Origin of the sequence: Paenibacillus gorillae, assembly GCF_000513275.1 — a bacterium.
GTDB classification, from domain to species: Bacteria; Bacillota; Bacilli; order Paenibacillales; family Paenibacillaceae; genus Pristimantibacillus; species Pristimantibacillus gorillae.
Map to the genome: position 1 here is coordinate 1 of NZ_CBVJ010000128.1, position 57,671 is coordinate 57,671.

Annotated in this window: 55 protein-coding genes (1 of these 55 running past the window's edge); 14 read left to right on the forward strand and 41 right to left on the reverse strand. The window is 48.2% G+C overall.

All coding sequences use genetic code 11. The annotated features are described in order from the left end of the window. The 9 genes from TY10_RS29200 to TY10_RS24105 all read right to left on the reverse strand — a co-directional run. Positions 1-1,352, reverse strand: a 1,352-nt coding sequence (locus TY10_RS29200) for a leucine-rich repeat domain-containing protein (protein ID WP_052350745.1), incomplete at its 3' end; no start/stop codon positions are given. 383 nt (positions 1,353-1,735) lie between these two features. Beyond that, positions 1,736-2,299, reverse strand: a complete 564-nt coding sequence (locus TY10_RS24070) for a GNAT family N-acetyltransferase (protein ID WP_238327969.1) — start codon at positions 2,297-2,299, stop codon at positions 1,736-1,738. Between the two features lie 86 nt (positions 2,300-2,385). Continuing rightward, on the reverse strand, positions 2,386-3,858 hold the full coding sequence (locus TY10_RS24075) for a protein adenylyltransferase SelO (protein ID WP_042169406.1): 1,473 nt from the start codon (positions 3,856-3,858) through the stop codon (positions 2,386-2,388). 127 nt (positions 3,859-3,985) lie between these two features. Then, positions 3,986-5,710, reverse strand: coding sequence for a S41 family peptidase (locus TY10_RS24080; protein ID WP_042169408.1), 1,725 nt, complete (start codon positions 5,708-5,710; stop codon positions 3,986-3,988). A 261-nt stretch (positions 5,711-5,971) separates the two neighbouring features. Continuing rightward, a complete protein-coding gene (locus tag TY10_RS24085; protein ID WP_042169411.1) occupies positions 5,972-6,982 on the reverse strand; it encodes an oxidoreductase in 1,011 nt (336 codons plus the stop codon). A 178-nt stretch (positions 6,983-7,160) separates the two neighbouring features. Next, entirely contained in the window at positions 7,161-8,543 is a 1,383-nt protein-coding gene (locus tag TY10_RS24090) for a HAMP domain-containing sensor histidine kinase (RefSeq protein WP_042169414.1), read from the reverse strand. Further along, positions 8,540-9,208 (reverse strand): response regulator transcription factor, encoded by a 669-nt coding sequence (locus TY10_RS24095; RefSeq protein ID WP_042169415.1) that lies wholly within the window; start codon positions 9,206-9,208, stop codon positions 8,540-8,542. Before TY10_RS24095 ends, TY10_RS24090 begins: the two co-directional genes overlap by 4 nt. 56 nt (positions 9,209-9,264) lie before the next feature. Continuing rightward, a complete protein-coding gene (locus tag TY10_RS24100) occupies positions 9,265-9,801 on the reverse strand; it encodes a GNAT family N-acetyltransferase (protein ID WP_042169417.1) in 537 nt (178 codons plus the stop codon). A 390-nt stretch (positions 9,802-10,191) separates the two neighbouring features. Continuing rightward, the gene (locus tag TY10_RS24105; protein WP_042169420.1) at positions 10,192-11,622 is read right to left on the reverse strand and encodes an MDR family MFS transporter; all 1,431 of its coding nucleotides are present in this window, start codon (positions 11,620-11,622) and stop codon (positions 10,192-10,194) included. Positions 11,623-11,857: 235 nt separating this feature from the next. Here TY10_RS24105 and TY10_RS24110 point away from each other — a divergent pair, with 235 nt between their 5' ends. Then, positions 11,858-12,547, forward strand: a complete 690-nt coding sequence (locus TY10_RS24110; protein ID WP_042169423.1) for a hypothetical protein — start codon at positions 11,858-11,860, stop codon at positions 12,545-12,547. Positions 12,548-12,601: 54 nt separating this feature from the next. Here TY10_RS24110 and TY10_RS24115 read toward each other — a convergent pair whose 3' ends face one another. After that, positions 12,602-14,152 (reverse strand): hypothetical protein, encoded by a 1,551-nt coding sequence (locus TY10_RS24115; RefSeq protein ID WP_042169426.1) that lies wholly within the window; start codon positions 14,150-14,152, stop codon positions 12,602-12,604. 201 nt (positions 14,153-14,353) lie between these two features. Then, positions 14,354-14,563 carry a hypothetical protein gene (locus TY10_RS24120; RefSeq protein WP_042169428.1) on the reverse strand — a complete coding sequence of 70 codons (210 nt, stop codon included), beginning with the start codon at positions 14,561-14,563 and terminating at the stop codon, positions 14,354-14,356. 129 nt (positions 14,564-14,692) lie between these two features. On the opposite strand from TY10_RS24120, the gene TY10_RS24125 reads away from it, so the two are divergent. Beyond that, positions 14,693-15,400 carry a DUF421 domain-containing protein gene (locus TY10_RS24125; RefSeq protein WP_042169431.1) on the forward strand — a complete coding sequence of 236 codons (708 nt, stop codon included), beginning with the start codon at positions 14,693-14,695 and terminating at the stop codon, positions 15,398-15,400. Positions 15,401-15,467: 67 nt separating this feature from the next. On the opposite strand, the gene TY10_RS24130 is transcribed toward TY10_RS24125, so the two are convergent. The 10 genes from TY10_RS24130 to TY10_RS24180 form a co-directional block, all read right to left on the reverse strand. Continuing rightward, complete coding sequence (locus tag TY10_RS24130) at positions 15,468-15,797, reverse strand: low molecular weight protein tyrosine phosphatase family protein (RefSeq protein WP_042169434.1); 330 nt, start codon at positions 15,795-15,797, stop codon at positions 15,468-15,470. Positions 15,798-15,846: 49 nt separating this feature from the next. Further along, positions 15,847-16,584: a UMP kinase gene (pyrH, locus tag TY10_RS24135; RefSeq protein ID WP_042169435.1), complete on the reverse strand. Its 738-nt coding sequence runs from the start codon at positions 16,582-16,584 to the stop codon at positions 15,847-15,849. A 183-nt stretch (positions 16,585-16,767) separates the two neighbouring features. Beyond that, a complete protein-coding gene (locus TY10_RS24140; RefSeq protein WP_042169436.1) occupies positions 16,768-17,274 on the reverse strand; it encodes a DUF4188 domain-containing protein in 507 nt (168 codons plus the stop codon). 15 nt (positions 17,275-17,289) lie between these two features. Further along, complete coding sequence (locus tag TY10_RS24145) at positions 17,290-17,925, reverse strand: TetR/AcrR family transcriptional regulator (RefSeq protein WP_042169438.1); 636 nt, start codon at positions 17,923-17,925, stop codon at positions 17,290-17,292. Between the two features lie 295 nt (positions 17,926-18,220). Further along, positions 18,221-19,159, reverse strand: coding sequence for a nucleotidyltransferase domain-containing protein (locus tag TY10_RS24150; protein WP_238327972.1), 939 nt, complete (start codon positions 19,157-19,159; stop codon positions 18,221-18,223). Positions 19,160-19,264: 105 nt separating this feature from the next. Continuing rightward, positions 19,265-19,999, reverse strand: coding sequence for a hypothetical protein (locus tag TY10_RS24155; protein ID WP_042169440.1), 735 nt, complete (start codon positions 19,997-19,999; stop codon positions 19,265-19,267). A 135-nt stretch (positions 20,000-20,134) separates the two neighbouring features. Continuing rightward, complete coding sequence (locus tag TY10_RS24160) at positions 20,135-20,941, reverse strand: inositol monophosphatase family protein (RefSeq protein ID WP_042169442.1); 807 nt, start codon at positions 20,939-20,941, stop codon at positions 20,135-20,137. Between the two features lie 137 nt (positions 20,942-21,078). Then, positions 21,079-22,764 (reverse strand): methyl-accepting chemotaxis protein, encoded by a 1,686-nt coding sequence (locus TY10_RS24165; RefSeq protein ID WP_042169445.1) that lies wholly within the window; start codon positions 22,762-22,764, stop codon positions 21,079-21,081. Between the two features lie 231 nt (positions 22,765-22,995). Continuing rightward, the gene (locus TY10_RS29205) at positions 22,996-23,841 is read right to left on the reverse strand and encodes a DUF5666 domain-containing protein (RefSeq protein ID WP_052350746.1); all 846 of its coding nucleotides are present in this window, start codon (positions 23,839-23,841) and stop codon (positions 22,996-22,998) included. Next, positions 23,822-24,319, reverse strand: coding sequence for an RNA polymerase sigma factor (locus TY10_RS24180; RefSeq protein WP_042169448.1), 498 nt, complete (start codon positions 24,317-24,319; stop codon positions 23,822-23,824). Before TY10_RS24180 ends, TY10_RS29205 begins: the two co-directional genes overlap by 20 nt. Positions 24,320-24,856: 537 nt before the next feature. Between TY10_RS24180 and TY10_RS24185 the strand changes: the two genes are divergently transcribed. Then, positions 24,857-25,201 carry a winged helix-turn-helix transcriptional regulator gene (locus TY10_RS24185; protein ID WP_042169451.1) on the forward strand — a complete coding sequence of 115 codons (345 nt, stop codon included), beginning with the start codon at positions 24,857-24,859 and terminating at the stop codon, positions 25,199-25,201. Between the two features lie 75 nt (positions 25,202-25,276). On the opposite strand, the gene TY10_RS24190 is transcribed toward TY10_RS24185, so the two are convergent. Further along, complete coding sequence (locus TY10_RS24190) at positions 25,277-25,813, reverse strand: NAD(P)H-dependent oxidoreductase (protein ID WP_042169454.1); 537 nt, start codon at positions 25,811-25,813, stop codon at positions 25,277-25,279. Between the two features lie 163 nt (positions 25,814-25,976). Between TY10_RS24190 and TY10_RS24195 the strand changes: the two genes are divergently transcribed. Then, complete coding sequence (locus tag TY10_RS24195) at positions 25,977-26,408, forward strand: DUF4259 domain-containing protein (protein WP_042169457.1); 432 nt, start codon at positions 25,977-25,979, stop codon at positions 26,406-26,408. Positions 26,409-26,455: 47 nt separating this feature from the next. On the opposite strand, the gene TY10_RS31875 is transcribed toward TY10_RS24195, so the two are convergent. The 8 genes from TY10_RS31875 to TY10_RS24220 all read right to left on the reverse strand — a co-directional run bounded on the left by TY10_RS31875 (position 26,456) and on the right by TY10_RS24220 (position 32,717). Continuing rightward, positions 26,456-26,707 carry a GNAT family N-acetyltransferase gene (locus TY10_RS31875; RefSeq protein WP_238327973.1) on the reverse strand — a complete coding sequence of 84 codons (252 nt, stop codon included), beginning with the start codon at positions 26,705-26,707 and terminating at the stop codon, positions 26,456-26,458. Beyond that, positions 26,700-26,939: a GNAT family N-acetyltransferase gene (locus tag TY10_RS32335; RefSeq protein ID WP_337588385.1), complete on the reverse strand. Its 240-nt coding sequence runs from the start codon at positions 26,937-26,939 to the stop codon at positions 26,700-26,702. Before TY10_RS32335 ends, TY10_RS31875 begins: the two co-directional genes overlap by 8 nt. Before the next feature lie 3 nt (positions 26,940-26,942). Continuing rightward, positions 26,943-27,119, reverse strand: a complete 177-nt coding sequence (locus TY10_RS32340) for a phosphotransferase-like protein (protein ID WP_337588388.1) — start codon at positions 27,117-27,119, stop codon at positions 26,943-26,945. Next, positions 27,035-27,244, reverse strand: coding sequence for a phosphotransferase-like protein (locus tag TY10_RS30060; RefSeq protein ID WP_337588386.1), 210 nt, complete (start codon positions 27,242-27,244; stop codon positions 27,035-27,037). Before TY10_RS30060 ends, TY10_RS32340 begins: the two co-directional genes overlap by 85 nt. 149 nt (positions 27,245-27,393) lie before the next feature. Next, positions 27,394-29,814 (reverse strand): RNA polymerase recycling motor HelD, encoded by a 2,421-nt coding sequence (gene helD, locus TY10_RS24205; RefSeq protein ID WP_042169459.1) that lies wholly within the window; start codon positions 29,812-29,814, stop codon positions 27,394-27,396. A 511-nt stretch (positions 29,815-30,325) separates the two neighbouring features. Next, the gene (locus TY10_RS24210) at positions 30,326-31,120 is read right to left on the reverse strand and encodes a class I SAM-dependent methyltransferase (RefSeq protein WP_042169462.1); all 795 of its coding nucleotides are present in this window, start codon (positions 31,118-31,120) and stop codon (positions 30,326-30,328) included. A 101-nt stretch (positions 31,121-31,221) separates the two neighbouring features. Further along, on the reverse strand, positions 31,222-32,049 hold the full coding sequence (locus TY10_RS24215) for an SDR family NAD(P)-dependent oxidoreductase (protein WP_042169464.1): 828 nt from the start codon (positions 32,047-32,049) through the stop codon (positions 31,222-31,224). An 80-nt stretch (positions 32,050-32,129) separates the two neighbouring features. After that, the gene (locus TY10_RS24220) at positions 32,130-32,717 is read right to left on the reverse strand and encodes a TetR/AcrR family transcriptional regulator (RefSeq protein ID WP_238327982.1); all 588 of its coding nucleotides are present in this window, start codon (positions 32,715-32,717) and stop codon (positions 32,130-32,132) included. Positions 32,718-32,916: 199 nt separating this feature from the next. Between TY10_RS24220 and TY10_RS24225 the strand changes: the two genes are divergently transcribed. From TY10_RS24225 to TY10_RS24245, 5 genes are all read left to right on the forward strand, one after another. Further along, entirely contained in the window at positions 32,917-34,998 is a 2,082-nt protein-coding gene (locus TY10_RS24225; protein WP_042169466.1) for a serine hydrolase domain-containing protein, read from the forward strand. Positions 34,999-35,113: 115 nt separating this feature from the next. Continuing rightward, entirely contained in the window at positions 35,114-35,797 is a 684-nt protein-coding gene (locus TY10_RS24230; protein WP_272945324.1) for a response regulator transcription factor, read from the forward strand. Positions 35,798-35,810: 13 nt separating this feature from the next. Then, positions 35,811-36,833, forward strand: a complete 1,023-nt coding sequence (locus TY10_RS24235) for a sensor histidine kinase (RefSeq protein ID WP_042169468.1) — start codon at positions 35,811-35,813, stop codon at positions 36,831-36,833. Between the two features lie 116 nt (positions 36,834-36,949). Continuing rightward, positions 36,950-37,735, forward strand: coding sequence for an ABC transporter ATP-binding protein (locus TY10_RS24240; protein WP_042169470.1), 786 nt, complete (start codon positions 36,950-36,952; stop codon positions 37,733-37,735). Further along, the gene (locus TY10_RS24245; protein ID WP_042169472.1) at positions 37,722-39,632 is read left to right on the forward strand and encodes an FtsX-like permease family protein; all 1,911 of its coding nucleotides are present in this window, start codon (positions 37,722-37,724) and stop codon (positions 39,630-39,632) included. Before TY10_RS24240 ends, TY10_RS24245 begins: the two co-directional genes overlap by 14 nt. Before the next feature lie 80 nt (positions 39,633-39,712). On the opposite strand, the gene TY10_RS24250 is transcribed toward TY10_RS24245, so the two are convergent. Together TY10_RS24250 and TY10_RS24255 are read right to left on the reverse strand one after the other, a co-directional pair. Continuing rightward, positions 39,713-40,699, reverse strand: coding sequence for a hypothetical protein (locus tag TY10_RS24250; protein WP_042169474.1), 987 nt, complete (start codon positions 40,697-40,699; stop codon positions 39,713-39,715). Beyond that, positions 40,689-41,267: a sigma-70 family RNA polymerase sigma factor gene (locus TY10_RS24255; RefSeq protein ID WP_042169476.1), complete on the reverse strand. Its 579-nt coding sequence runs from the start codon at positions 41,265-41,267 to the stop codon at positions 40,689-40,691. The genes TY10_RS24250 and TY10_RS24255 overlap by 11 nt, the downstream gene beginning before the upstream one ends. Positions 41,268-41,413: 146 nt before the next feature. Here TY10_RS24255 and TY10_RS24260 point away from each other — a divergent pair, with 146 nt between their 5' ends. After that, positions 41,414-42,532: an ABC transporter permease gene (locus TY10_RS24260; protein WP_042169478.1), complete on the forward strand. Its 1,119-nt coding sequence runs from the start codon at positions 41,414-41,416 to the stop codon at positions 42,530-42,532. Beyond that, positions 42,529-43,206: an ABC transporter ATP-binding protein gene (locus tag TY10_RS24265; RefSeq protein ID WP_042169480.1), complete on the forward strand. Its 678-nt coding sequence runs from the start codon at positions 42,529-42,531 to the stop codon at positions 43,204-43,206. The genes TY10_RS24260 and TY10_RS24265 overlap by 4 nt, the downstream gene beginning before the upstream one ends. 142 nt (positions 43,207-43,348) lie before the next feature. Here the strand turns inward: TY10_RS24265 and TY10_RS24270 are convergent, their stop codons facing one another. From TY10_RS24270 to TY10_RS24290, 5 genes are all read right to left on the reverse strand, one after another. After that, complete coding sequence (locus TY10_RS24270) at positions 43,349-44,914, reverse strand: response regulator (RefSeq protein ID WP_042169483.1); 1,566 nt, start codon at positions 44,912-44,914, stop codon at positions 43,349-43,351. Between the two features lie 3 nt (positions 44,915-44,917). Further along, positions 44,918-46,756 carry a sensor histidine kinase gene (locus tag TY10_RS24275; RefSeq protein WP_042169486.1) on the reverse strand — a complete coding sequence of 613 codons (1,839 nt, stop codon included), beginning with the start codon at positions 46,754-46,756 and terminating at the stop codon, positions 44,918-44,920. 134 nt (positions 46,757-46,890) lie between these two features. Next, positions 46,891-48,555: an extracellular solute-binding protein gene (locus tag TY10_RS24280; RefSeq protein WP_042169488.1), complete on the reverse strand. Its 1,665-nt coding sequence runs from the start codon at positions 48,553-48,555 to the stop codon at positions 46,891-46,893. Positions 48,556-48,648: 93 nt separating this feature from the next. Next, complete coding sequence (locus TY10_RS24285; RefSeq protein ID WP_042169491.1) at positions 48,649-49,533, reverse strand: carbohydrate ABC transporter permease; 885 nt, start codon at positions 49,531-49,533, stop codon at positions 48,649-48,651. Positions 49,534-49,550: 17 nt separating this feature from the next. Then, positions 49,551-50,471: an ABC transporter permease gene (locus TY10_RS24290; protein ID WP_042169493.1), complete on the reverse strand. Its 921-nt coding sequence runs from the start codon at positions 50,469-50,471 to the stop codon at positions 49,551-49,553. Positions 50,472-50,619: 148 nt separating this feature from the next. On the opposite strand from TY10_RS24290, the gene TY10_RS24295 reads away from it, so the two are divergent. Next, a complete protein-coding gene (locus TY10_RS24295) occupies positions 50,620-51,366 on the forward strand; it encodes a glycoside hydrolase family 16 protein (protein ID WP_052350747.1) in 747 nt (248 codons plus the stop codon). A gap of 95 nt (positions 51,367-51,461) precedes the next feature. Here TY10_RS24295 and TY10_RS24300 read toward each other — a convergent pair whose 3' ends face one another. Continuing rightward, positions 51,462-52,862, reverse strand: a complete 1,401-nt coding sequence (locus TY10_RS24300; protein ID WP_042169497.1) for a hypothetical protein — start codon at positions 52,860-52,862, stop codon at positions 51,462-51,464. A 169-nt stretch (positions 52,863-53,031) separates the two neighbouring features. Next, a complete protein-coding gene (gene trpB / locus TY10_RS24305) occupies positions 53,032-54,198 on the reverse strand; it encodes a tryptophan synthase subunit beta (protein WP_042169499.1) in 1,167 nt (388 codons plus the stop codon). A gap of 193 nt (positions 54,199-54,391) precedes the next feature. Between trpB and TY10_RS24310 the strand changes: the two genes are divergently transcribed. Further along, on the forward strand, positions 54,392-54,781 hold the full coding sequence (locus TY10_RS24310; RefSeq protein WP_042169502.1) for a VOC family protein: 390 nt from the start codon (positions 54,392-54,394) through the stop codon (positions 54,779-54,781). A 25-nt stretch (positions 54,782-54,806) separates the two neighbouring features. Here TY10_RS24310 and TY10_RS24315 read toward each other — a convergent pair whose 3' ends face one another. After that, positions 54,807-55,358, reverse strand: a complete 552-nt coding sequence (locus tag TY10_RS24315) for a hypothetical protein (RefSeq protein WP_042169505.1) — start codon at positions 55,356-55,358, stop codon at positions 54,807-54,809. Then, the gene (locus TY10_RS24320; protein WP_042169507.1) at positions 55,348-56,400 is read right to left on the reverse strand and encodes a phosphotransferase enzyme family protein; all 1,053 of its coding nucleotides are present in this window, start codon (positions 56,398-56,400) and stop codon (positions 55,348-55,350) included. The genes TY10_RS24315 and TY10_RS24320 overlap by 11 nt, the downstream gene beginning before the upstream one ends. Positions 56,401-56,637: 237 nt before the next feature. Here TY10_RS24320 and TY10_RS24325 point away from each other — a divergent pair, with 237 nt between their 5' ends. Continuing rightward, a protein-coding gene (locus TY10_RS24325; RefSeq protein ID WP_042169510.1) for a DUF7507 domain-containing protein crosses the window boundary here: on the forward strand, positions 56,638-57,671 show its 5' end (the start). Its footprint extends 1,486 nt past the window's final position; the window shows 1,034 of its 2,520 coding nt (coding positions 1-1,034); the start codon lies at positions 56,638-56,640; the stop codon falls past the right edge of the window.

Sequence of the window (57,671 nt, forward strand, 5' to 3'; positions counted from 1 at the left end):
TTGCTCGTGTTATCGAGCATCTGCTGTGCAGTACGGATGGCCGTTTCCAACGCGGTGCGAGTTACCGCCGATGCCTGCCCCACGTTGACGCCTTCCGGATGATCTGTCAATGCCTGCTGCGCCACCGTGATCGCCGCACCCAGCGAAGTCGAATCGCCGGATTGGATAATCATGTCTTCGAATGCATCTATCGCCGTTTCCAAATTGGCGACAGCCACTTCCAATTCGTCCTGCAGATATTTGGTAGCCTGATTGAAAATTTGCTGGGCTGCAGCAATCGCGTTCTGCAAAGCGCTGCGGTCTCCCGCCGACGTTTGTCCCACGTTTACGCCTTGCGGATGATCCGTTAAAGCTTGCTGTGCTGCCGCGATCGCCGCCCCCAACGCCGCGGGATTGCCCGCCTGAACAATTCGCGCGTTGAATGCCGCGATTGAAGAGGTCAGTGGGGTTGCGGCGTTAGTCAGGTCGGAGGCGACGGTGGCATTCCCGATTCCGTCGATAAAAAGCTTGGCTGCATCATAGGCTGCAGACAAGTCATTGTAGGCATTCGCCGGCACTTGTCCTACACCTGTGCCCGGCAGGTGACTTTTCAACAACGACTTTGCGTTAGCGACCGCTTGAAACAGTCCCGTTCCGTCCACAAACGAATGTCCGTTGCTCGCCGCATAAGCGGCTGCGGGAGAATTCGCAATTCCAAATATTTTCAGATTGCCCGGATTAGCCGTAAATACGCCTGTCCCAAAAGTTGTTGTATCGCCTAACACCGTTACGCTTGTCAAGCTGTTATTATAGAATGAGCTGCTGGCGACATTCGTTACACTAGCCGGGATGACCAGTTTCGCAATGTGATTGGTGTCGAAAGCTCCGCCATTAATCGTCTTTAGATTTTCAGATAATTTAATCGATGTCAAACTATTCATATAAAATGAATAATTGCCGATAGTCGTCACACTGTCCGGAAAAATGACGGTTGTAAGCGGATTGTTTTCGAATGCGCTGGAGCCGATCGTTACTAAGCTGTCAGGAAGGTCTATGGAAGTGAGGCTAGTATAACGAAATCCATACGTTTGAATGACCTTCACACTGTTTGGAATCACGACGCTCGTAATTTTAGGTTTGCCCGTACCGTACGTATCAAATGCTGATCTCCCAATCTCGGTTACAGTCGTCCCTTCGTACATACCGGGAATAACCACGTTTAGATCCGTACCCCCGTAGTTCGTAACCGTTGCGCCGTTGGCGCCGACTGTAAAAGTAAAGTCGCTCTCGGCGGCATATACAGGTCGAATCTGCGAGAATGAATTCCCAAACGCGAATAATGCAATTAATAGGCATATGACTGATTTTTTCATGATTTTTCTCCTCTACTCAACGATTGAAGCGGATGGGTTTCTGCGGTTTCTGCAACTGGACGACTATTTCATTTCATTATAGAGACGGCCAATAAAAGAATAATGAAAGAATCCGTCGAATTCGCGCAGTATCAAGCCTTGCAGCATTTTGAAGTTTTTGTGAAATGGATAATGCCGTTTGATTTGCAAGTGATATTGGAGGGTGAGGCAAATTGATGTCTTAGCGAGCCGACATGAAGCATTTAGCAATTCGCCGCCTGCTTGGCACGTCATTCATAATCAATTAAGTAAACAAAAAAACGCTACTGACACCATTATGTCAGTAGCGTTTTAACGTTTATTTCAATTTGTTTCTAACCCAATGTCGGAAGGATTCCGGCCGTTTACGGGCGGGCATATCGAACGTACAGATGTTCACCGTTGCATTCTTCGTCATCACCACTTAAACCAGTCAGCACGCGATCAAACGTAAAGCCCAGCTTCTCGAATACCCGCAGGGACGCCACGTTGCGCGAATCCGCTTTGGCGATCAGTCGTCCCAGGCCCATCTCCTCAAATGCATAAGCAGTCAAGGCGGCAGCCGCTTCTGTCGCATAACCATTGCCCCAATACTGGCGTCCGATCAAATAATAAAGCTCGTTATCCGGCACGCTGAAGTCCATCACGCCTACCCCGCACCAGCCGATGAAGTCGCCGGTCACCTTGTCTATTATTGCAAATGAATATTTAAATGGCTGATCAAAGGGAGTTTCATAGCTGCTCAGCAGCCAATGGAATAATCCCTTGTAATCCTCAAAGGATAAAACCCCCATATGCATATAAGTGAACAACTCAGGGTCCTGCATCAACTGGAATGACGCCATCAAATCCCTCTCGACGTAAGGACGGATAATCAGGCGCTCTGTTTCTAACCGCATCGTTAATAAAGAGGTATTTATTATAACCACGCTCCTAGTCTGTTTAATTACGAATGGATCTCAGACTGGAAGAAGTAAACGGGCATACACAATCCTCGCTTTCTAGAGGGGTTTCATTACGTTCCGCAAAACGTTTGATAAGGAAGATTCGACGGCTCTGGCAATGTCGTATAATCAGCTTGCTCATCGGAATACGCATAAGGATTCGATAGTACAGCCAGCAGCCGATGCATCACACTATAATCATTGTTCTCCACAGCAGCCTTCAACGCCTCTTCCACCCGATGATTGCGCGGGACGATAGACGGATTGCTGCTGCGCATCAGCTCAAGCGACTTTGTTCTTGATTGCTGCTGCCGCTCCAGCCGGTCTTGCCATTGTGTATTCCATTGCTCATATTCGGGGGTGCCATACAGAACCGTATCCTCCGGACGCCCCAGCGTTAGAGCTCTGAAGGTGTTGGTATAATCTGCGCTATATTTTCGCATCATGTTGATCAGATGTTCAATGAGCGCTTCATCCTGCGGTTCCTCGCCAAAGATGCCGAGCTTCGCTCGCATTCCCCCAAGCCAATGATAGTGGAACAAATCGGGGTAGTCCGAAATCGCTTCTTCTGCGAGTGTAATGGCATGGGCTTCTTCCTCGTGCAGCAAAGGCAGCAAGGCTTCCGCAAATCTCGCCAAATTCCAGGCGCCAATCTGCGGTTGATTGCCGTAGGCATAACGCCCGTTGCTGTCAATAGAGCTGAACACCGTTGCCGGATCATAGGCATCCATAAAAGCGCATGGACCATAATCGATCGTTTCACCGCTAATCGCCATATTGTCGGTATTCATAACGCCATGAATAAAGCCAACAAGCTGCCACTTCGCAATAAGCTCAGCCTGCCGCTTGATCACTTCCTCCAGCAAACGAAGATAGCGTCCCTCGCCTGGCTCCACTTCTGGAAAATGTCTTTGCAGCGCATAGTCTGCCAATGCTCTAAGGTCTTCAACTACGCCTCGTTGAGCGGCGTATTGGAACGTTCCCACACGGAGGTGGCTCGCAGCTACACGAGTGAGGACCGCACCCATTTGCGTAGTTTCACGGTAAACCAGCTCACCAGTTGCAACCACTGCCAGACTGCGCGTCGTTGCCAAACCAAGTCCATTCATCGCTTCGCTGATGATGTACTCGCGCAGCATCGGCCCCAGCGCTGCCCGGCCATCGCCCCGGCGGGAATACGGTGTTGGGCCGGAGCCTTTAAGCTGAACATCCAGCCGTTCGCCGGCAGGGGTAATTTGTTCACCCAGCAATACTGCCCGGCCATCGCCAAGCATTGTGAAATTTCCAAATTGATGCCCCGCATAAGCTTGAGCAAGCGGCATAGCGCCTTCCGGTATTTGATTGCCGGCAAGCACCGCTGCACCGTTATCGCTTTGCAATGCTTCTGGTTCTAAACCTAAAGCTGCAGCCAAAGATTCGTTGAAAACGACCAGCTCCGGCGAGCTTACCGGCGTCGGATTGATGCTGCTATAGAAACTGTCCGGCAAGCGGGTATAGCTATTGTCGAAATGCCAGCCTGCATCTATTGTTGTTGAATCTGCCATCGTATCACCTGAATTCTGTAAGGTATCCTTCTCAGCACATGAACACAGCAAAATCTTGGTTAACTTTTCCCTATGTCCATATATTATACCTCTTACCGCTTCACAGCACCTTAAATTTACTGCCTGCTTATTTCTCCATCGCCTCAATCGCATACTTCAGTTCAACATCCTGTCCTTCCACATACTTAGCGGTAAAGGTCTCTTCGTTAAGCGGAATGATCACATCGGGCACGGCGCCGCCCCTCCCGGTATAGTCACCATCGCCTTGAATAATCCCCTTCTCATCCAGCGCTCTGCCGTCAGCCGACTCCACCGTATAGCCCTCCGGCATCTCTACGATTATCGGACTCGTCATAATGCCGAAGGAACCGTTCGTTCCTGTGAAGCCTACAATGGTGACATTCGGCATCCCCTTCAACGCAAGAGGAAGCCCCTCCCCCGAGCTTGCCGTTCGTCCGTTGACGAGAATCGCAATCTTACCGTTAAAATATGGCTGGGACGGCTTTATGACGTAATCCTCGCCGCTATTTCGTTCGAACTTCCCCGTATTTCGGTTGTAGTAGCTTGCGTAGGAATACCGCTTCCCCTGGTTCACGAAATAGCCGGCCATCTTCACAACCAGGCTATCCTCGCCGCCGGGATTGTCCCGAAGGTCGATAATAAGCCCCTTTACCCCTTTATCCAGGAAGCTCTCTAACTGCTCCTTCAGAATCATTGCTGGATCGGATGCTGAATGGCTAGACAGCAGGCTTTTCAAACTGTTTTCGCTCCGTACCGCTGTATTAGAGAGGAAGCTGGAGATCCGTACATAACCGTAACCGTTGCTGAGAATTTCCCCTTCGACTGAGGGAGCTCCCCTCACAATCTGGGGCTTCGTCTTTCTCAGTGTTTCATATTGATCGTCATACGCAGTCAACTTCGCGATTACCGTCTCCGTTGCGCCGGTGTTCTTAAATTCGACCTCCACTTCTTGCCCAATCGCAGCTCTCACCATAAAACGGCCCCGGTTCACATTCTCGTTCTGGTTCGTATTCGGTGAATCGCTCCACTCCGTGTTCTGATAAGCTTGCCTAGCCTCTTCGCCATTCCACTTTGTAATTTCCGCACCGGCCCGAATGCCGCTCCGATCCGCTGGACTATCCTTCAGTACAAGGGTGACCAATACCTTGCCGTTATCCAGCCGAAGGGTGCTCAAACCGAATCCGCCTCCTCCCTCCTGCTTATAAATCGGATTGTCATACAGCTTATCGTTCGCAATTCGAATATGACCATCCCTCATAGAAGCAAGGTATTCCCTTAATGTCTTGTAATACAGCGCTTTATCCCCCGTTTGCTCGGCTTGCTTGAACAGCGGCTCATACTTTTGGCGCTGCCCCTCCCAGTCGATCCGCTTCCATTCCCCAAAAGGATATTCGACCGACAATCGCTCGTTTAATCGAACAAAAGCATCGGAATAGCTCATCTGGCTAAAATTGCTCACAGGGTTATAACGAATTTCGCCTGCAGACATAATTGCGATGCCGATAAAAATGATGCCGCATAGACTTAGAACAACCCTTGTTATTTTCACAATAACGCCTTTAGGCGCCGCGAAAGCAGGAGCTGGCTTCAACAACCTGCCGATTGTACTTAAAAACAACAATACCGTTAGAAAATAAAACGCTATCGCCAGGATCGAGCTGTCTCCTGCAAGAAAGCTTACGAGCGCAATAACCATACCTGCACTGGGTAAAAAATCGATCCAGCGGTAGCTTTTTCTTGTAACCGGCACGGCGTATCTCACTAATATGAATAAGTGGAGCAAGCAAAGAACCATCTCATACACCGTTAACCACTTGATGGAATCAAACACGTCATATTCCTCCCGAATTATCGTTCTGCAGCTGCTTGAAATGAGCTTAGGGGGGAAACATGAACGGAGCGTGAACTTGGAAAAAAAATCTGCACGTATGCGAGAAAAAAATAAAAAAGCGGTCGATCAACATGATCAACCGCTTTAATATAGACAATTATTCGTTCCAGTTGGGAAGCCCCAGCAGCTTGCCCGCATTTTCATACACAAACTTCCGGTAAGCCGCTTCGTCCCACTGAAAGCTCCTGACTGCAGCGCGGCTTAAGATGTGAATTTTACGCCGGTCATGTCTTCGCTCAGCTGCCAGAGCCGCTCCGCAAAGTCAGGGTCGATTGCCCAAGGAAGCACCCCCGTCACCACTTGGCTTACCCCGTCCAACGTAAAATCCGTATCAACCTGCGCGATATCGGTATCTAAGCAATAGACGCCGCCTTTTCCTTCCAGCTGTTCATTGGCTGCGCACCATACACTCGTTGCCGCTCCCTGCTGAACAGTCTTATATCCGCTTGGCGTAGTTGTAATCCGGCGTCCTTGCTCGTCAAACGCACCCATGGCACGCAATTCGTCATCGCTCATATACCGCGCCAAATCGGTTAAAATTCTGCCAGGATGCACGGAGAAAGCACGGATGCCATGCTCATATCCCCGCTTGTCCAGCCCTACAGCAAACAACGCATTAGCCGACTTGGATTGTCCATAGGCACTCCATCTCTCATACTCCCGGTGCTCGAAGTTCGGATCTTCAAAATCTACGCCGCCGAAGCGAATACCTGCTGAGGAAACGGACACGACTCGTGCGCCGCCCGCTTGTTTCAAGGCTGGCCAGAGCCGGGCAGTCAGCTGAAAGTGGCCCAAATGATTGGTGGCGAATTGCGATTCATAACCGCGCGCGTCACGAACCAATGGAGCAGCCATAATTCCTGCGTTGTTGACCAATATATCTAAAGCTCTTCCCGAATCCAAAAACCGCTGTGCAAATGCATCAATCGAAACGGGGTCCAGCAAATCCAGCTCTTCCAGCTCCACTCTGGGGATGCCGTCAAGCGAAGCTTTCGCTTTCTCCGGTGTACGTGCGGGCACAATGACCGTCGCCCCTGCTTCTGCCAGTGCGCGTGCAGTCTCCAAGCCGATACCGGAGTAGCCCCCGGTTACAATGGCAGTCTTGCCGCTCAGATCACGTCCGCCGAGCGCCTCTTGTGCTGTCGTCTGCGGACCGAATCCGGATGGGATCGGTTCTTGAGGTGTGATTTGATAAGCTGTATTTACAGGCATCGTTCCATCTCCTCTATGCTCGAATAATCTTGCTTAGCTTGCTCGTTACAAACGCATCTTATCGTATGGAGTTGACTCCATGTCAACCCCGTCTGCTATTGCTCTAATAGGCGGCATCGAATAGAAAAAACGGGATGGCACAGAAATTAATTTCTGCTCCATCCCGTTTCTATTTGGACTATGACTGCTGGCCCTGTTCGTCAGGCGGCCGTTGTGATACGGGCAATGTAACGACAACCGTCGTGCCACGCCCTTCCTTGCTTTGCACCTCGATATGTCCCTGATGAAGAGAGACTATTTTTTTGACGATGGAAAGTCCTAGTCCATTTCCTCCTCCGCTGCGCGACCGGTCTGCTTTGTAAAAGCGGTCAAAGATACGGTTGATGTCCTCTGGAGAAATGCCTGGCCCGCTGTCAGTGACAGTAACGGTATGAGAATGGGGCGTAGAGGCAAGCTCAATATGAATCTGTCCGCCTTCCGGTGTGAACTTGATGCTATTGCTCAGCACATTCATCCACACTTGGCTTAATTGATCCGGGTCGGCCGTTATTCGGACAGCCGTTGGCAATTGCAGCTCAAACTGAATATTTTTGGCTAGCCATTGGGGCTCGCAGGCAACGACAATCTGCCTTAACTGCTCATCGAGGTGGAACGTACGCTGCTGGAACGGATGATGCTCCGACTCTAACGAAGCAAGGGCCAGCAGATTATCGCTTAATCTGGACAAGCGCTCGCTCTCCGTCAGGACGATACCCAGATAACGATCACGCTGCTCTTCCGGCAGTCCTGTATTGTTCTTCAATGTCTTAACGAAACCGGTAATGGAGGTTAATGGAGTTTGAATTTCATGCGATACATTGGAGACAAAATCACGCCGCATCGTCTCCAGCTGCTTGAGTTCCTGAGCCATATCGTTGAAGCTATGTGCCAGCGTCCCCAGCTCGTCCTTGCGCTTCATCCGCAGCGCCACGTCAAAATCTCCCCTCGCCAGCCGTTTGGTCGCAGCTGTCAGCACCTTGATCGGCTTCACTAAGTAGCCCGCTGCGAGAAGAATACACAAGCTGCCAATTATCAAAACTAGGAACAGTATAGTTAGAAACAATCGTACAACCATGCCTTCGTTCCTGGATGAGGACAACAAGACCATTGCATAAGACTTTTCTTTAAATTGAATAGGAAAGCCGATGAACGCGCCTTCTGATTTCAAGCTAGGCTCATATCTCTCACCATTCAATATGTGTTGAATTATTGGCGGAGAGAGCTGAACCTCATACTTCCGGTTCAACGCTTCGTACAGCTCAGGTTGACCGGATTCCGCGAAGATTTGTACCGGATATGAGGTTAACTCGGAGACGCTGTTGATGAATGATTCCAAATCCTGCACATCGGACTGATGATAGACACGAAGAATATGCTCGCCAGCCGTCAGCATTTCCTTCTTCTGCAAATCATTTAAATCTTTCTGAAACAACACAAGTCCGATAATTGAAGCTGCGAGGAGAGCGAAAAGAATGACCGCCAAAAACGTCAATACGACGCGAACATAGAGGGATTTAATCATGAATGAAGTACGAGCCGGTATCCAAGGCTGCGGGCAGTTTCGATGGTGAAGTGCTTCGATTCTCCTGCGAAGCGCTCCCGCAGTCTTTTGATATGCACATCAACGGTCCGGTCATCGCCACCATAAGCGATCCCCCATATCTGGACGATCAGCTGCTCGCGGGTGAAGATCTGTCCGGGATGACTGGCCAGCTTGAATAGCAGCTCGAATTCTTTTAACGGCAGAGCCATTTCTTCGTTGCCCCGCACGACCTTGAAGGAGAGCCGGTTCAGCATCAGGTCTCCCAATTGAATGATGTGGGAAGTGGCAATCCGGTAACGGCGCAGCAAGGCTTTCACCCTTAATACCAATTCGGCCGGATCGAACGGCTTGGTCAGATAATCATCGGTTCCAAGCTGGAACCCTTTCACCTTCTGCCCTATAGCCGTCAGCATTAGAATCGGAATATCTCTGCCCCCGTTTCTCAGCTCTCTGCACAGCTCCCAGCCGTCCATTCGGGGCATCATAATATCGAGGATGATTAAGTCGGCACCGCCGTTTTCCGCGATTGACAATGCATCGACGCCATTATCCGCTTCCACCGTATCCAGCCCTTCGTTCTGCATATGAAAGCTGATCAATTCACGAATATGTGCATCATCTTCTGCAATTAATATTGTAGCCATACCGTTCTGCCCACCTTCTCCCCATTCAAATGCCAGACTAATGCTTGATTAGGCTGCTATCTGTCCGAACTAAGAATCGCAAACAGCGCATGATCTTCCCATGCCCCGTTGATTTTCAAATATTGCTGGGCCAAGCCCTCATGCCTGAAGCCTGCCTTTTCCAGAACTCGAATGGAAGGTGTGTTCCTTGGCATAACTCCAGCTTGGACCCGGTGCAAGCCGAGCTCGTTGAACGCTTTTTCCACACATAGAGAGACCGCCGCTGTCGCATAACCTTTGCCATTATGCTGCTGGTCGACGAAATAGCCTAAATAGGCATTTTGGAAAGGGCCTCGGGCAATACCGGTTAGCGCTGCCCTTCCGATGAGTTCATCCGTCGCTTGAAGAAAGATTCCGAATGTATAAGACTGATCATTGGCCATCGCTTCGATTCCGCTTACAATCTCCTGCTCCTGTGCCGCCAGTGTAAAATGCGAAGCATCCCGGACTGGTTCAAACGGTTGAAAAAACGGATGATTTCTTATCTTTATGTCAAGAAGCGCGGCTGCATCCTCTTTAACCAAATATCTTAAATAGATGGAGTTGCTGCTCATATCCTATCCTTCCTTTCTGCACGGGCCACTTCATTATTTGCTTTCACTCAAAGAAAAGCACTAGAGCATCCACCCTAGTGCTTCCATTCAAATTATACCTTTCTTTTCACCGGAATCCATACTTCGCATATCGATTCGGTCTGCTGGCTGAAAATAAAGAAACAAAATGTAAAAGTGCATTTTAATGAACCCCAAAACGGCCTAAACGGCGATCAAAATGCAAATATACATTTGAAAATGGCTATATTGTGCCATATCGGAATTTTTCAGCCGATCAGCCTGCACATTTGCATTTTGATGCGATAAAACGCCGATAAAACGGCTAACAAACTGCAGTTTTGCATTTTAGCAAACTGAATTCTCAGCACAACTTCTGAAGCATTGTAAATGTTATACCCGTACTCGCTTAATGAATAGTGAGGCCACTAAGCCTGCAAATGAGATTCCCGTAATAAAGTAGAACGCATATTTCACACCCCCGGCCAGCAATTCTGCTGCCGAAGAGTCCGGAAAGCTCACGCTGTAAGCGGATTGTCCGCTCGTCATCAACAGGATCGCTACCGCCGTTCCGGTTGCTCCCGCAATTTGCTGCAGCGTGTTCATGACAGCCGATCCATCGGTATATAGATCACGAGGCAGCTGATTTAAGCCGTTCGTTTGGGCCGGCATCATAATTAATGAAATGCCTAGAAACAGAATCATGTAGCCAATGAGAATTTGCCAGAGGGACGTATCTGCTGAAAGCGCCCACACGTACAATAAACTAGAGATTAGAACAAGTAAAAAGCCAATAGGCACAAATTTTCGCGCTCCAAACCGGTCAAATAACCGGCCAACGATTGGTGAAAGCAGTGCATTGAGCAAACTGCCAGGCAGCAGAGTAAGTCCTGCTATAGCAGCACTTACAAGCAAAACACCCTTCATGTAAAGCGGCAGCAGGATCGCTGTCGACAAAATCAATACCATGCTAACGAATACCAAAATCGTTCCCAGCGTGAACATCGGATAGCTGAAGACACGTAAATTAATCATTGGCTGTTTCAAACGGAGCTGCCGAATAACAAATAGAACGAGTCCGGCTACGCCTAGAAGACATGGAATCCATACTTGAGCGGAAGCAAATGGCTGTTCCGCCACTGTACTTAGACTGTAGACAAGTCCGCCAAAGCCAATCGTGGATAACGCAATCGAGATGACATCTACGGCGGGCTTCGTTAGATTTGATACATTATCGATTTGCCGCAAACCAAAAATAATCAAGGCCGCAAAGAAAAATAAACTCACCCAAAAAATATAAGTCCAATCCAACGCATCCACGATGAGTCCTGACACAGTGGGGCCAATAGCGGGAGCGGTCGTAATGACTAAGCCCATTACGCCCATTATCGCACCGCGTTTCTGAATAGGAAAAATGACTAATATAACGTTCATCATCAGGGGCAGCAAAATACCTGTACCCACCGCCTGTATCAGACGGCCAATGAGCAGCACGGTGAAGGTTGGCGAAATCGCGGCTAATATGGTACCCGTAACGGAAAAGGCTAACGAAGCAATGACTAGTTGCTTCGTTGTGAACCATTGAATCAAAAAGGTTGATACGGGTACAAGAATGCCTAACATGAGTAAATATCCGGTCGTAAGCCATTGCACTGTAGCTGTCGAAATAGCGAAGTCATCCATAATATTCGTGAGCGCCATATTCAATGCTGTTTCACTGAACAAACCAATAAAGGCGCCCAGCATGAGCACAAATGCCATCGCTTTCGGATTCCGCACTTGTTGTACTTGTGACTGTGTTGCAGAAGTAATCAAAACTTTCATCCTTTCACAAATCAATAATTAGACCAGTCTATATAAAATGACAAATAAATAGCTACGTCATTGGAATTATGACAATACACTGTCTCCTAAACGTTCGATAGTTAGTAATTATTATAACAATTGGTCTACTTAGTTAGAATAGAGATTTCGAGAAAAAATGTCAATGCAGTATGTCTGGTAAAGATATTTCCGTTATGATAGGTTTACCAGTAAGTTTGGTGAAAGGCGGGGCATAGTGAAGAAAACCATTGGCATCGTGTTAAGCATATTAGGTATGATGATAAGTCTAGCAACCGTCAACCCTCTCTATCTGATGTACCAAGAGAAACAAATTCAACGCTCCCTAGATCATCAATACGAAATCACTCATAAAGATCTTATAAATAACCAGCTAGAATTCAATAACAACATTATGGAGATTATAGAAGAGCCTTCAGGCAATGTCGTCAATTTGCAGGTTATTCTAAATGGAGAGCCACTCGCCGGCCCTATTGCTGCACAACTTTCGAATGATAATGTCACCTACACGAAAGGGGTTTGGGTAAATACCTTTGCCGTTCGTGAAACCGGAAATAGCAACCGTCAAGATGACCTGCTAGCGATTGTGACGATGCCTGAGCTAAATAAATGGAATATTTATTATGTGAACCACTTGAAGCAGATCGAAGTTAAACATATGGACGCGGGAAATAAATCAAATGACCCTTTAGACATCAGGTTAATTAAATATAGCGGTGCTTCTCTCATGGGATATAAATCAGATATTTTATACGCTTCCGCGAATCCCTTTGCCTTAGTGATTCCAGTCGTAATCTTTATATTTGGCATTCTATTAACTGCAGCTGGCCTGATCACTTTGCTTAGAGTATGGGTACGCAACAGGCTAAAAAAGCGAGAAATCAAGGATTCATTAAAGCAGCCCTGATTTCTCGCTTTTCATCTTCAGACACTATTTTGTCCTTATATTACAAAGGCAGCTCTACTCAAACCGTTCCAACAGCGCTATAGCCTCTTCATGATCAGGCTCAAGCTCTAACAGCTTCCGCGTATAATTAATGGCCTCGTCCTCCAGCTCCATCTCAAAGCAGCAGATAGCCAGACAATAGAACACAGTAGACACAATTTCTTCTTGATCGGTATCTACCGATATTTCCAAAAAGCGTTTCGATTCCTCGTACATGTCCATCTCAAACAGAATGAGTCCCGCATCAAGCGCCAAATCATAACGCTGCTCCATCTCATAATACGAAGACCACATATGCTCGATCCCTTGTAAAATGTCCTGCAGCTCATCATCATTAGCTTCTTGCAGCAGACTGGAGATTTGTCGCGCGCTCTGAATGAAAAACTCCGCGTCATAGCCGCCCAAACGCCAAAAGCTCAATATTTGCTGAAGCTCCATACTTTCGATATTGCGGTCCACCCACTCTTTCAGACTAAAGAAATCGTCCGGACCATACCGCTGAACAAAACGTCGATAGGCCAATCTCGTCTGAAAATAGTTCATCGGCTCATCGATATGGAACACACAGCCGACATTTATATTTTTATAATGATGCGTTGGGAATAGAGTGAGCGCACCCTTTGATTCGAAGAAATGCTGAAACGCATGGAAATTAGCTGTAAATGAGAAACTCCCGTGCAAGATCAACTCCGGCGGCTCCGCAAATTTAAACTGATCGAGCAAGTGATCGCCTTTATCTGCCGTTATTAGCAGAAAACCTGCTTGTGACAGCTGTTTCAGGCGTTCTAAACAATTCAAGCCAGCGACAGGGAACAAAATATGCGAATCCTCTAATTGCTCCTGATATACAGCAATAAGATCGCGATAAGGATACCCTTCTTCTTCATACTCGGGCGCCAGCCGATGCTCATAACGTAATTTAATTGAATTCAACGCTTCTGCCGGCGACAGCGAATCGATATTGGCAGGCGTATCGACAATGACATCGGCTTCGTAGATGTGACCGCCCCCAACGTAGATTAATTCCTGAGGAATACCGTCAAAAAAGTAATTCGCAACTAGGATTAACGGCTGCTTCAGTTCACCCTTGCGAATGGTGCTGCCGGAAACAACCAGCTCCAGTTCACTATCATGAACCGCATCAAATCGTGCAAAATCAAGCAGCCCGTCTGCAATAAAAGATTGCAAAGCGGGATGTTCCTTCCAAGCGAGTACATTATTCATGGCCAAATCGGTCATCACATAGCGGAACGGAGGCAATTCCATCCCTGCATAATCCCGCAGCCGGCATAGCTCAAGTATTACATGGAAAGCAAGACGTCCCGCTCCCGCTCCAAGCTCTACAATCCAGACAGGCTCTGTGCTGTCTCCCTTGGCTGCCCGGTCTTGAAGAAAACCAAAGATCATCTCAGCATAGGCTGTCCCGATCATCGGATTGCTCGTTATATATTGAGGAACTTGGTCATTATTCCAGGCCTTCATCCCTTTTTCTTCATAATAAGTCCGCTGCAGCTCCCATATTGGTGCTTCGCTAAAGCGGTAGCGTTGTTCTGTACGATTTGTCATTCTTATTTTATCCTGCTCTCTGCTAGTTATTGGCTGCTTATATGATGGCCTCGTCTTCTTATCTGCTATCATAACCTTTTTGATGCGTGATCCCTAATCCATTCTACCCCATTGAAGCAAGGAAATGTCCAGCAAAAGAAAAACGAACCTCAGAAGTACGCTGAAGGCTCGCTGTATTCCATAGCTGATATCGTACAGTTTTTATAACAGAGAGTGTTTGCACGCCGGACAAATCTGTGAAGCTTTCCTTACATCAATACTCATTTCATACTCTATCTCCAGAACTAAAAGCGCTTCTTTCTTGATCCAGCCTCCAGCAACCATATTAATGTCATAGCAAGCGCCCTGATCGATTTCTCTATTCAACAGAGGACACGTATATAAAGGGGCTTGATTCTCTTCGTTTTTCAAAACATGTCCCCCTCTTCAAGAGTATATTGCTGCCCAGACTGGATGAATATTTTTCCTGATTTAAGCAAATAGTGATACAATCCCGAATGAGTTTGATCGGGAATACCGCTTATACAAGGGGCAATTCCAATGTATTTATCTATAGAAGTTATTATCCGAACAGGAGTGGCGTTCATCCTCCTGCTTGTCATATCCAGAATATTAGGCAAACAGACGATCTCCAACATGACGTTCCAGGACTTCGTAAGCGGCATCACATTAGGAGGCATTACAGCCAATTTGGCCTTCAACACCTCGATTAATCGTTGGCTCCTAATTCTTGCACTGATTGTTTTCTTCGCTATCGCTTACCTGACCTCTTTCATCTCCCTAAAAAACAGAACCTGGAGCAAATGGGTTTCTGGTACTCCTACTGTCATTATAGAGAATGGAAAGATACTTGAAGGCAATATGCGAAAAATCCGCTATACGATGGATTCCCTGATACAGAATATGCGCGAGAAAAATATTTTCAACATGGAGGAAGTGGAATACGCGGTCATGGAGGATCATGGCAAGCTCTCTGTGAAAAAGAAAAATGAGTATGAAGCGGTCACGCGCAAAGATCTGCAGCTCCATGTGGCGAAGCTCAAATCTTTTCCGGTGGAGCTCATTATCGATGGGAAGGTGCTCGAAGATAACCTCGTCCAAAACAATTTGACCCGCGAATGGCTGGAGAGCGAAGTGTGCAAACACAATAAGACCATTCCCGACGTGTTCTATGCGGTGAAAGGTACGCAAAACAATCTGTTTTTTGATTATTACCACGATGGGATTCGCAATCCGATCGATTCATGATGACATTAGAGGCTGAGCCCCTTATGCAGGGACGTCAGCCTTTTTGTCTCAATTGGGCATCACTCGTTTATTCAGGCACTTCAATATGATCAGATACCCTTGATTTCAATGTTTCGATTAGCTCTTCGTCCATAAACCGATAATCGTCCGGGATATCCAGACAAATCAACGGCTTCCCATTGAGCTGCCCGGCAAACTTCTCTTTCAGTCTTCTCGTATGATTTTTCTCCATGGCAAAAATCATATCCGACCATCCGATATGCCCCTCGGTGACTTTGATCCTAGCTCCATCTTCGGTTCCGGCCGACCGCACCTCGTACCCGTTATAACCGTCAAAGATTTTCTCGGCAGTTAAGCTTCGCCACTTATTGCGGCTGCATATAAAGAGTAATTTAATAGATTCTCACCTCAATATTATTATGGGCGTTTCAAGTATTCTAGCATAATCATTCCAATCCCAGAACAGATTCACCGCTAATGATAGTCCCGTTATTGCTTCCTTCACAAATCCCCCTCATCGACCCCGGCTTATCGAAGTTGAACACATGCATCGGTAAATTGTAGTCTCTTGCTAGTATGAAAGCGGACTGATCTATTACTTTTAAATTTTGTGTCAGCACGTCGTTGTAATGAAGGGATCTGAATTTCTTCGCCTGGTTGTCATACCTTGGATCTGCATTAAAAACACCATCAACACCTTGCTTGGCGACCAGCAGCGCTTCGCAGTTCACTTCGATGGCTCTTTGTACGGACGGATAGTCGGTAGTAACGTAAGGTTGCCCGTTGCCCCCTGCAAAAATGACGATATAGCCCTTTTCCAAATGGTGAGCAGCCCTTAATCTGATGTATGGCTCTGCTACTGATGTAATCGGTATAGCGGTCATTACACGAACCTCGTTGCCCGACTTAGCTTTAAGAACGCCCCGGAGCATTAAGCTATTGATAACCGTTGCAAGCGTTCCGATGTTGTCAGCTTCTGCTCTTTCGATTCCCCAGCTCTCAGCCATATTACCGCGAAATATGTTGCCTCCCCCGATAACTAGCGCTACCTCAACCCCCAGGTTCACAACCGACATAATTTCGTTAGCGATATGCTCCAATCTCTCTGGCCCAAAACCAAATTCGGAGTCTCCAGCAACGGCTCCGCCACTTAATTTAATGAGAACTCTTTTGTACCTCGACAATTAAGCACACCTCCAATTGGATATAAAAAAACACTAAAGCAACGGATGCTTTAGTGTTTCAATAGAATAGAAATATGAAGCTAATTGAAGGTTATCCTTTCGCTTCAGCCTCATACTCCCACCTCTTTCGAATTTTTACTTTAGCTTATTTTATACAGACTGGGAGAAAAATGCAACTACCCCTTACGGGTTAGGCGGCGTCGGAACTGCCGGATCCCCTTCACGGCCAAGCCGTCTGCTTGCCGTCTCTTTTTTCCCAACAGCAGCAACGTGACGACCCGCCTTAGCTAGCCCATATACGGGCATATTGTTGTAGACGGACTCATGTTGTTTTTCCGGGACCAAATACGTTTCATGATAAATACCTACCACACCACTCGTCCCGACCTTCTTGTTGAAGTTTTTCCAAGCTTCCAAGTGATTCGCGCCTTTCCGGGCATAATGCTCTAGCTGCTCAAACGAATTCCAGTATTGAACCAACGACACTCCGCGCCAAGTTAAATAGAAATTCATGTTCAGAAAGCCTAGCTCGCGGTTGCGGTAAAGCTCTTGAATCATCGGACTCATCGCCATGAATACGGGCAGCCACTTGTGTACGGCCCACAATCGGTTAATACGCATGCCAATGATAAAAACAACGAAAGATCCATCCATTTCAGCCGTATACCGGCCCGGTATAACCTTGCTCATCCTCTCACAGCTCCTTTAGTGATTTTCAAGCAATAATAGATGGGTTTCGTAAACATCAGCAACATCAGGCGAATTATACAATTGTGCTGTCAAAAATGCTCCGTAAAATATGGTCAGCAGCAGCTGAACCGCTCTATCCACGGTGATGCCGCTTCTTAGCTTCCCGCTCGTATGCGCCTCCGTCATACACTGGTGAAATAATTCGAACATGTTGGGCGACTGGGAGCCAAGCTTCACATGATGAGGAAACAGCAGCAGAACTTCCGCCTTACTCATCTCCGGCATATCGGGATGCATCTTCATCTCCGCCAGAAAAGAAATCAAGCTTGGCATGAGCCCAATACGTTGCTTATTCTGCTCCGCCACTTTGCCGATCAGATGCCTGACCGCGGTGAAGCCGCTCATCCCTTCCGCTTCAATCTCGATGATTCGCTCGGTCAGCCAGACACGCATGAAATACAGCAGCAGATCCTCTTTCCTTTGAAAATATTTAAAAAAAGTGACCCGCGAAACTTCCGCTTCTCTGCAAATATCATCAAGCATGACTTCCCTGAACATCTTCTCTCCCATAAGAGATAAACTGGCATTATATAAGGCCACTTTGTTGCGGGCCTTCTTGAGTTCCCTCAATGGAATATCTGCAAGGGTCACAGCACATCATCCTCTACAATTAACTAACACTAGTTAAAATATTAACTCATGTTAATTTAAAGTGTCAAATGATAAACTAAGCTGGCAATGCAGCTGACACACAGTCCCGCAATCGCATCAACTGCGCGACAAAACGAAGGACTCAAATTGGGCAACGGAGTTGAACTGGTTCAGCGCCACGCCCTCGGATTTCAAGTGATCCTCTAATTTCTCGATTAGCGATAGAACCGCCAATCGCAACGGTTCGAAATCGGTTGGATTTAGCAAGGCAATGAGGTCGGGGTACCCGAACTGTTCATAGTACGTCCGATACTCGCCGCAGTTCAAGCTGCTCGGCCAGTTGCCTTTTTCTGCGGAATACAATATTCTGGCTAACCCGTCTTGTACACCAATGGCAGCGAAAAAATGCCGTTTCGTAATGACCCTTCTCGCACGCGGTCAACAGCTTGTTCATCATCCCTCGTTCCTCTTCATAATAGCCCTTCATCCGATCCCGATAGGAACGGGCCCCTTCCAGCTGATTTCTCCGCTCCGCTATCAAACTAAGCATATCGACAGTCAATTGCTCGCACGCAAGCATTATTTCATCCCGCGAATGGCTGAACATAATCGTATCTAAAAACTGCTCCAATTGAGCGGGCTTGATGGGCAGCTGCCTGACTTGCTCCCGATAATGACCCCAACCTCGTGTATAGTAGACCTGATTCAAAAAGCACAACGATTCAAACAAGCTCGTCACAATTTCATGCGCTTGAACCCGGCAGTAGGACAGATCTTTAGGACTGGCAGGGAGCCGAAGCTGAGCCAAGCGAATAAAACAGCTCCCCATTGCAGTCTCAGCCTGTTGAATCAGCTTTAATGTATTGGACGGACTGCCCAGCGCAGCTATTGTCTCGCGGAGCCCCATAAATCTGTCCAGATCATCCGGCGACCGGACATATAGCAGCTCACAATCCGCTATTATCGTCGTGTTCCATTCCTCGAAGGCTGCCATTCTTTCAGCGCGATCCCAAGGAATCGGCCAAAAGTCAAAGCTGATCCCTTCAATAATAAATTGCAGCTCGACTTCTCTCCCTCTTGGGGTAGCCGGAATAAAAAAGAAATCCAAATCCGAACGCTCCGTCGCTCTGCCTTGCAAATAAGACCCGTAATATCCGACGATGGCAACATCTTGCGAATAGTGGGTCTTAATGCGATCAACCATTATTTTTGCAACTGTAAATACATCGACCATGACAATGACGCCTCCTTAGGTAGCCGTTGTCTTAATCTAGCATGTTGCCGGGGTCAGAGATATAGAAAGAACAATTCCCAGGGAACAATTCTTATTAGGGCTCGATTAAATAGGCTGGCATCCTTTCGACAGAAGCCATTGCTCCCGCATACTGCACATTTGACCAGCATCCTTCTCATATATAATGGCCGTCTCTTGTCCATTCGCATAGTTGAACCTGACATAACCGCCCAGCTCCCGATAGAACAGATAGCAAGTATATAGGGACTCCTCAATGAGATCAGGCGGAAAAGCCAAGCGGCACATGCCTGACAACTCCTCTAATGACAATTGCCCCTCTCCCGGAGGCAGTCTTAAAAACTTGTGATCCCTAGAACCCGTCCACGGTTCATAATAGATGGCTCCTTCTCGCCCGCTCCCATACATTCGGCCATAGATCTCGTCCAACGCCAAAGCATACGTTTCTTCGTCTTCTTGCTCGCTTATCTGCAGCATAAGCGCCTCTATCTGCTCCGCATGCCGCGGCAGCCAGAGCAGCTGTGATGTTGGAGGATGTAGCGCGAGGAAATCGCCATCCACTGTTGTGCCTATTGCCACGCATTGTGCAATTTGCTGCTGCGTAATCGGGCTATTCTCGTCATGCTCCCATAAATCATACTCGGCAAAGGGCTTCAGCACTTCCGGATCCGGCAATTGAACATTCATCCACCCTCTATAAGTGCCCACGCCGAATCGCTGCAAAAAGTGTATGTATCCCGGTGGAGTAATAGCGGCGTTCACCTGCGATAACCTTTGCTTTTGACCATCAGTGAGCAGCTTTGGTTGTGATACGATATACATGAGTCACCTTCCTAAAACGGTGTATTTGTATAATTATGCAAACAGTTTATCATAGTGAATAGTTGCTGTACTGAGACTTTTGTTTGAAAAAACGGACCAAAAACCCCGTCTGTAGGCAGACGGGGTTTTCACTTCCTATTGCAGGTCGTTGGAGAACTCTTTCAACGATTGCACAATCTGTTGATGCAGCGATTCGCTGGCTGCGAGGATTCCGCCACAGTAGACTCTGTCGATTGCATTGCCGTTCAGATCGGAGAACACATAGCCAAGCTCCTCCAATATGACTCGGCCAGCCCCATAATCCCATGAGTTGACATAGTATTGTACATAGCCGCCCAGTACGCCTGTCGCCAAATCACTCAATTCCATCGTCGTTGCGCCATAATTTCTTACGCCGCGAACTTGGGTGCCCAGTTTAAAAAAGTGCTCCCAGCGCTTCATTTCCTCTATGCTTCCCCATGGCGCATTAATCGCCATTAGCTCGTTCTCCAGCAAACCGTCTGGACGGGCGGCATTCAGTGCGACATCATTCAAGAACGCACCGCTGCCTTGATGGGCGCGGTACAGCTTTCCTGCCATCACGTCATAGATGATGCCGAATATTCCGCGGTCACGTTCACAGAATGCTACAGATATGGCGAAGTCCTTTTTACGGTTAATGAAATTGCTTGTACCATCGATAGGATCAATGATCCACATATAGGGGCTGGATGAAGCCCGATTGCCGACGTTCTCTTCTCCCACTATGTTATGCTCTGGATAATGCTCGCTAATCTTGCTCACCAGAAACGTCTCAATCTCACGGTCAACCTCAGTCACCACGTCGGAGTGGCTGGACTTTTGCTTAATTTCGGTATGCTCTTGAATTCGCTTCTTTATAATTTCCCCTGCTTCCACTATCCAAGGCAGAGACTGTTCATAGATTTCATATTCACCGCGCATGAGACCTCACTCCTTCGAATTTCTGCCGAAACATCAGCTGTACAATATACTCATTTTAGGGGAATCACAGGCAGTGATCAACCCTTATACAAGGGAACTTGAGGATGCATGCAGACGAGGCAATCCCTTATAAAAGGCTATGCTTTAAATTTGCTTATCGCTTCTTGCAGCTCTTGAGCCATCTTGCTTAAAGCTTCGGCTGAGGCGGACACTTCCTCCATCGCAGCAGTCTGTTCTTCCGAAGAAGAAGCTACGTTCTGCGAATTAGCTGCCGACTGTTCCGCGATACGAGCCACATTTCCCATCATTTCCAGCATACTTTGGGAGCTAGCGTTCACTTGTTCTACTATGGATGATACCTCTTGCGACTCTACCGCGACTTGTTCGATGGAGATTGCAATTTCAGAGAAGGATTGGCCGGTGAGATGAACCATATCAATGCCTGCTTTGACAACCGAAGTGCCTTCATTCATCGATCGAACGGCTTTTGCCGTTTCTGATTGAACCTCTTGGATTAGTTCACGAACCTGACCGGCTGCCACGCTTGACTGCTCAGCCAGCTTCCTTACCTCTCCTGCTACTACGGCAAACCCTCGTCCTTCTTCGCCTGCCCGTGCAGCTTCGATTGAAGCATTCAGCGCCAATAGATTCGTTTGAGTAGATATGCTCGTAATCAACTCAGCAATTCCACTAATTTCTTTTGATTTTTCACCAAGGGTATATATAATCTCTGCCGTCTCGCTCGCTGAATTTCGAACAATATTCATCTGTTCAATGGTCTGTGCAACCACTTTATTGCCCGCATCCGCTTTATCGTTAGCAGCAGTCGTTAGCTCTGCCACAAATTGAATCGAAGAAGCGGCCTGGTTCATTCCCTTCGTAATTTCAGCAGCCGCATTCGTTGCTGCCGCAGCACTGGACACTTGCGTTGCAGCGCCGGACGCCACTTCTTGAACTGCCGCTGCAATTTGTTCCGTTGCTTTACTGGTTTGCTCCGCACTTGCGGACAATTCCTCCGAAGTCGCCGCGACTTGATCCGTGTTTAATCCGACTTCACGAATTAGATTACGCAAGTTCATCTTCATCTGATTGAAGGAACCGGCCAGCTGGCCAATTTCGTCCCGATTTTTCACCTGAATATCCGGTTGTGTCAAATCACCTGCCGCAATTTTCTCTGCACCTCCTACAAGTGCAAGAATCGGCTTGGCAATGAGCTGAGAAATAAGGATCGCTATGCCAATGGCCAAGAGCAGCGAAATCACACTTAATAACAAAATCGTCTGGATGACGCCGCTGACCAATTGAATGTTCGATTGCGTGCCTTCCTCCATCGAACGTGCCTGATCTACCACGATACGGTCGGCTATATTTCTAATCTCTCTTGCTAGTGGAGATGCCACTTCTACGGAATACCGTTTGGCTTCCGACGGGTTATCAGGAATGAGTGCAATGACTTTATCCGACTCTGTTCTAAACTGAGTATTCAATACTGCAAGCTGATTCAGCATTTCCTTATGCTCTTCGCGTACAGCTAAACCGGCGGTCAGCTGTATAACCTTATCCAGATCCGAAATCATCGTTGCCAATGTATCAATTTGGCCTTCCTCTTCCAACAATGCACCCCGCAAGCCGCTTATCGCCCTGGATGCATAAATTTGCATATCCTTCGCATTCATCAGAATAACCGAACGGCGTTCAACTAAATCCGAATAGGAGTTGTTAATCTGCTGAATTTGAACATACGACATACTGCTTATCATTCCAAGAAGAATGATAACGCCTAGGAAACCGGCCAACAATTTTTTGCGAATTGTAAAATTCATCCTTTATACCTCACTTTTGCAAATATTTCATTCTGCACTGCTTATTGAATATCCATAATAAGTCTTTTGAACTATAATACCCAAGACATTTTATCCCATAGGACCTACTTGTAACAGAATCTCCTTATCCTGCAGGTGAAGATCCATTAGATACAAAAAAAACTGCAAGACCGCTGCCGGAAAAGGCAGTGCGATCTTGCAGTTTTCTGTTTTTCTATACCTGCAGCTCTCTTATTTCTGTGGAGCCATGTTGTTATAGATGTTGGTCGCGTTCACTTTACCCGTGCTTACATCTTCAGTCGTAAATCCGGATACGATATTGCCGACTTTAAATTCTTTTTGCAGCAGTTCCTCCGATGGCGCAGCCGCAGTTGGTCCTTTGATGCCCAATTGAGTGTCCGGAGTTACCGTTACCCACAGGTCGCCAACCTTAAAGCTTTTTCCGTCTGGGCTTACTTCTGTAATCGTACCATCGATGTTGACAGCTGCTTTGCCTGATACAGGCGGTTTCGCGGCTTCGTCCTTTTGCGGAGCAATATTGTTATAGATCACGTCTGCTGTTACTTTGCCCGTGTTAACATCCTGCGAAGTGAAGCCCGACACGATGTTGCCGACTTGGAAGTTCTTTTGCAGCAGATCCTCCGATGGTTTTGCAGCTGTAGGCTCTTTGCTGCCCAGTTGAGTCTGATCTGTAATTTCTACCCAGAGATTGCCGACCTTGAAGCTTTTGCCGTCCGCACTTACTTCCGAGATCACGCCGTCAATGTTTACTGCCACTTTACCCATAATTGGCGGTTTTGCTGCGACATTGGCAGGTGGCGTATTTGGAACTGCTGGCGACTGCTGATTCATCGCGAAGAGACTCACCGACAACACCGCACATGCTGCAATTCCGACTGTCCAACCTGTTACTGTTCTTCTTTTTGCTTTTTCCATTATTACCCGCTCCTTTTGATCGATCGTATTTGTTTGTGGTTTATTAGCCATTTCCGACAACAGCTTCTGATACGTTGCTTCTTGAAAATCCTCGCTTGTCTTCACACGCGACATCGCCGATTTATAAACAGATTTCTTCATGATCCAGGCCTCCAATCTTCTCTTTTAAGATAAGGCGTCCTCTTGCAAGCCATGTACCTACAGTCGCCGGCTTGGACTGCATAATAACTGCAATTTCCTGGATGGAATATCCCTCATAGTAGTGCAGATGAATCGGCATACGATACTTCTTGTCCAAAGCCAGTACGGCCTGCAAAACCTCATTTTCTTCCTTAGGGAGATAGCTCAAATCCTCGGGAACAGGGTTCCTGCTTTTGAACCATCCGGTCTTGAGCATGTTTTTACTTTTATTTATGGTGGTTCGAATCAGCCACGCTTTTTCATGTTCATTAGTTTCAAATACAGGGCGCTTTTGCAGATAGGCCAGGAACACTTCCTGAGTCACTTCTTCGGCATCCGCTATATTTTTCAAATACGTAAAAGCAACTTTGATCAAGCTTTGTGAATATAGATCCAAGGCCCTTCGTACAGATTCATTGAGCTCATATGAATTGTACACCTCAGCACCCCCTTTCACTTTAAATACAACTGAGGACGCTCATATTTTTCATTACCGCAAATATTTTTTTTAGCATCGGGCTATTATGAATAAAATAAACGTGGTACGCAGGAGAAAAGTTCGGATATTAACATTAACTTACCTGGCGTGGCCACCCTGCATAGCTATAGACGCTTCTAGCCTCCCGCTCTGCTTATATATAGAAACAAAATGCAAAAGTGCAGTTTGTTAAGCCAAAAGTCGCCGCATCTTGCCGTCAAAATGTAAAAGTGCAGTTTGAATGAGCATTTGGAGGCTATTTTCATGATTTTCAGATCTTCAACATGCACTTTTACATTTTGAACGCTATAATCAACTAGTTTCTTCCCATTAAAATGCAGTTTTGCATTTTGGCAGCTTGAAGCGCAGGGAATTGCGGTGTGAAGCGATCACCAACAATTAATGGAATAGAAATTGGTTTGGCATCTGCTAACCGATCCCTGTAAAATATAAAGTAAGAGTACTATGATCCTGTACCTGAAAAGGAGGGTGTGACGGATGACCGAGAGTTGTGTTCCTACAGGTGTGACGCTAAAAGAAACTGGATTCGGCTATACGCTGTCCTTAATCGGCGGTAAATATAAAATGATTATCCTGTACTGGCTTTCCGAAAATGGGGTGATGAGGCATAATCACCTGCAGCGAAGCATCGGCACGATTTCCTTCAAAACGTTAAGCCTCATGTTGAAAGAGCTGGAAGCTGACGGTCTTATCATGCGAAAAGAATATCCTCAGGTGCCGCCTAAAGTCGAATATTCTTTATCGGAGCGCGGCCGCTCTCTTCTGCCATTGTTAGACATGATGTGTGAATGGGGCGAGCATAACCAGTTAACCACTGTCTAGTCTCCGCAGCGGAATATTTAATCACAAAAAAGAAGGATCTCCACATGTGGAGACCCTTCTTTTTGTGCAATTGAATTACAGTTTATCAATGTAGCTTACATAATCTTGAGCGCTTTTCGCGATTTCAGTCTCATTGTCACTAGGCATGCTTTCGGTACCGTAAAACGCAAAGAATGAAGCATAATCAGCATGGCAATAATGGAAAGTTGTTTCGAAAGGATATAATAATTGCTCTAGCGTATAGCGGTATTTCCCTTGAGCGCTATAATCTTCTTCCCTAATACCTGCCGACACAGCAAGACCAACTTTGCGATGTTCTAATTTATCGCCTCCGTTGGAGCCGTATGCCCAGCCATATGCAAAAACATCATCAAACCATTGTTTAAGCAGCGGCGGACAGTTAAACCAAAAGAAAGGGAACTGAAAAACAAGCTTCGAATGTGATTCAACGAGCTGCTGTTCTTTTTCCACATCAATTTTGCCGTCCGGGTAAGCCTTGTATAATTCATGTACTGTATATTTCTCAGGATATTTACGAAGTTCCTCTGCCCAACGCTTATTTATAACGGAATTCTCCAGGTTTGGGTGCGCTACAATAATTAGTGTTTTCAACGTTTCACTCTCCTCCAATCTTGTTATTTGTAGAGTATAAAATACCCTTAGCAAATAAGTAAGTACGCACATTTTTTACAGGTACTTACATGAAGGTTAGTGTATCATGAGTACAGATCCCAATTTATGCTAAAATCATAGAAAAGGAAGGGAGTGTCATGCGTTGGGTTCTTGGGGAAAAGCTTCATTAGAGAGTGATGAAGGACTTGATGTTCTTCATGAATTAACTCAGTATACGGTGGATTGCACATCCGTGACATTGAAGGAGCTGCTGACTCATTTCAGACAGTTGGGATTTCTATCGGAGAACCCGGAGGAGGAAGATTTCCTTTACGACAACACCGCAATTGCTTTGGCCGAAATTGTATGCGCTTATACCGAGAACGGTGAGACAAAATATGAGTCATTGAACGGCCTGAAGGAGATAATTTCCGAAAAAGAGGATCTGCTTGCGCTGCAGCAGCTGGTTCAGCAAGTGCTGGACAACAAAGGCGGAGAACGCGAGCTCTATGAACTGAGGGATGGCGATCCCGCCTGGATCGAACATATGGAGCAACTGGTTCGTACTTTGTCGGCGGAACATGCTGCAAAATAGCTGCATATAGCCGGTCACATCCTGGAAAAGCCGCCTAGAGCGGCTTTTTATTTTTCAATCGCATATATAGCTTGCTCAGCACCGTATCTTTGAACGGTTCGTTCTAAGTTCATACCCACCTTCTCTAAAAGTCTGCAAGATGCGATATTAGCTGTTTGTGTCTCTGCAATAATTTTAGAGATGTGCAGCTCATTGAGAGCGTAATCAAGCACCATAGCAATAACTTCACTTGCATAACCATTCCCCCACCAATCAGGGAGAAACTCATACGAAACCTCTATATTAACGCCCTCAACCATGCTGGTCCAAGGAAACTAATCCGATGCATTCATTCGTAGGCTTCATTCTAACCGTCCAATAATAAGCACCCATATTTGAACGCGCTAATATGTCCTGAAACTTATTTAATGTGTGCACTTCTGGGATTACTCCGCCTAAATAGGTTCTGACCTTTTCATTGGTATAGATCCCTTTTATCTCTTCGTAATCTGATTCACGCAATTTGTTCAAAACACATCTGTCGGTTTCCATACCTCATCCCCTATGCTGGCCCAGCAACTGCTGTAAAATCAAATCCGCACATTCCTCTGACTTATTCAAATGGGTGTTCACCTTGAAATCATAGGCTATGTTTTCCGCCATAATCTTGTGCTGCCCCTCCGACTGATCTTCCGCTCTATTCCCGCGTTGAATATTTCGTTCACGGCAGATGTCCAGCGGGCAAAACACTTCAACAATCGATAAAGGATATCCGATCTCAATTGAATAGCTTCTAAAATAGAAGTTTTACCCGAGCTCGTTACACCGTTCAAGAATACGATTTTTCCTTTGTTCATCTCTCTTTTTTATCCCCCTGATATAAAAAGCTAATTTATAATGAAATATTTCATTCCATCTGCTATATTCTACATTTTTTTACATATACCTTTACCTATATTAAAAGAAGCCCTCACCACATCCATGGTGAAGGCTTCATTAGAAGGCATTACGGTACTAGCCACTCAGTATCCGCTGCCTGAATGAACGGCGTCCAACCCTCCGTCGCATAGAGCAACAACCGGTGCATGGCCCTTGTACATGCAGTATAAAAGAGCTTGCGCTCGCTCTCACGCTGATACGTTCGGGAAGAAGCATCATAGATCAGCACGGCGTCAAATTCAACGCCCTTAGCCAGATAAGCAGGGAGAACCAGTGTCCCTTTCTCGAACGTTAACGTTTCTTTTGTAATGAGCCGCAAATCAGCAGCCCCCTGCCTCATCAATGCTTCATAGGCCTCCCAGCTTTCGGCTGCCGTTTTCGTAATGATGGCAATGGAGTCAAGGCCCTCTGACCTTAGCTCATCGAGATCCTTCACCATTTGTGCAGTCCGCTCTGCATGATTCCCCGTTAGCGAGAACGACGGCTTTTTGCCTCTCCGATCAAAAGGAATAATCTCTTCTCCCGGTAACAAGGACTTCGTAAACTCCACAATTTCGCGGGTCGAACGATAGCTTCGGACAAGCCGGATCAGACTCGTCTCTTCCTCGCCATAAAGCCGGATCAACGGCGAATCCGCTTCATGCAGCTGCGTAGCTTGCGGGAAAATCGCTTGCCCGAAATCGCCCAGCACCGTCATCCGCGCACGCGGAAACAACCGTTTGAGAAACGCAAATTGGAACGGCGAATAGTCCTGGCCCTCGTCGATAAATAAATGCCGTACCACAGTGTTCGTCCTTGTCCCTTCGATGAGCTCTTTTAGATAAAGGAACGGTGTTGCATCCTCATAAAACAGCCCGCTCAGGCTCAGCTTTTCCTTCGTCTGCCTGCAGATTTCCGGCCAATGCTGAGGCGCTTCGCTCCCGTTCGTCATGCTCCGGTATGCCGCTTCATCGCTGAACAGCTGCGCATACAAGCCCGTAACATCGATGAACGAGAAACGCTTCACATCCCGTCTCAGCGGCTTGAAATTCGCCTTCACAATCATCCGGCGCAGCAAATCCTCCTCCTGCATGGCGAAGTCAAACACATTCTCCTCCCCGACATCCGGATTTCGAAAATCGCCGTACTGCTCCACATATTGCTGAGTGAAATCAAATACGACATCTTCGCGCTGATACTTTTTGCGCACCGTATCGTAGGCTTCGGCATATTGATCGTGGTCGAGATAATCAAGCTCATCCTGCACCCATAGCGCCTCCTGCTCTTGACGCTCCAGCGAAGTCAGCTCTTGCAGCAGCCAATCCTGCAGCAGCATGACGCGATTAGCGAGACGGATGGCAGGATCATAACTGTAAAATTGCTTTTTCATCTGCTCTGCGGTTATCAACTCACGGTCACGGAAAGAAATGCCGTGGAACAGCATGCCCTCCGTCCCCAGCCACTGCGCATAATTTGTTAGAGCGTACAGGAAAGCTTCCGAAGCTTTATACTGCATGCCCGTCAGCCTTGCCTCGTATTGCTGTGAACCTTCCGTAGTCAGGACGTATTCAATCTGCTCGAACGGATCTTCCAGACGCATCGAGGTTCCCAGCCAATAGGCCAGATATTCCTGAAAAGTCGTCTGCTGCATATTCTCCTCACCGAGCTCAGGCAGAACTGTCGACACATAGCTGTTGAACATCGGATTGGGTGAGAAAAGAACGATCTGATCTGCTTTAAGCCGCTCCCGGTATTTGTACAGCAAGTAAGCGACCCGCTGCAGTGCCGCAGACGTCTTTCCGCTGCCGGCCGCCCCCTGCACAATGAGCATTCGGCTCTTGTCATTGCGGATGATCGCATTTTGCTCCCGCTGAATCGTCGCGACGATGCTCTTCATCTGGTTATCCGCACCCTTGCCCAGCACCTGCTGGAGCAATTCATCCCCAATCGTCAAGCTGGTGTCGAATACATTCTGTAGCTGGCCGCCCCGGATCTGATATTGCCGCTTCAGCGTCATATCTCCTGTAATTAGTCCGCCTGGTGTATCATAATCAGCAGCGCCCGGAGAATAATCGTAGTACATGCTTGCAATAGGTGTCCGCCAATCATAGACAAGAAAACTCAGTCCGTCCGCATCAACGAAGGAGGACACGCCAATGTAAATATGCTCGCTGTCGCTCGAGCCGTGCTCCTTAAAATCAATTCGGCCGAAGTAGGGGGCCGGCAACAGCCTTTGCATGCTTTTCCAGCGCTGAAGCCGCTGCTGGTGACTGCGCTCCCGTTCGGACAACAGCGCCTCTTGCTGCTTGATGCTATAGAAAGTCTCTTCGAAATCTTCATCGGTACTCGTGTTAACCGTAACTTCTTCCCAGAACCGCTTGCGAATATCGACTACTTGGTCTCGAAGCCCTGTTACTTCCGGATCCAGCTCTGCAATTTTTAATCGCAGCCCTTCCGTCACCCGATCGAGCCGCTCCTGTTCCTTACGCCAATCCTCTGCATGTATCATCCTTTGAACACACTCCTTTTCATTCGCGTCTAAAGAAGAAAAAGAACATTTGACAAACCGTAAATCTGCATGGTATGATTGTTATATAAATAAGATGCAACAATCATGACCTTTTACAGAAAAAATGAGAGATGATCTAACTTTAACATAATGATGCGTATGTGCGCAATCATTTATTTTACATGGAACCCGGCGAAGCTCGCCGGGTTCTTTTTCATTTTGCTAGTGATGTGAACGTGAATGAAAAAAACCGCCCTTAAATGGGCGGATAGATTGTCCAGAAAGGTTCGACACATCACGCATACGATAGACGGAACAAATCAAAATGCAAAAATACATGCTGTAAACCGCTTTTTCGTCCGTTTATCGCCTCAAAATGCAAAAGTGCAGGCTGATTGGCGGAAAAAGCTCCTAAAGAGTGAAATTGAAGGTTTTCAAATGCACTTTTGCAGTTTGATGGCTATTTCAGGCCGTTTGAAGCTCATCAAAATGTACTTTTGCATTTTGTCGCCTAGCCCAGTTTCCTCACCACTAATGTATAGGTTTTCGGTATCCCCTTATCGAACACCTCGGAAGAAAGATTCGGCAGCTCCTCCAGCACTTCAATAGTCAAGCCTTCGCTTGCAATAGCTGTGATAATCTCGCCAAGTGTCCAATTCCGCAAATAAACCTTGTGGGCCGCTTCATCCCTATGCTCCGAATCCAGGTACTTGGAATGGGACACTTCCCTTTCAATAAGTGCGGTATCGAAGTAGTCGCCTGTCACCTTATGCTTCCTGATGTTTGCGGTCGTTCCCTTTGACGTGATCAGTTTCGTCGATACAGGGTGAAAGTCTTGAAGAATCAGTATGCCTCCAGCTTCCAGAAGACGATGGACCACATGAAACAGCGGACGTAAATCCGTAAAATAATGAAGAATGCCATGCTCCATATAGACTACGTCATATTGATTCGCTAATTCATGTAAGGGCAGCTGCAGTACATCAGCAACGATGTATCGCAGTTCAACCCCTGCCTGATCGGCCAACTCCATCGCGTAACGCTCGCTTTCGGCAGAAAAATCAACGATCGTTGCATTCGCTCCCAGAAGTGCCAACGCTACTGCTTTATTTCCATTAGAGCCAAGAAGGTTAATAATTTTCTTCCCTTCTACATTCCCGTCCATAAATTTGAAAGCGGCTCCGACTCTCTTTATGGGATCTCGCTTTATTTTCGCAACGGCTTCCTGCGGCATTCCGAACCGGTTCACCCAGGACTGATAAGTGCTGTCGTTCCATGCTTTCTTATTTTGGTGAAAGGATTCCATTAAATTAACCCCCCGCGGTGTCTAATTTATAGGATTAGACACCACAGATGGTCAAAAGGCCACATACTCGCCGAAAAAAACTTTCCCGGTTACGAATAAACTTACTGAATCGTACTGAGGTTCGCCTTGCGGGCCTCATTGCGGAAAAACCGGATAAATTTCCGGTGAATGCCCGGGAATAAAATAAAGAAAATGTCCATCGTCCGCCTGAGCGGCAGCGGACAAACCATTAATTGATTGCGCTCCAGCCCCTTTAATGCGATACGCGCAAATTGCTCGGGGCTCATCATTTTTCTCGCCTTCATTTGCTCGCCTATTTTCGCTTTGTCCATATTGATGCCTTCGCCGTTCAAGAAAATCGGCGTATTCACAAATGTAGGGCATAAAGCGCTCACCTTGATTCCGAACGTTTCCGCCTCATAGTGAAGAGAGGTTGTTAAGCCTACAATGGCATGCTTGGTTGTCGCGTATGCGGCAGCGGTCGGCGAGGGGCCAAGCCCTGCAACAGAGGCGGTATTAGCAATATGGCCGAAGCCTTGCTTCTTCATGATGGGATATGCTGCCTGAATGCCATGAATAACGCCCCACAGATTGAGGTTAACGATTCGCTCCCAATGCTCGCGTGACATGTCGTACAGTTCACCATACATAGCGATCCCTGCATTATTAAACATATAATCCAATCTTCCGTGCTCGTCATACACACTGTTGACGGCCGCTTCTACCTGCACGCCATTCGTCACATCCAGCCTGACAAATTGCGCTCTCCCGCCTGCTTCTTCAATAGCATCAACTGCCTGCTTGCCGCCCCGTTCATCAATATCTGCAATCACAACAACCACTTGCCGGGCCGCCAGCTGACTGGCAATCGCTTTGCCAATGCCTGATGCGCCGCCCGTTACGATCGCTACTTGATTTTTATTTTTCAATCTGCTCACATCCTTATTAGTCGTTAGATAAGATTAGAATAATTAGTACGATCGTTCTAATCTAGGCAGGCAGAGAATTCTTATTTTTTAAGAATTCCCCCTAGAAAGATGGTTACGCTTTGTTGGAACATACGGCGCAGGGTGTCATAGTCCATTGTAAAAATGTGCTGGCACAACGCGCCCAGCCAATTCCCGAACAAAAAGGTCGTCGCCTGTAAATCTTCTATTACAAATTCACCGTTGTCTATGCCTTGCTGAAAAACAGCCTCATAAGCTCTCATCGGCTTTTCCACGAGATCGTACATTTGCTTGGCGGTTTGCGGATCGGATGCCGGATTCGTCATCAACTCCTGCACAACCTTAAGCAGCGGCGTTTTGTAGTTGTCCAGCACGAAAATCGCTACTGCATACAATTTCTCCGTCGCGGTCGTATAGTTGGGTGAGATTGCATCCCACTTTTCGCCCCATATCCGCATGGCATCCTGGGCTATCGAGATGAACAGCTTTTCCTTATTCTCGAAATGATAATACACATGGCCCTTGCTAAAGCCCGATTCCTTCGATATATCGGAAATCGACGTGCCTGCAAAGCCCTTTCGCGAAAAAAGTTGCGCTGCTTTCTCCGCGATAATCTTTCTTGTCTGGTCGCTATCGTAATGTCGTTTCATTATGGCCATCCTTTTGAACGATCGTTCTATTGTTATCATACTGGATTAGAATCCCATATACAATACAATCAAAAATTGTTCACACAATGTGACAAGAATGTAACCTTGCATCGCCGGATTGTCATCACAATCAAACGACCCTCTCTCGGCTGTCGCCTACAATTAACCTATACAACCGACATAAAGGAGAGGATTTATAATGAACGAAAATAAAAAAGGAACCCGCCGCAGATATCGCATTCTAGCTGCCGTTCTGGCACTGAGTATTGCAGGGGAAGCTTACGTACAGATTCTGCCTTCCTCCTATGCTCACGCTTCCGGGAACCAGCCTGCAGCCGCCACAGCAGCCGCCGTTAAAGCTGCTCTAACGAATGGACCACAAGATGCCAAGGAGCTTGAAGCTTTCCTTGATTCTTTCTTCGCACAGGATGCGGTCAAGCAAAAAGCTGGCGCCGCTGCAATTTCCGTCGTACGTGACGGCAAAGTGCTCGTCTCCAAAGGCTACGGTGTAGTCGATCAAACGTCTAAAGCTCAGGTAGACGACAGCCAGACCATCTTCCGGGTTGCTTCCGTCTCCAAAGTATTCACCGTAGCAGCAGCTATGCAGCTCGTTGAGCAAGGAAAAATTTCGCTTCAGGACAATGTTGAAAAGTATTTGGACGGCTATAAAATAAAGAATCCTTTCGGGAAGCCCGTCACAATCGAACAACTGCTCACCCATACAACAGGCTTTGAATCGACCCAGCCTTCGGATGCGAGTTATGTGTTTGATCCTTCCGTTACGCCTGTCACGTTGAAGGACAGCATTTTCGATGCATTCCCGTCAGTCATTCGCGAGCCTGGCTCGTCCTATATGTACGATAACTTTGCAACGAGACTGCTCGGCTACATCATTCAGCAAGTAAGCGGAGAGTCCTTCGGCAGCTATATCGAAAAGCATATTACGAAGCCGCTTGGCATGACCTCCAGCAGCTTTACTCTGAAGGCAGATTTGGCTGAACGGATGGCAACTTCTTATGATCCGGGGAACAATGCTATCCCGTCGTATGACCTGTCGCCACGCGAATGGCCAGAGGGCAGCATGATTTCCACAGCCTCCGATATGGCGCTGTTTATGAAAGCTTTTCTGAACGGCGGGCGTTCAGCTGACGGCAAGGCGATCCTTTCGCCAGAATCCGTGAAAGCCATGTCCACCTATCATGTGTCCATCCATCCGGAATTTCCGGACATGACCTATGGCTTTGAATCGCCGATTGAGCCATCCCAAACGCACAGTGAAAAGGTTATCTCCAAGGGCGGCGATATTATCGGCTTCAGTTCACTCTTGTGGATGCTGCCTGACCGTAAAACCGGCGTCTTCCTCACCTACAACGCCAATTCCGATTTGCGGAATGATCTGTTCGCCGCATTCATGGATCATTATTATGACAACGGCAAGAAGCCATATGAACAAGCAGGATTTAAACCGCAGTCGAAGGCGGAGCTCGCCAAGTTTGAAGGGCTGTACTCCGATTTGCGGGTGAAGTTTCTGACCAAAGTTGAAGCAACAGGCGACGGCACTCTGACGGTCAGCGATGTGAGCAGCCGCAATCAGCTGAAGCAAGTCGGCGATCTGTTGTTCGTAGACGAGGCTGGCAAGCCGATGGCCTTTAAGAAGGATGCCAACGGCCGCATTACCGACCTCAAGTACTTGAATCTATTCAGCTACGCGGTCAAATTGCAAGAAGTTCAGGGCAGCTACCCGGACATCGCAGCTGACCATCCGTATGCCTCCTACATTTTCGCGCTGAAATCACTCGCCATCTTGAAGGATGATCCGGCCAAACCGTTTGAGCCGCAGAAATCCGTCACTCGCGGAGCCTTCGTCCAAGCCTTCAACGCACTGTGGGGTATCCAGCCGTCTGCGAACCCGTCCTCGTTCACAGACATTGACAATTCGGAGTACCGCGGAGACATTCAAGCCGCTCACGAGTCCGGTTTGCTATTGGGTATGGGAGACGGCTTGTTCGAGCCGGAACGTCCAATTCGCCGTGAGGAAGCCGCCCTTGTTGCCTTCCGTTTGCTGGCGGGCAATGAGATCCGGCTGCCGGTTACCACTGCGATATTGGTGCCTGGAACTTCGGATTGGGCAGTGGAGGCTGTTAGCTCCGCTGTAAGCTGGAAGCTTCATGGACCGGAAGTAACCCAATCGAACGGCAAGGTCGATTTTGGCTCGCAGCGGGATTTGAACAAGCAGGAGCTGGCCGCATTCTTATTCACGATGCTGCTGCCTGCTGAATAAAGAGAATGAGAAGAGGAGGAAGCTGCGGCTTCCTTCTTTTATTTTGAAAATAATACCTTCAATCTTATAATGAAGTTAGCTGAAAATGACAGCCGAGAGGAGGAGCTTGACGTTAATGGATATGAACATTTTTATTATCGAGGATGATGCCGCAATATTCCGCTCCCTGAAGGAGCGATTGGAGCAGTGGTCCTTTCATGTCTCCGGACCGGACCGGTTTGACGATGTGATGACCGCATTCATAGCCGCCCAACCCCAATTGGTCATTATTGATATCCAGCTACCGATGTATGACGGCTTTCACTGGTGCCGCGAGATTCGTGCCGTATCCAAAGTGCCGATTCTATTCCTGTCCTCACGCGATCATCCTATGGATATGGTGATGGCGATGAATATGGGGGCGGATGACTACATCCAGAAACCGTTTCACATGGATGTGCTGATGGCCCGCATTCAGGCCATTCTTCGCAGAGCTTATGCATACGGAGACGAAGCGTCCGAGCTCATCGAATGGAATGGCGCCATCCTCGATATGAACCGAGGACTGATCCGCAAGGATGGACAAGAAGTGATGCTAACGAAAAATGAATTTTACATACTCGTCGTGCTCGTAAAATCAAAGGATACCGTGATCTCACGCCATGATTTAATTAGCAAGCTGTGGGATGATGAGCGCTTCGTCAATGACAATACGCTGACAGCGAACATTACCCGGCTGCGCCAGAAGCTGACGGCGATCCAACTGGAGGAAGCAATCGTAACGAAAAAAGGGCTTGGCTACATGGCTGCTACGCTATAAGGGGGATAATAACTTGCTGCTCCGCTATCTAGCCGACCGAATCAGCTGGATTTTATACTTTCTGCTCTCTTTGCTATTCGTTGACTTGATCATCTGGCTCGACAACGGCATTGCTGTCCGGGCTGAATCCGTGCTTTATTTGAATGCGCTGCTCCTATTGTCCATGATTGCCTTTCTTGGATGGCGTTATCGCATAGAGACCAGCTATTCACGTTCACTTGCCCTTCTGGCCGATGAAATAGCAGAAGATTGGATAGATGCGCTGCCACCGGCCCGTTTCAATAATGAAGAGGCAACCCAGCAGCTGCTGCTGACCACAGGGGAATTGCACCGGCAGAAGCTTTCGGAGAGCCGCGCTGCGCAAACGGTGGAACAGGATTACGTTGCCGCCTGGGTGCATGAAGTGAAAGCGCCGCTGACGGCCATGAAATTAACGATTGATGCGAATAAAAGCAATCCGGCTATCCGCACCATAGCATCGGAGTGGCTGCGGATTCATCTGCTGATCGACCAGCAGCTCTACATTTCGCGATTGCCGTCACTGGAGACAGATTTTGTGCTCGAGAAAGCAGGCATTCAACAGCTTGTCTCTATGGAAGTGCGTGAGTTGGCCTCCTGGTGTATGGAGAAAAATATAGCCGTCGAGTTTGAAGGTAACGAGGCTTATGTTTCGACAGACCGCAAGTGGTGCCGGTTCGTCATCCGGCAATTGCTGACCAATGCGATCAAGTACAGCCCGGAGGGCGCAGTCATTCTATTGACGACGTCCGTCTCACCTGACGGTTATGTCCGGATTACGATGAAGGACGAAGGACCGGGCATTGCCGACCATGACTTGCCGCGCATTTTCGACAAAGGGTTTACCGGCGAGAACGGCAGGCTGCAAAATGCAGCAACTGGACTTGGACTTTATTTGGCGCAAACGATTGGACACAAGATCGGCATTCATTTGGCGGTACGGTCCGCGCTCAATGAAGGAACGGAGATGGACATGATATTCACCGCACGAAATGCGTTCGAAGAAGTTCAGGTCTGATAATTGCGTCTATGACAATAATGTCACCTTAGATCTCCCGCTTGTCATCTATTGCGAGCGACGGGCATGATCTGTTTCTTTAAAATAAGGATAGATTAGAGCGGGAGGCTATATATATGAATTCAAATAATATGCAAAAAACCGTGCTGCATGCACAGCAAGTCCGTAAATCATACGGGTATAGAGGCAATGTTCAACAGGTACTGAAAGGCATTGATCTGCGAGTGATGGAGGGCGAATTCGTCGGCATTATGGGTCCATCGGGCTCAGGGAAGTCTACCCTGATCAATGTGCTCGCAACAATAGATAAAGCGACAGAAGGAAAAATCATCGTCGAGGATGCGGATATCTCCGCCATGAAGAACGCTCAGCTTGCAGTCTTCCGGCGGAACCGGCTAGGCTTCATCTTTCAAGATTACAATTTGCTGGACACACTAACGGTCAAAGAGAACGTCATGCTCCCTGTCTCGCTCGGCAAGTCAAGCCGGACAACGGTAGAAAACGATTTTCAGCAGATCGCTTCACAGCTAGGCATCTTGGAAATTGCTCATAAGTACCCGCATGAAATTTCCGGCGGCCAACGGCAGCGGACATCCGCAGCGCGGGCATTGATCCATAAGCCCGCTATCATCTTTGCGGACGAGCCAACAGGCGCTCTCGATTCGAAGGCAGCCTCCTCGCTGCTTGGCATGATGGAGGAAATGAATCAGCGGCAGCGCGTTACAATCATGATGGTGACGCATGATCCGGTCGCCTCCAGCTATTGCAGCCGTGTCGTATTCTTGAAGGATGGCATGCTGTATTCTGAGCTGTATCGCGGCAGCAAAACGCGGCAGGCTTTCTTCAAGGACATCATGAATGTACAGGCCGTGCTCGGGGGTGACAGCGTTGACGTTGTTTGAATTAGCCATCCGGAGCATGCGCAAAAATATTAAGCAATATTATTTGTACTTTTTCGCTCTGATGATGAGCGCAACCTTGTACTTCGTGTTCGCCGCCTTGCAGAATGATGCGTCCATCCTGACGGCAACCTTCGGCGATGTTCAATTTGGCTCGCTGTTCAAAGCTTCTGGATTCCTGCTGCTAGGCATCGCCGCTATCTTCATGCTTTATGCGAACAGCATCTTTCTGAAGCGTCGCAGCCGGGAAATCGGTCTGTATCAGCTTATTGGCCTAACGCAGAATAAAGTGTCGCTGCTGCTCATTATTGAGAATATGATGCTTGGATTAGGCGCACTATTAATAGGGATTGGCGCCGGTGCGCTCATGTCGCGGCTCTTCTTGCTTATTCTGATGAAGCTGATTGGCATCCAAGGCGTGATTACACTCACTTTCTCATCCGCGGCTGCCGTTCAAACCGCCTATGTATTTGCTGCATTAATCGGACTCACCATTATTCAAATGCTGTTCAAAGTATACCGGACGACGCTACTCGATCTGTTCAAAGCAGAACGGCAAAGCGATCATCCAAAACAGCCTAATCAGATTTTATCGGCTATAATCGGACTAATTGGCATCGCGTTAATCGCGACCGGCTATGTAGTTGCGGGCAAGCTGTCTGCGGCTCAGCTGCCTATACAGATTTTGATCATTCTCGTCAGCACCATTCTTGGAACCTATTTGCTGTTCCGCGTCACGATCGGCTGGCTGTTCTACCGGTACAGACGGGGCAAGAATGGTCAACTGGGTTTGACCAACAGCTTGTCGCTGGCTCCGATTATGCATCGGTTGAAGGCGAATGCGAATTCGCTCACCCTTATCACCATCCTGTCTGCCATGACGCTGACGATGGTTGCCATTGCCTATTCGCTGTACTATTCCTCGGAGACGGAATCCCGGGCTATGCTGCCGTACGACTTCATCCTCGAGAACAACAAGCAAGAAGCGGCAACCTTCCGTGCTGAACTGGAAAAGGCGGGGATTGGCTTTAATCAAGTAACCATCGAAGCGATTGGCTTGAAAGGCACTTTCGGCAATGAAACGAATGGGAAGAGCAGAAGCCTGCTATTGATTCCTGCCGAAAAGCTGCAGAAGAATGATATCGCCGTGCCGCAGCCAGGCATCGCAGTATGGTACAAAGGACAGCGGAATGCATTGGAGCAAGAGACGGATACGGCTGCTTTTCCTCTGACGGTCTCGTCGGAAGACAGCAAGCTCCAGCTCGACATTCAAGTTGCGAAAACCGTGGATCGTTACGCAATGAACTACAGCTTGAGCGGCCGCCAGTTGGTCGTATCAGCAGCGACGCTGCAATCGATTCGCGAGCAGCTATCCTTGCAAGGAGAGCAAGCGATTGTCGATATCGATGCGTATCATATTATGGCCAAGAGCGATTATGCAGCGGCATCGGAGTTGTATGCCAAGTATGTAAAGGCAGAGACGGCTATGCCCGACTACTATTCCTATTCCAAAGACTCGCTCCAGAAGTTTGGCCTGATGATTTTCACAGCGGGCTTTCTCGGCCTTATTTTCTTAATCGCAACCGGCAGTATTCTATACTTCAAACAGATGACAGAAGCGGAGCAGGAGAAGAAAAGCTATACAATTCTGCGGCAGCTTGGCTTTGGCGAACGTGAAATTATGAGCGGCATTCTCCGTAAGCAGCTGTTCGTGTTCGCGATTCCGCTGGCAATCGGAATAGTCCATTCGATCTTCGCCATTAAGACAGCCTCTGCGCTGACGCTGTCCGACATTACTTTCCCGGCTGCTGTCGCCATGGCCGTCTACACGCTTGTATACTTTATGTTTGCTGCTCTTACTGTAGGGTACTATCGCCGTATTGTGGCGGCTGCTTTATAGAAGTACGACAACTATATGCGAAAGGACCTCAAACCCCTCGTTTTAGAGGAATTTGAGGTCCTTTTTAGAACAATCAACATTTATTGCAGACTTGTGGCAGCCTCGATTAATCGTTCCTTCGTCATGCTGGCGGAATCAGACTCCACGTGATAGACGATCGTCTGGTCTTCTTGTTCTTCAATCCACATGACGCTTTGAAATACGTTGCTGTCTCCGTACAGCGATTGTTCGTTTTTTGTATAATGTGCTTTGTGCCCATTCAAATCGAGCTGGACATATTCTGTATCCGGCGACGTGATTCCTTCGAGCTTTATAGAAGAGCCCTTTAAAACTCCCCAGCTGATATAGAGCGCTTCGCCATTCGCATTACGATAGACAGAGGTGTAGTAAGATTGCGGAATATCAACAGGAGGAGCCGTTAAACGCCATAGCGGCCGGTTGCCTTCCGTCTTCTTGATTTCCGTTTTCATCTCGTCCTGCAGCTTCATTGCATCAAGCCCTATTAGGAAATGGAGGGGACTATTCAAGGTGCCCGCCTGGAACTGATAGGTGCCTCCGAGCAAGGAATCCGGTAAAGATTCTGTTATGCTGCTCTCCTCTAACACATGCTTCCACTGCTGCAGATCCGTAATATAATTTGGATTCGTTACACCGAGCGGTGGTTGCTCACCGCTAAACTGTGCGGCCATTTCGGGAAGATAGACGACAGCAGTTTCCCCTGGCGCAAGCTGCACTTGAACCTCCTTGAGCGAAGCTCTTGCCTTCTCCAACGTATCCGGTGCGAGGCTAAACACCTCGTTCGTTTGCATGTGAATCGAATAACGTCCTTGCGAATCCGAAAATAGAAACTTATTGCCGGCATAGGCAAATCCGCTTAAGATCGCAACAACTACAACGATAATTGCCGCTCTTGACCAGCTCCATTTTCTCTTCATGAATGAATCTCCCCTTTTACCCATCGTCATCCGTCCGTAGTCCGCCATGATCCGGGCATCCAGCGAAGGAGGGCATTCGAGTGCGGATTCATTCCGTTTGAACGCTTCGGCCAATTGCCGTTCAATAGACATAGCCATTCCTCTCCTTTCCGCCGTGCTTCTCCTCGAATCGACGGCGTAATTGCTTCAGGGCATGATGATGTCTCGATTTGACCGTGCCTAGCGGGATGTTCAGCAAGCCTGCGATTTCTTCCAGCGAACAATCTTGATAATAGCGAAGCACGACGATCTCCTTCACTTTATAAGGGAGCGTCCGTAGAAGCGGCAGAAGCTCCATCCGATCGCTTACCGCAGACAGCCGGGCTTCCGACTCCAAGTCGCGTGATTCGTTTTTCGACGAACGCAGCTTCTCCTCTATTCGGAATAGCCTCCAGCCCTTTCTTTTCCAATTCCTTACTTGTCTTAAAATCAAACCATTAAACCATGCAGTAAAAGGCTGCTCCGGCCGGTACTTGTCCGCGCTTCTCAACAGCTCGATGTATACTTCGCTCATGATGTCTCCAACATCTTGCTTGCGTGGAGAGAGATAATAGATCAGCCCATAGGCATGATTGCGCGTCGCTTCGTACACCGTCCGAAAAGCTTCCTCGTCGCCCTGGCTCATCCGGATAAGCCATGGACTCCAATCGATATCCTTCATAGGACCGGCCTCCATTCAGGTGTTACATTAACTATTGGCTCGTTTGCTGGAAAAGGTTCAATTCACCCGCATTTGTAATTTGTTATTCATCAGCCGTTCATCTTTGATTCCTAATATTAGGTACAGAATCAAGGGAGGGATGAACGATGTATCTGGCACTGAGGGAAATTCGATTTGCCAAAACCCGATATGTAATGATTGTCATGATAATGCTGTTGATTTCGTTCTTGGTCTTGTTTGTGACCGGCTTGGCCAAAGGACTGGCTTACGCAAATGCTTCGTCTGTTAAGAATATGGCGGCAAGCCATTTTGTCCTGCAAAAGGATTCGGATCATCGTTTTGGACGATCACAGTTAACGGAAGAAGCTCTCACGACTGCACGTACAGTTGTGGGCGATGATAAAGCAACTCCGCTAAATCTCCGTATGGCGACTGTGACGGAAAAGGGGATGAGCCTGAAATCGGATGTAACGCTGTTTGCGATTGATATGACGGGCTGGCTTGCTCCGAAGGTGGTCGAGGGGCAGGGTATTGCTAACGATACACAAGGTCAAGTGCTTGTGGACCGTAAGCTTAAAGAGTCCGGTATTCAGGTCGGCAGCACCCTGATTGATCAGATGACCGGGGCGAGCTGGACAGTAAGCGGATTCGTCGCCAACGAATCTTACAGCCATACGCCAAGCGTATTTATGAATGAACAGGATTGGCTGAAGCTGCAGTCCTTTACCCCTGTAAGCGGGCAAGACTCTTCGGACAAAACGTATAATGCGATTGCCTTAAAAGCATCCGAAGATCAATTGGCTCAACTGCGTGCGAAGCTGCCAGACTCCGATATCATTTCGAAATCGGATACGGTATCCGCCGTTCCGGGCTATAAGGAGGAGCAAGGCTCGCTATTGATGATGATTGCATTTCTTTATATCATATCTGCCATGGTGCTTGCTGTCTTCTTCTTTGTCATCACGATACAAAAAATTGGTCAATTCGGTATTCTGAAAGCCATTGGCGCAAAAACAGGCTATCTGGCGCGTAATGTTATCGGTCAAGTTTTGCTTCTCTCTATTGGCAGCTTAGCAGTGAGTCTGGGACTTATTCGCCTCATGTATGAGGCGCTCCCGGCATCCATGCCATTCCAGCTGGATTCGTCGACCATTCTGCTCTCATGCTCTTTATTTATCATAACGGCGGTGCTCGGATCCTTGCTTTCCGTATACAAGGTTGCCCGGACCGATGCATTAGACGCAATTGGGAGGACTGCAGCATGAAGCCAATGTTGAAGATAGATGAAGTAACGCGGACATTTCATGACGGAGATTCTGAAATAACGGTGTTGAATAAGCTGTCTCTTCAGGTGGGCGCAGGTGAGCTTGTAGCCGTAATGGGTCCTTCGGGATCAGGCAAAAGCACGTTTCTCTCCATTGCCGGCGCCTTGCTGACTCCCACTAGCGGAGAAGTGGCAATCGACGGTGTATCTCTGTCGGGAATGGGAAGCCATGAGCTTGCGGAGCTGCGTCTTAAGCGGATCGGGTTTATTTTTCAAAGTGCCAACCTGATCCCTTATCTCAAGGTCAAAGAGCAGCTGCTTCTCGTTGCCCAGCTGGCGGGAATGCCTTCGGGTGAAGCGTCCAAGCGTGCAGCTGCATTATTGGATCGCATGGGGCTCAAGCAACGGCAGAACTACTACCCGGACAAATTATCCGGCGGTGAAAAACAGCGGGTAGCCATTGCGCGTGCGTGGATGAACAGCCCTGCCGTCTTATTCGCCGACGAGCCTACGGCTAGCTTGGATGCGGAACGCGGACAGGATGTCGTTCGCATGATCGCGGAGGAAGTGAAAGCGGAAGGTAAGGCTGCTGTTATGGTCACCCACGACGAGCGCGTCCTGCCGCTGTGCGATCGTGTATTGTATTTGAAAAATGGAGCTTTAGTCGAAGCGTGAGCGGAGTTGGTTGCGTTTCATATACCTGCCGAGCCTATATCAAGGCCCCTTTATGAGAGGGGCCTTTTTTGTTTTTCGGGGCCCCGGGGGTGTTCGGCAAGAAACTTCGCTATTACTTCGAACATTTAGCGGATGGAAGCAATCACAGCGCTGTATCCCGATATTCCCGCTCATACTTCCGGCGCATCAGCTGCCGGTACTCTGTCGGCTGCATATCCATTACATCCCGGAATGCCCGCGTAAAGCTTTTATAGCTTTCATAACCAACCATGGCTGCCACCTCCACAATTTTATGCTCGGTTTCGGCCAGCAGCCGCCGGGCTTTATCCAGACGCACATCGCGCAAGTATTCGGCAAAGCCTTTGCCGATATTTTTCTTGAACAGATTGGAGAAATAGGCGTAATTAAGCGACACATGATTGGAGACCATGGCCAGGTCCAAAGGTTTGTGATAGCTCTCATGTATGAAGCGGATCGCTTCGTTCAAGTCCTGTGAATTGCGGTAGCTGCAATTGTAGTCATAATAGAACTGGTTGAGCCGGAACAGCTGCTGCTGGAGCGCCTGAATATAATCGCGAATACTCGGATAATCGAACAGATTACGCAAGCATTCCACATCCAGCGCCTCTTCTCCCATATAGGGGCGGATAACGCGTTCATACTCCTCCAGTAATTGTACAGTAGCCCCAATGAGCTGTTGCGTATATCGGATATGATAGCGTTGAAGCATATCCTTGTGGAATATCATCGAAAGTCCTTGGGCCAGTTTGCCGCTATTCTTGGTGCCTATTAGCTGGAACAGCGAATACAGGCTCTCATACGGAAGCTGCCATTGCTGCTGCAGCCGCTCTATATGTACAGGCAGCATGCAACGCTGATCTGGAAACAGGTAGCTGTGACGATATAGCTCCAGCACTTGCGTGTAGCTGGCCGGAAGCTCCTTCAACCCTCGCAGCGATCCGGTCATCGCCACAACCGCATCGATTTGTTCGGCCTGCAGCGCAGCGGACAAAACATCCGCATCTACAGCAGCATCCACTGCAAGGATCAGATGCGGGCCATGCTGCAGAGTCAAATAACCCTGCCTGCCATACACGCGATAAACAATGGATTCCATGCTGTGGCTGCTGCTGGCCCCTGGCTGGTTAATCCATAGCTGCTCCCGCAGCAGGCACAGGCGGTAGCTGCGCCACAGCTCTGGATGCTGCCGCTCAGTCTGGAGAATCCAAGCCTCATCATTCACCGCGCCCTGCATGAACATGCACAACTCTTTACGGTCCGTTTCCTCAGCCCGGCGGGTTAAATGCTTCATATTAAGCGAAAGCTCCTGGCGTGCCTGTATTTCCTGCCATACATGCTCTACCGAAGCTTGCAGATCCTCCCGCTTCACAGGCTTGAGCAGATACCCTTTTGCACCCAGTCCAATGGCCTTCTGAGCATACGCAAAATCGCTATAGCCGCTAATAATTAGATAATCCGCCTTGATGTGCTCCTCTTTGGTGTGCTCCATGAGCGCCAGTCCATCCATTTCCGGCATCCGAATATCGGTGATGACCAGCTGAATGCTGTGCTGCCGCAAGAGCTGCAGCGCCTCCATTCCATTTGCAGCGCTATAAATGGTATCAAGCTGTATAGGGAACTGGCTCATCATCGCTTGCAAGCCGTCGCGTATATGCTTCTGATCGTCCACAATCAAAATGTTGATCATCCCCTACCATCCTCCCAGATTCACGTTTTCCCAAGGCAAGCGTATCGTCACACAAGTGTAGGCGCCCTGCTCGCTTTCAATCCAAAGGCCGCATCCTTTGCCATAATGAAGCTGAAGACGCTTATGCACATTTTCCAAGCCTAATCCGTTTCTGCTGGCGACAATGGGCGAATCTGAATCACCCCGCAGCACCTCCTGCAGACTAGCGAGCATTTGCGGATCAACGCCCGCTCCATTATCGCGTATTTCGATAAGCAGCTGGCTGTCATTCTCCACCTCTACCGTAATTTGAATGTGTACACTGCCTCCCAAAGGCGCTGCATGATGAACGGCATTCTCGACGATAGGCTGCATGCACATTTTTGGAATGGCATAGCGAAGCACCTCCTGCGGGAGATCTGCCGTCAGTACAATATTGCCGCCCTCCATAAAATTCATGAACCGGATATAGCTCTGTATATTTGCAAGCTCCTCGCTAAGGGCTACAGTATCGCTGTGCCACTTCATACTGTAGCGAAGCAGCGAGCCTAATGATACGACCGCATCGGCAATAGCCGGCTGCCGCTGAACCTCTGCCAGCATCCGGATGGACTCCAGCGCGTTATACAAAAAATGCGAATTGATCTGCGAATGAAGCGAGTGCAGCTGCGCGTTTTTCGCAATCAGCTGCTTATCCACCACCTGCGTCATCAATTGCTTAACCTCATCCAGCATTTTGTTGTAGCTAACAGCTACCTCATCGATCTCATCACCAGTCTCGTTCGCATCAAGCCCGGTTTCAATCTTCGCATCCAATTGGCCTTTCCGCACCAGGCGCATCGAAGCCAACACACTGTCCAAACGGCGAAAAATACGCCGGGTGGTATGCGAGACTATCAGCAGAATCATCAGCAGCACGATTAATGTAATCGCTACCACAAATACGTACCAGCTGCGCGGCCCCTTCATCAGCTCCTGATGGGAGGCGATATCGACCACATAGGCGTCAAGCGGAGCAATGTAACGATATAGGGCGTAGTAAGTATGATCCCCGACATTGACCTTAATTGGACTGTCTTGCCCGAGCGCATCCAACTGCTGGTGAACAAGGGCAAGCACCTCACCCAGCTCCTCCCCCGTAGTCTGAACAAACGTATGCTTAGGATTGTATACCGTCTGAGAGGGATCCGTCCCCGCCATTACAACGGAAAAGAAGTTGCCGCCGGTCTCCTCCAGCAGGTCTTTGAAAAAAACGCTGTGTTTGGCGCGAATTTCCATAATGCTCGGTCGTTTCTGCTGCTGGCCCTGAAGCCGTACCAGTCTATAGTAAGACAGCGTATGCTCCCCGTCCTTAAAAGCGAACAGACGATAGGCCGCACCGCCTTCCTCCCTAAGCTCTTTCCAATAATCTTGAGGCGAGAATCTATCATAGTGGTAAATTTCAGGCCAGATTTCATACAGATTCGGATTATCGACGTAGAAGCTGAGCTGGCTGATCATCTCATGGCTTTGGATAATATTGCTCATTTGCTCATATTGATTTTGCCTGAACTTCACCAGCCGCAAACCGTCGCTACGCATATTGGAATGAATAAAATCGACAAAGGCCTTTTGCGTTAATGCAGTAGAGGAAGCGTTTTCAAGCATTTCTACCCGGCTGCGCAGCTGTTCGTTGAGCTTGGCAACATGGCTGCTTCCGCTGGCCATAGCATCCTTGTAGAGCTGAACTTCCTGCGTACGGATAAATAGAAAGGAAACGACAATAGCCGGAACGGCGATTGTTATGCTAAAAGCGATAAACAGCTTTTGAGAGATGCTGGAGTTGCGGTAGATTTTCCTCCATTTAGCCAATAGATACTTCATTTAAAAGACCTCCCAACCTCTGTAATATACCATATATTACTGGAAGGAAGTTCGAAGCGGCCGCCAAATTACGGGTACAAGAAAGGGGAATACCGGCCACCCTATCGGTGACCGGCAGCAGCCCTTCTGCCTATTTACTCCGCCATTTTAGCTTTTCGCACATCCAGCTCACCCTGGCGATATTCCATCACCTTGTCAAAGCCGTAGCTTGCGCGGCGGGAAAGGAAGCTTTCAAAGATTTTATCGAATGCAGCTTCATCCTTCGCGGTAATGAGCTCTGGCATCACTTCCTCCCAGTTTTGAGAGATACGCGACCATGCCACCGCCACGTCGGAATCGCCGAGCGGGTCTAGACCCTTATAAATGCCGCTGTCAATATCGGCCTGCTTGTTCGCAAATTCCTCCATCTGCTTAATGACAGGAGCCTTCTCCGGTCTCCACTGGTTGATAATGACTGGATTGCGCATCATCCAATAGGTGTCCATAATTCCGTATTGCTTCTCCAGCTTCTCAATATCGGTACTGAGCAGCTCAACCATGTCCGCCTTCAGCTGCGGTTTGCCGTTCGCCTGCTCCCACGTCTCGCCTTCCTTGCCGAGGAATAAATCCCTCTGGCCTTCTTCGCTGGCGAGATAGGTCAAGAAGCGGATTGCACGTTCAGGGTTTTTGTTGGATTTGCTGATCATTGTAACCATCCAGCCGTCCATATTGCCTGGGAACAGCTTGGCACTGTCGCCTTTACTGTTCTGCGGTCCATCTACTGCGATATAGTGGGAGTCCGGATTGGCACTGGCAGCCAGCATCGGATTTACAGCCGCCATGCCGTTCCATTCGCGAATCATCATAAAATAACGGGCATTATTCGTCTTTTCCTCAACCTGTGTATCGGAATCTACTAGAAAATCTACATTAAGCAGTCCGCGTTCGTAAGCGGTGCGGAAGGTTTTCAGCCAAGTGATATAGTCCGGGTCGGTAATACGGTCATATACTTTGCCTTCCTGTTCGTGCGGGACAGCAAGCAGATTTTGCAGGTACTCCGTCATCCCGTAAGGCACATTGCCCTGTGCAAAGAAGGGGCTGATCGTCTGGCCCTTATACTTGGAATACTTATCTTTCAATAATTGCAGGGCGCTCAGGAAGCCCTCCGGAGTACTTAAGTCCGGGCTGCCCATCTCCTCATACAAATCCTTTCGTACGAGGAAGGTTTGGTTGGCGGCCGTCATGCCGGTCTCATGCATCAGATTAGGGCTGTAGGAATCATTCGGCACACCGTAGGTATTGCCATTATCCTGACGATACCACTTCAATGTGCCATCGCCCGCTACCTTGAAGAAGTACGGATCATATTGCTCGGCCAGTTCATTCAAGGCATAGACATGATCGCCTTCCCACAGCTTTTTGACAGCGTTTTCCCAAGAGCCCATCGTAATTAAGTCCGGCAGCTTGCCGGAGGTCATCATCAGTGTAATATGCTCGTTGGCTTCACCGGAGGGCACTTCGAGCTTGACATTGACTCCTGTTTTTTCTGTCACATACTTGGAAACCAGACTCTCTCCCCAGGAATGGCCATACCAGGATGCGCCAACAAACCAGGAAAGCTCCACAGGGCTGGTATCCAGCTTCCATGCCGGTTCATCAGGGTTTAGTGCAGCTTCGCCGGCTGGCGGAGTATTTTCGGCGGGCTTTGCGGTTGGCGCACTTTCTTTTGGCTCCGACTTGGTACACGCGGCCATGCTCAGCATCAGAATTACGGCCAGAACTACGGCGATGCTTTGCTTCATGCGACGATTGCTCTTCATGACAACATCATCCTTTCACTCGTTACTGCTGTATTTTGTATATCGGTATCCCGCGCCTCTTCTAAACAACTGGCTTAGCAAGGCTCAGGAAGATTACCCTTTTATTGCGCCAATCATGACCCCTTTGACCAGATAGCGCTGGATAAAGGGATAGAACAATAGTATTGGAAGCGTTGCCACCATCATAGATGCAAACTTAATCGAGTTGCCGGGCAGTCTTGCGCCGAACTGAGCCATCGCTTGCTGTTGAATGGCAGACATTGAATTCTCGGCAATGATTTTGTACAGCATCGTCTGCATCGGCAGTATATCCTGCGATCGAATGTACAGCACACCCTGATAGTAATCATTCCAATGGTATACGGCTGAAAAAAGCGATATCGTAGCAATAACCGCCATGCTGTTCGGCAATACGATTCTGAACAGGACGCCATAGTCCGAAGCGCCGTCTACTTTCGCAGATTCCTCCAGGCTTTCCGGAATGGTACGGTAGAAGCTCATAAAAATGACCATATTGAAAAACGTGTACATCGCCGGAATGATGAATACGAGGAAATTATCGTACAAGCCCAGCTTCGTCATCAGAATAAACGTAGGGATCAGACCGCCGGAGAACAGCATCGTAATTAACGCGATTTTGAGATAAAGCTTGCGCCCAATTAGATGGGACTTGCTCAATCCGTAAGCCACAACGGCGGTAAACAACACATGCACCGCTGTTCCGATTACCGTACGCATCGTTGTAATGTAGAAACCGTTCATCAGCGTCTTGTCATTGAAAACAACACTGTAGCTCGCCAGCGAGAACTCCTTGGGAAACCAGTTGACCGTGCCGAGCAGCGCCTGCTCCGGCGCATTGAATGAGTTAATGAATACAAACCACATCGGATACAGCGTAATAAAGCAGACGGCCAGCATCAGCAGGGCATTGCAGACCTCGAATATACCGATACGGCGAAACCTTCTCCGTTTGACCATATAGCTATGCTCCCCCTTTAAAAGATGCTGTCGCCCGTTAGTTTTTTGGACGTGTAATTCGCCAGGAACAATAGCCCTAATGCCACTATGGAGCGGACAAACAGAACCGCCGTTGAGAAGGAATGACGCCCGGATACCAAGCCCATGTTATAGATGTACAGATCAAGGCTTTCAGCCATCCTCAGGTTCATGTTGTTCTTCAGCATAAAAATCTGCTCGAAGTTGCTGCCCAGTATCCCGCTGACCGCGAGGATAAACAAGATGGCGATGGTAGGGCGTATGCTCTGAATGGTAATATGCCACATCCGCTGCCAGCGGTTGGCCCCGTCCAGCTCCGCCGCCTCGTACAGCCCCGGATCAATGCCGGCTATGGCAGCGATGTAGATGATAGCGCTCCAGCCGGTTTCCTTGAGCGTATCGGAGAAATAAGTAATCCACCAAAAGTATTTAGGCTCGCTATTGAACAAAATTTCACGATCCTGAAGCCCTAATGCCATCATCAGCTGGTTGATAACACCGCCCTCGCCCAGCCAGTTCAGCATAATGCCGCCGAAAATCGTCCAGGCAATAAAGTGCGGAAGGTACGAGATGGTCTGGACCGTGCGCTTAAACCGGATATTCCGGATTTCGTTAAGCATCAAGGCGAAAAAAATCGGAATGGGAAAGCCCAATATCAGCTTGATGCTGCTCATCCCCAGCGTATTGCGGATGGAACGCCAGAAACGGTCATCCGTCATAAAATCCTCGAAATGCTTGAGCCCCACAAAAGGCGATTGCAGCATCGGCTTGGCAATGCTGTAGTCCATGAAGGCAATAATCAGCCAGAACATCGGAATATAGCAAAAGATTAACATCCAGACAATGCCCGGGATGACCATGCTCTGCAATTGCCACTGTCTAGTGAATAACTTTATAGCTCCTGTTTTGTGTTGGAACATCTTCTCTGCCCCTTTCCTTTCTCATCGTATAAAAATAGGAACAGGAAAAAAAGGCCATCATTTTTGACCCTATCCCAATTTTTTGGATTCGTTTGACGGGGCGTTAAAAGCAAGTATGCTATGAGTAAATGAAAGGGGTGTGCGAGGGATGAACAAGCTTATATGGCAGCAAAATTTCTTGGAAAGCCATGCAGATCTGAGCACATGGAACATTCGCCTTGGCAATGATTTGCTGGATAACGATGGACAGCCTATCTGCCCGGGCTGGGGGAATGGCGAGCAGCAGTATTATACGGATCAGGCGAGCAATCTGTATATGGATGAATCCGGCTTGCACCTATGCGCGCGCCGTGAAACCGTCGAAGCGGCGGATGGACGGAGCTTTGCCTATACTTCGGCTCGTCTCGATACGAAGGATCATCTGTCGTTTTGCTATGGCAAGCTAGTCGTCCGCGCCAAGCTGCCGGCAGGTCAAGGACTATGGCCTGCCATCTGGCTGCTGCCGCAGCATCAGGTGTATGGCCCTTGGCCCGCTTCGGGTGAGATCGATATTATGGAGGCCAAAGGACGCCTGCCTCAGCAGGTATCCGGGACGCTGCATTACGGGAAGGATATGGGGAATAAAAGCACAGACGAGTTTTCCTACACGTTCCAGGACAGCACGATCAGTGAGTTCCACGATTATGCGCTGGAATGGGATTCCAGCTCCATTCGATGGATGGTAGACGGACATTGCTTCGCCGAGCGCCGTCTGGAGCCGGGCGTCATGCCCTTTGACGAGCCCTTCTATCTGGTGCTTAACCTTGCGGTAGGCGGCTGGTATGACAATGTGGCGGTGGATGAAGCTGCGCTGCCGGGGGTTATGACAGTTGCGGGTATCTGGCTGTATCAATAGCCGGGGAACTGGAGCAGGAGAACGAAATGCTACAGCATTTTCTAGTCATAAAAGCCCTGTCCGCTTGATTGAGCGGACAGAGCTTTTTCCGTTTATCAAGTATCACTTAGGAGCTGCACCCATCCTGTTGGAGTAATGTTTTTCACCGTATAATCTTTGCCATTATACTTCACTTTCTGACCCTGCAAGACCTGAACTCCATCGTTCAGCTTTAACGATACATCGACATTCCAGCTTGGATTCGGTGTTCGGGTACTAGAGACGTCAGCAGGTTGAATCGTGACTGCTTTGGGAGCCAGTTTCCGGCGCTTAAAGGACTGGAAGGGCCCTACCAGATCATCCTTCAGCATCTCACTATAGCTGCGTTTCTTGCCACGCCCGGGTTTTACAGCTTCATCAAACAGCTCTACGGCACGAGAGAGACCGTCAACATAATTTTCATGACTGATGTTCATCGAGGACTGCGTCGGATGCGGGTCATTGCTGCCAGTCCCAATATTTTGTTCCATTAGCTGGCCGCTAACCTTGCTGTCCGTATGACTGGAAGCACCCGGGTGCAGCGCCTTCAGCTGTCCTTTGCCTTTATACAGCACCCTCTCGAACGAATTGCCGTTCTTCATAGCCTCAATTGCAGCGGTGTATAAGGAAAGAGCATAGTCTGTACGGTACCCCTCGGTTACCGTGAGTACGGCGAACAGCTCATTCATTTTAGCTTGCACACGGTCCGAATATTTACCGTCCGGATAATCGGTGCCTTTATGGAATTTCTGATAGATATCAGTGGCAACATCCTTAGCGCTGTGCCCTTCCAGCTCACTCACTACATGCAGATAACTTCCTTGTTTTCCCTCCGCCTTCAAATCTCCCTTTACCCTTTCCGGCATATAGCCTTCTTTCTGCTTTTTGTCGGATTGAACTAAAGCATTTTTGCTGGTCGTCTGCAGTTTGAACTGCGAGCCGCCGCCAGTCATGCGGAATACCGTACCATTTACTTTAATGCCGAATTTGCCGTTCGGATCTTTTTTCAGCACATGCTTCTTCACCCTCATGGTGTCTCGAATATTGTTAACCCGATATACTTTAAGCGGAGTTGACTGGGTCTGCGCATCCAATTCGGTTTCGGACTCTTCCGCACTGGATAAGTCGTCCAATTCAAGGTCGTCTAATATGTCCCTCGTTGGCTGAAGCTTTGACTGAAATTCGTCTTCACCGTCATCATAATAGTCATACTTACCTTCAGTCTTCGTAAGGGTCCAACTTGAATTTGATGGCTTTTTGCCCTTCTTCACCTTATGAATTTGCCGTTGAACAACATCACCAGCGGGCTTTGGTACACTTTGAAGCATTTGGAGCGCTGCGCGATTGCCCACGGCCGACTGAAGCTGCATGATTGCTAATGAAGAATTCGGTGGAGCGGCAGTTTTTTGAGCTTCCTCTATCTCATTGCTCCTTGAAGCATTTCCGCTGGGACGGCGCGTCCCCGAGCTCCTTAACATTCAGTCACCTCTTTGTACAATTTGTCTATATTATACCAAATATTGATAGTTATTAAGAGGTATTCTCCTGCTGCCTGCAACTAAAAAGAGTCAGAAGCGGCTCGTTGGCAGCAACTGACTCTTTCTGTTGGTTGTATTTCAATTACGGCAGTTATTCATCTCTTACAGCTTACTTCTGAAGCATGTGAAACACTTGCTCGACATCCTTATCGCCGCGGCCGGACAAGTTCACGATAATAATCTGGTCTCTGGTCATCGTTGGAGCGAGCTTCTTCGCATGTGCTACAGCATGCGCGCTCTCCAGCGCAGGGATAATTCCCTCCGTACGGGAAAGCTCCTGGAAGGCATCCAGCACTTCCTGATTCGTCACCGTTGCATATTCCGCACGGCCTGACACCTTCAGATGGCTATGCTCCGGCCCAATGCCCGGGTAATCGAGCCCCGCCGCAATCGAATAGGTTTTTTTCGGCTGACCCTCTTCATCCAGCAGCACTAAACATTTGAAGCCGTGGAGAACGCTTGGAACGCCTTCTGTCAAAGAAGGTGCTTGGTCAGGCTCAACTCCGATCAGTCGAACGCTTGGTTCATCGATATAATGGGCGAACGCACCGATTGCATTGCTGCCGCCGCCTGCGCAAGCCACGATTGCATCCGGCAATCGGCCCTCTTTCTCTAGAATCTGCCGTTTGGACTCTTCACTTATAATCGACTGGAAATGCTTAACCATCGTAGGGAACGGATGCGGTCCAACAGCGGAACCGAGCAAGTAGAACGTATTCTGATAGTTCCGGACAAGATCGTCCAGCGCTTCATCCACCGCGTCCTTCAACCGGCCTTGACCTTTGTTTACCGGAACGACCGTTGCGCCAAGCAATTCCATACGGAACACGTTCAGCGCTTGACGGCGCGTATCCTCTGCCCCCATGTAAATGACGCATTCCATTTCAAACATAGCGCAGGCTGTCGCTGTCGCAACACCGTGCTGACCGGCACCTGTCTCAGCAATAATCCGCTTCGCGCCCATACGCTTCGCAAGCAGAATCTGGCCGATTGCATTGTTGATTTTATGCGCACCCGTGTGGTTCAAATCCTCGCGTTTGAGATAAATCTTAGCGCCGCCCCAAGCATCGGACAACCGCTCCGCATACGTCAGCGGATTCTCACGGCCAACGTATTCACGCAAATAGTAACGGAGTTCTTCCTGAAATTCTGGATCTTCCTTGTACCTGTTAAATTGTTCCGTTAAATAATTCAGCACCTCTTGCAGTTCCGGCGGCACGAAGCTGCCCCCGAACTCCCCGAAATAACCCTCTTGCTGCTGCAACAGTTCACTCATATTGTAAGCGCCTCCATTAATAAAATAGCGATTGCCTAATCTAACTCTATCGTATCATAAATTTTGGCTTTTGAAAGATTAGGAGAAGGCTATTTTTAATGAACTTCAAGAGGCATTTATAGAGGAAATCCCAGCTAGCTGGCAGAAATATTGTACATGCTGTCTTACAAATAATGAATAGGAGTGAACGTCCATGACAACATCATTCAAAATTACAGGGATTGAACAAATATCGATTCCAGTCCGCGACATAAAAGCAGCCGTATCCTTCTATCAGAACATTCTGGAGCTGCAGCTCTTGTTTGAAGTTCCCAATATGGCCTTCTTTGCCTGCAGCGGCATTCAACTGATGCTGGCCGTACCGGAGAAGCCCGAGTTCAATCATCCAAGCTCTACTTTCTATTTCAAGGTTGAGAACATTAATGATGCCTTCGATACTTTATCGGAGCGCGGCGTTTCCTTTGCAGGCAAGCCTCATAAAGTTGTCGAGATGAATGATAGTGAGACTTGGATGGCATTCTTTTACGATCCGGATCGGAATCTGCATGCTCTCACGAGCCAAGTGCAAATCTCCCGGCACTAGGAGCAAGCTGGCAGAGGCATCCGGGTTATAGAGACCGGTTGGAAAATCTGAATATCAGCTTTTCACCATCGATTGTTGGCCCTGACCGTTCCTCATAATTTCCATTTGTATAATGAGAGACGGTCCTGCGCCAAAACCTTTGCCCAACGGTATTTCGCTCAGACGGGTTCGTAAACAGCTCCCATTGGCCGGTGAACCGCTGGAATATGCTCGTAATCGCGAATTGAGCATGCCCATGGCCTCTAAACGGCTGCAGCATAAAAAAGTCATTCACAAAATAGTCCACATCCGGCGAACAATACGGAGGCGCAGCAATAAGTGCAAAACCCGCCGGTCTATTGTCCGCTGCAATCAGATAGGGAAAAAGAGCGTTTGGATGCTCCCACCATATGTTCTGAACTTCGTATTGGTCATTTAGAGTGACATAATGATCGCTGTCCTCAAATATTCCGTGCTTATTGGGCGTATGCCCCGAAACGAGTCCATAATGGCCAGACAAATCATGCAAATATAATGGATACATATTTTTAATGATATAGGCGTTGGTTTTGTCAGTTAATTTAACTTCAATGTTCATATGTGGTGCCTCCTATAGGAGACCGGTCAATTTCAACAGGTTCGATGGTATCGAATAGAAAGGAATGACCTTTTAAAAATTGTCCAATGTACGCTTGGGCGTAAGGCTGCTCATCGATCAAACCGGATGTTTCCCTGGAATCGGAAGAATGATGGCTGTAATTCCCGATCATACACATGATGAAAAAGCATTCTAACTGCCGTACATATCCCGCTTCCAGCTTTCTGACACTTTCATAGCCTTGGATCAAAGCCCACCGATGCTTAGGGTACAGCTCTAGCAGCGTGCTTGCCACATCATAAAGGTAATAGCCGTAACCGCATCTGCCGAAATCTATCGGACGGGGTTCATCGCCACTAAATACGATATTTCCAGTGTGTAAATCCCCATGAACGAGTCCATAGTTATGCTCAGTCTGCTGCATGACAGCTAGCTCGGATAAAACCTTTTCAGCAGCTTTTTGGTATTTACCCCAAGCCTCCTCGGATAGAAAGCATGAATAATACTGCTCCAGCTTAACCATCTCTCTGCTAAAACTGTCTGCGCCCCATGCAGGCCTTGCAAAGTCAGAGGGCGGCACGAAACGTGCAGCAGCCTCATGGAGTCTTCCCATCATTACTCCGATATTATAGACACAGTTGTCTGTAAATCCCCCGCTTCCATGCTCGCCTTCGATCCATTTCATCATGGTGACATAAGGCCGCCGATAGCCTGCCTCCGTATCGATTTCCACTACATAAGAGCCATTACGGCTTGCCAGCCCTTCCGGTACATTCAGATCTTCCGACTTGCTCAAGGCTTGAAGCAGCGCAAGTTCGGATCGAATCTCCGCTTCACTCCATCGGTCCGAATGAATGCGAAGCAAATAACTTGTCTCCGTATCCGTTTCAACTTTGTACGTTATCGTGTCTGAGAGCTGAATAAATCGGATGCTCTTCCATTCCACGTCATACAGCAGCAGCGCCGATAAAGTGACTTTCCTCGCTCTCACAAGCAAAGACTGCCTATTCTCATCCGTATCATTTTGAAAAAAATCAATCATTCTTGTCCCCCCTGTTATGTGAATACCGACCGCACCAGCTATCTGAATCATTATACAAAGAGCAAGATTGTAAAAATAGGCAGCAAACTTTTAAGAATTGTTCCTTGTAAAAAAGCCGCCTCACAATTCCCTCCGAGTATCTGTAAGGAAATAACCAGCCTGTACAACATCATGAAGAGAAGCAGCCATACATAAAAATAGGATAGGAGAATCTGACTTGGAAAGGAGCGGCTTACTTTGCCTTTTGTTCTTCGATACAACAACAACGATACAGGTGCCATTACGTTCACCGGCAATACGCTTGGCCTAAGCCGGTCAAGCACGCCAGGCGTGCCCGGAACGCTCGATATTATCGGGGCATTCGTCACAGTGGACACCGCACAGCAATACGGTACATACCCGCCGGGCACGACAGCTGATTTCGGGTCTGACAGTGCTGCTGCCCTGCTTAGGTTCCCTGCAGACAGCGTCGTATTGTACGCAGAGCTTGTATGGGGAGGCACGTACCGCGTATCCGGAGGGATGAACAATTACGTTAATTTCATCAACAAACCGGTAAGTTTGATTACTCCTCAAGGGACAGCTTATTCGGTTGAACCTGATCCGGCAACTGCACAATCCGCTCGCCGCAATGCAACTTATAATTACGTACGCTCTGCCAATGTCACCTCAATCATTCAATCGGGAGGAGCTGGCTATTATACGGCAGGCAAAATCGTCGGCAATATCGACTACGGGTCGAGTACAGGCAATAACTGCGGCTGGACGCTTTGCGTCATTTACGAGAATATGTCCCTTCCTTTCCGCAACCTGAGTCTTAATGTCGGCATGGTCGAGATAGCATCCAGCTCACCGCCAGTAACGACGACACTGTCAGGCTTCGCCACGCCAACGTCAGGACCGGTGACCGGCAGAATGGCGCTCTGCGCGATGGACGGGGATGCGAATAAAACGGGTGACCAAGTCCTGTTTGGCCCTAGCGAAGCTGGCTTAGTCGCACTTCAAGGCCCTAATAACTTCTTGAACAATTTTTTTGCTTCGCAAATTAATAACGACGAAGGAGAGCTGGATACGACAGGCACCTTCGGCGACCGCAATCAAATAAACGGCGTACCAGGCAGCAATATTGTCGGGGGCAGACAGGGCTGGGACATTACGAATGTAGATATTACCCCTACTTTGACGAATGGGCAGACCTCTGCCGTCTTCCAGCTTCAAACATCCGGGGACGGCTATACGGTCAATTCAGTCGGTATATACATTGATATCAA

Bases quoted from the DNA above. Each gene is read 5' to 3' on its own strand.
- TY10_RS24280 (WP_042169488.1), bottom strand. From the start codon at position 48,555: ATGAAGAGCAATCGTCGCATGAAGCAAAGCATCGCCGTAGTTCTGGCC.
- helD (WP_042169459.1), bottom strand. From the start codon at position 29,814: ATGATACATGCAGAGGATTGGCGTAAGGAACAGGAGCGGCTCGATCGG.
- TY10_RS24150 (WP_238327972.1), bottom strand. From the start codon at position 19,159: ATGGTCGATGTATTTACAGTTGCAAAAATAATGGTTGATCGCATTAAG.
- TY10_RS24185 (WP_042169451.1), top strand. From the start codon at position 24,857: ATGACCGAGAGTTGTGTTCCTACAGGTGTGACGCTAAAAGAAACTGGA.
- TY10_RS24155 (WP_042169440.1), bottom strand. From the start codon at position 19,999: ATGTATATCGTATCACAACCAAAGCTGCTCACTGATGGTCAAAAGCAA.
- TY10_RS24075 (WP_042169406.1), bottom strand. From the start codon at position 3,858: ATGGCAGATTCAACAACAATAGATGCAGGCTGGCATTTCGACAATAGC.
- TY10_RS32335 (WP_337588385.1), bottom strand. From the start codon at position 26,939: ATGGAAACCGACAGATGTGTTTTGAACAAATTGCGTGAATCAGATTAC.
- TY10_RS24265 (WP_042169480.1), top strand. From the start codon at position 42,529: ATGAAGCCAATGTTGAAGATAGATGAAGTAACGCGGACATTTCATGAC.
- TY10_RS24225 (WP_042169466.1), top strand. From the start codon at position 32,917: ATGAACGAAAATAAAAAAGGAACCCGCCGCAGATATCGCATTCTAGCT.
- TY10_RS24290 (WP_042169493.1), bottom strand. From the start codon at position 50,471: ATGTTCCAACACAAAACAGGAGCTATAAAGTTATTCACTAGACAGTGG.
- TY10_RS24090 (WP_042169414.1), bottom strand. From the start codon at position 8,543: ATGATTAAATCCCTCTATGTTCGCGTCGTATTGACGTTTTTGGCGGTC.
- TY10_RS24310 (WP_042169502.1), top strand. From the start codon at position 54,392: ATGACAACATCATTCAAAATTACAGGGATTGAACAAATATCGATTCCA.
- TY10_RS24230 (WP_272945324.1), top strand. From the start codon at position 35,114: ATGGATATGAACATTTTTATTATCGAGGATGATGCCGCAATATTCCGC.
- TY10_RS24275 (WP_042169486.1), bottom strand. From the start codon at position 46,756: ATGAAGTATCTATTGGCTAAATGGAGGAAAATCTACCGCAACTCCAGC.
- TY10_RS24320 (WP_042169507.1), bottom strand. From the start codon at position 56,400: ATGATTGATTTTTTTCAAAATGATACGGATGAGAATAGGCAGTCTTTG.
- TY10_RS24300 (WP_042169497.1), bottom strand. From the start codon at position 52,862: ATGTTAAGGAGCTCGGGGACGCGCCGTCCCAGCGGAAATGCTTCAAGG.
- TY10_RS24270 (WP_042169483.1), bottom strand. From the start codon at position 44,914: ATGATCAACATTTTGATTGTGGACGATCAGAAGCATATACGCGACGGC.
- TY10_RS31875 (WP_238327973.1), bottom strand. From the start codon at position 26,707: ATGGTTGAGGGCGTTAATATAGAGGTTTCGTATGAGTTTCTCCCTGAT.
- TY10_RS24125 (WP_042169431.1), top strand. From the start codon at position 14,693: ATGTATTTATCTATAGAAGTTATTATCCGAACAGGAGTGGCGTTCATC.
- TY10_RS24140 (WP_042169436.1), bottom strand. From the start codon at position 17,274: ATGAGCAAGGTTATACCGGGCCGGTATACGGCTGAAATGGATGGATCT.
- TY10_RS24295 (WP_052350747.1), top strand. From the start codon at position 50,620: ATGAACAAGCTTATATGGCAGCAAAATTTCTTGGAAAGCCATGCAGAT.
- TY10_RS30060 (WP_337588386.1), bottom strand. From the start codon at position 27,244: ATGAACAAAGGAAAAATCGTATTCTTGAACGGTGTAACGAGCTCGGGT.
- TY10_RS24100 (WP_042169417.1), bottom strand. From the start codon at position 9,801: ATGAGCAGCAACTCCATCTATTTAAGATATTTGGTTAAAGAGGATGCA.
- TY10_RS24255 (WP_042169476.1), bottom strand. From the start codon at position 41,267: ATGAAGGATATCGATTGGAGTCCATGGCTTATCCGGATGAGCCAGGGC.
- TY10_RS24315 (WP_042169505.1), bottom strand. From the start codon at position 55,358: ATGAACATTGAAGTTAAATTAACTGACAAAACCAACGCCTATATCATT.
- TY10_RS24285 (WP_042169491.1), bottom strand. From the start codon at position 49,533: ATGGTCAAACGGAGAAGGTTTCGCCGTATCGGTATATTCGAGGTCTGC.
- TY10_RS24160 (WP_042169442.1), bottom strand. From the start codon at position 20,941: ATGCGCGGTGAATATGAAATCTATGAACAGTCTCTGCCTTGGATAGTG.
- TY10_RS24085 (WP_042169411.1), bottom strand. From the start codon at position 6,982: ATGCCTGTAAATACAGCTTATCAAATCACACCTCAAGAACCGATCCCA.
- TY10_RS24240 (WP_042169470.1), top strand. From the start codon at position 36,950: ATGAATTCAAATAATATGCAAAAAACCGTGCTGCATGCACAGCAAGTC.
- TY10_RS24210 (WP_042169462.1), bottom strand. From the start codon at position 31,120: ATGGAATCCTTTCACCAAAATAAGAAAGCATGGAACGACAGCACTTAT.
- TY10_RS29205 (WP_052350746.1), bottom strand. From the start codon at position 23,841: ATGAAGAAATCTGTTTATAAATCGGCGATGTCGCGTGTGAAGACAAGC.
- TY10_RS24250 (WP_042169474.1), bottom strand. From the start codon at position 40,699: ATGTCTATTGAACGGCAATTGGCCGAAGCGTTCAAACGGAATGAATCC.
- TY10_RS24165 (WP_042169445.1), bottom strand. From the start codon at position 22,764: ATGAATTTTACAATTCGCAAAAAATTGTTGGCCGGTTTCCTAGGCGTT.
- TY10_RS24095 (WP_042169415.1), bottom strand. From the start codon at position 9,208: ATGGCTACAATATTAATTGCAGAAGATGATGCACATATTCGTGAATTG.
- TY10_RS24220 (WP_238327982.1), bottom strand. From the start codon at position 32,717: ATGAAACGACATTACGATAGCGACCAGACAAGAAAGATTATCGCGGAG.
- trpB (WP_042169499.1), bottom strand. From the start codon at position 54,198: ATGAGTGAACTGTTGCAGCAGCAAGAGGGTTATTTCGGGGAGTTCGGG.
- TY10_RS24105 (WP_042169420.1), bottom strand. From the start codon at position 11,622: ATGAAAGTTTTGATTACTTCTGCAACACAGTCACAAGTACAACAAGTG.
- TY10_RS24260 (WP_042169478.1), top strand. From the start codon at position 41,414: ATGTATCTGGCACTGAGGGAAATTCGATTTGCCAAAACCCGATATGTA.
- TY10_RS24115 (WP_042169426.1), bottom strand. From the start codon at position 14,152: ATGACAAATCGTACAGAACAACGCTACCGCTTTAGCGAAGCACCAATA.